We start from the raw sequence: 57,671 nt of genomic DNA, 5'->3' as shown, positions 1-57,671 counted from the left end.
TAAATTGGTAAGTGCGAGGCGAAAAACGCAGGGAATATCGGGAATATTTCCAAGTTTTCAACGAAGCAATTGACAATTTAGTCCTCATATATGCCATACACGGAGTTAATCAGAGGTTCCCTAGCTAGATGACGGCTGAAATAAACCATTTCCAGCACTTCGTGTCCGCCCTCCCGTAGGCCGTCCAGATGATTTCGGATAAGATTGAGCAAACGAAAATATAAATGCGAAGTGATGTATGGTTGCCGGCAGAGAAAACGAGAACAGCGAATATCTAAGAAGGGTAAATCGAGTCTTGGACTATTTGGATGAGAACTATTCAGAAGAACTAAGCTTAGAGTCATTAGCTGGTATTGCCAATTTCTCACCCTATCACTTTCATAGAATATTTAAGGGTATCGTTGGAGAGTCTTTGTTTAAATACACCCAACGAATTCGGGTCGAAAAGGCTGCTAATTTCTTAAAATACCAATCAAATCGTACGGTATCAGACATAGCGAGTGAGTGTGGATTTGGCAGCCCCGCGTCCTTCGCAAGAACTTTCAAAGAGTATTACGGAGTAAGTGCAACAGAATGGAAAAAAGGTACCCACAAGGAATATAGCAAGAATCGCAAAGTACCGAGCAAGGATTGTGAAGAAGTTAGCAAATCCTGGAAAGGAATTATCGTGTCATCCCTGTATATTGATCCATCTACTAATAACTCTAGGTGGAGAGTCAATATGTTAAACAGAAGTGCTATATCTATTGAAGTAAAGAAATTGCCTCAGGTCAGTGTGGCGTACATTCGCCATATTGGAGAATTTAAAGGCGAAACAGAAAAGTGGGCGGCTCTTTTTCACAGGCTAATGAAATGGGGTGGAGCCAGAGGTTTACTTAAGTGCCCAGGAACTGAATTTTTTACGGTGTTTAGGGATGATTTGAACCTAACCGATTATGCTAAGTTCAAAGCAGATGTATGTATTTCAGTTGATTCAAATACGAAACCTGATGGCGAGGTAGGTGTATCCATAATACCCGCTGGAGCATACGCTGTGGCAAGCTTTGAGATTGATGGGGATGAATTCGAACAGGCATGGGACCTGGTTTATAGCGAGTGGCTCCCAAGTAGTGGGTATCAGCCAGATGAGCGATGTTGTTTTGAACGCTACTTGAATGATCCAAAATTACACCCCAAGAATAAGCACGTAATAGAAGTATGTATTCCAGTTAGGCCGCTGTAGTATGGATATATTAGAAATGAAACGTATATAACAAGGCCGGTCAAGAAGGACAGGGAGACCACACCCGATAATAGGCACACCTCAAGCTAACAACAAAGAGGTGTTCGTTTGTACTGGATGACTTGCAGGGAGAAAATATGTCAGTGTCAGTAATTTATGTTAGTGGAGGAACAACATCCAGGGACCGAGTATTTGTGCTGACGGAGGCCTAGGACTTCCTGTTCATTCTTCTTCACGATAAAGTACTAGGGTTTTGTAATATCTAGTGAATACAGCCCTGTACCGGGTAAGCAACATCCTATATTGCGGGATAGTACTTTATTCCTATAATATATCCTACTTTGTCCCTGGCTAGGAGCCATTTGGAAAAACTAATTCTTATTTAATTAGTGTGGCAGTTGATATTCGAGGTTTTCCTATAGATATCATGCTATTTCTAAGACCAAGTGTGAATTATTTTAGAGAGAACATTTAGGAAGACATCCTTGTTTATTTTGGCGTTTGCCAGGACCACACTGCATGACCGTAAGATCTTTAGATATTGACATAACAAAGGGTATTTTAACTATAGGCATGGTATTTGCCCATGTAATTCAACTATTAGCATTTCAGCCTAATGTATGGTTAAGCAATATTTCTGGGGTTGCCAATTTAGTCTCATTTTCCGGGTTTTATTTTTGTTTCGGATATGCGGTGTGGACTGCCTATCTTCAAAAAGAAACGCCTCCTTGGAAGTCAGTCATTCGAACCGCTATTAAGTGCTACATTGCTTTTTTGGTTTCAGGTATTGCCTTCCTGACTCTTGTATCCAATAAACCTCTAGAGATACAATTGGTATTAAAAGTCGCTTTGTTGCGCGTAATCCCGGGTTATTCCGAGTTTCTTATTTCTTTTGCACTAATTGTAATTTTATCAAGTATATTTTCGTCGCTTATTACCAAGTGCATAACTGGTAAAAATATATTGTACGCATCTTTAGCATGTAGTGTATTTATGTTTTTACCAAAGCATATCTCCTTTGACCCGTATGTTGGCCTATTTATCGGCGGAAAAGGCTATGCCTATTTTCCTGTGATCCAATATCTACCACTTTTTCTATTTGGTGCTTTTTTGGCCCGATATAATTTTGGCTTCGATAAGAGACTATTTTTCGTTTCTGTTGGTTTGGTTTTGGTATATTATATTCTTACTCTATACGATGTTCAGGCAAGCCGATTTCCACCGTCGCTGTTATGGATAGTTGGCTCGGCCGGCCTTACTTACATTTATTATGGAATAGCCGTTTTTATTGGTAACAATGCTACAAGATTCATTAAATTTTATTTAAACGTTGTAGGCCAAAATGTTTTGCTCTACCTGGTAGTGAGCAATATAATTATTTTTACTCTTGTCGCACTTGGATTGTCTAAGAGTTTGAACGTGTTTGAATCCGTTTTCGTGTTTGCTGCGATAATGTTAGGTATTTTATTCCTTCACTATATTAGTGTCGATTTTAGCACAACCGACAAACGAATGAGATAAGCGGGTCCCCTACGAATTCTCTCGACCTTTCCTGTAGTGGAACTAAACAGAACAATGGCATACACAATATTCTATGGTTATTACTCGCTAAAGCTAAATAATCTAGAAAACAACCGGAATATTGTAAATATATCGTTCATTTGTTTTTACGTCGTGATTTTACGAGAGTTTGAGAAAGATTTCTCTGTTTTGGGTTATGCTTTTGCAGCAATGCCGATTGCATTGCAAATACATTTGATGCTTAAATCAATTCGGCTTATCCGACTCAATAGGGCAAGCAATAATTCTTAGATCCGAGTCTACATTAACAATTCTTTTTTTGGCGGAGCGGTAGCATGAAATTATCCTTCTTTCTTTCCTTAACACTCTTGGTATTTGTTTCGTGTACAAGAACGGAAAAAGGTCTTGTATTTGGTATACCCAGCTACGAAAAGCGCCATGTCCAAGTCTCAAACATGGATCTGGAGATACTGGAAAAAGCAAAATATATATTAAAAGACAAAGATCACTGGACAAATGACAAGGCAAGGACCTGTACCGGTCAACCGCCTTTCAATTTGTACTGTGTGCTTGAGAAGGCATCAATCGATATAGACGGTATTTACATACACAGGCGTCCAGCTCTTCAAGAAGTGAGATTTACCATCGACGATAAATTCAAAGAGCGATGGCGCGTACATCGGCTGGCCGATTTTAACGGACACCCTGGTACGACATACGAGGATGTCATTGGCGTATTGGACGAAAGCATAGGCCGAATAAAACACAAACTGTCGTCTTACTCGACGCGCGATTCGAAAAAATAATGATTGTCCGTTCCTTAGACAACTAATATTGATTATGACGTAGAAAATTTCAACGCACCACTGAGAGCAACAACGGTAACAATATATTATTGATTTACGCCGTGAAAGGCATGTCGGCGTTTAAACTGAACACAAATGGAATAGGTTACCATAATGAACACTTACGTCTTGTTGTTTAGGGGTATTAATGTCGGCGGTAGGAATACTATACACATGAAAACGTTAGTTGATGCGTTGACTAACTGCGGTTGTCGACATGTGAAAACCTATAATCAGAGTGGTAATGTTGTGTTACAAAACCCAACGCCGCCCGGCGAGTCAATATGGCTCTCCATAGGAAACGCTGTTGGCTTTTCGCCCGATATCATCACTTTATCCCGCCTCCAATTTTCTAACGCAGTCAAAAACAATCCATTCACTGCTAAAGATGGCAAAACAATTCACTTTTATTTTTACCCGATACAAGCTAAACCTAATATAACCCGGTTAGAAAAACTAAGGTCCCCTAGTGAGGCATATAAGATAGTAGATTCGGTATTCTATTTATACGCGCCCGATGGTATTGGTCGCTCTAAACTGGTTGCTGGTTTAGCAAGCTGTTTGGACTACTCCGTCACAGGTCGCAATTTGAACACCATACTAAAGTTGGATAAATTAATGTCAGACATTGCTAGAGAAGGAGTGTGAAAGTGGTCATGCATAAAGGCAGTTGTCATTGTGGCACCGTACAATACGAAGTAGACGCACCAGAGGATCTTGAGGTCACCGACTGCAATTGTTCCATATGCTCAAGAAGCGGTTATTTACATTTAATCGTACCCAAATCCAAATTTAAACTTTTAGACGGAGAATTTAATTTGATCACATACACCTTCGACACTCATGAAGCAAAACATTTGTTTTGTAAAACCTGTGGAATTAAGTCATTTTATATACCCAGGTCTCACCCCAATGGGGTTAGTGTCAATGCTCGTTGTTTGGACAAAGGAACTGTCAAGTCCATGAAAATAGAAACCTTTGACGGTTTACACTGGGAGGAAAGTATACACACACTCAAATCCGTTGAAGACTGAGTTGTAGTGTATTATGTAATTAGGCATTAAGACTTTGGGTTTTACTGATTGCCGGAGACAAAGGCACTGTTATCCAGAATGTTGACCCCTGTCCTATTGCACTAGAGACACCGATTTGTCCGTTCATCATTTCCACCAGGCTCTTGGATATTGTGAGACCTACACCGGTTCCATCGACTCCTTCATAACGCCCTACACGTTCAAATGGCTCAAATATTACTTGTTGCTCTTCTTCAGACAGACCCAGTCCGGAATCTGTCACTTCAATTCGAGCATACCCTTGATCCAGATGAACAACGCAGCTAACCTGTACGTGACCGTGTTCTTTGTTGTATTTAATTGCGTTGGATAGTAAGTTTATCAAAATTTGTTTAAACCGTGTTGAGTCAACTCGGACAAAGGTTTCCGTATCTAACTGCTTGTAATCCAATGATATTCGGTTTTGCTCAGCTAACGGAGAGATAAAACCAATAGATTCAGATATGACGCCATCCAAGCGACAATCATCAAGATTACACGGTAATTTTCCCGCTTCGATCCTGGACAAATCCAATATTTCACCTATTAGCTCCAACAGATGCTCCCCGCCTTTGAGGATTTCTTGTACAGATTCTCTACTAGAATCATTTAATGAATCGTCGTAAAAGAGCAGTTGACCGAATCCTAATATTGCGTTTAAGGGCGTTCGTAATTCGTGGCTCATATTGGATAAGAATTGCGTCTTCGCGTGGCTCGCCTGTTCTGCTTGTTCTTTTGCTTTAACAAGTGCTGCTTGCGCCAGCTTTTGCTCTGAGATATCGTTAAAAAGCACCACATAACCTTTAAGCTTTCCTTTCCATAAAATGGGGCTTCTGGTTAAATGCACCGGGAAAGTGGAACCGTCTTTACGGATAAAGGTATTTTCACTACGGTACAAAATGTGGGGCGCGTCTATTTCAAGTACGCCCCAAAACCTGGAAGGGTCCATCTCCGGCCCAATGACACTCAACATATCACTACCTAAATATTCTTCTGCACCAGAACCACCTAGCAATTCAATACACATTGGATTTACAAAGGTACAAATACCATCCGTGTCGACACCAAAAATACCTTCGCCTGTAGATTCCAAGAGCAATCTTACTCTTTGCTCACTATTCTGGAGTTGGCCTACGAAATGTTCTAATCTCTCTTGCTTTCTATTTAGTGCTGCTGCTATAGCATCGAGTTCATCAGCATTTTCATTGTCAATCTGGGATACATATTCAATTTTTTCTTTAAATCCTCCAGCTTCCGACTTTTCTATAAAGCGATTTATGATACTCAGCTTATGAATAATTAGTTTTTCAACTAATAAGAAAATGAACATAGCCACAATTAGTGTTTTAATTGCATTGGATGCCAAGATCAACCAAAAACGATGCAGCAACCTTTGATAGACTACCGATAAATCGGCCTCAATGTATAACTCACCCAGGTAACGCATTTTCTCGTTATAATAGTACTCTATAGGAATTCGTTCTTGCATGACCTCTTTGATTTTTACTGTTCCGCTGGACACATACACCTTGCCATTTACGTAAATAGCCGCATAGTTAATTCCCGGTAGCGCATTAATACCCTTTAGGGCAACTCCCAGCTCCTCCTTATCATCCAGCCAAAGATTGGAAGATAGTGTACCCAGAAGACCCAGCTCTACATCACGAAGGGTGTTATGGATTCCGAGGATATCTTTCTTATAGTCACTATAGAGCTGAAAACCGGTAAGAATCAGAGTTAACACAGAACTAAACAGGATGATGTTAACTGCTAATTTTTTGGATAGATTTTTGTTAAGTAAAACCAAGCGGATTCTCACTTAAGAAGGGTTAATTTCGTCAATTATGTTTTTTTGATATAGATCCTTATAGGTACCGTCTTGCTTCATTTTTTTTAGCTCCCTGCTCATGAGGGGAATCAGATTTGAATGGCGTTTGTGCATATACATGTACATTTCCCGTGACGCCAAGTATTTGCGCTGTTCATAGGGAAAGTAATTTAAACTTTTCATCAAGTACTTAGCCGGAACGCTTTGGTAAAGGATAACGTCCACTCGCTGATTTTTAAGAAGCTTAAACATTTGCTCCGGACTTTTAACTTTAACCAGGCTCTTATAAGCGGTCACATGTTTATCGTAAATTTTCCATCCGCGTATGTAGGCTATATTGTATGGCTTTAGATCCTCCCAACTTTCTATTTTTATATTGTGATTGTTGGTGTATGCCGTAAATTGCAAATCCATTATTTTCTCCGGCACCAGTAACAAGTTTTTGTTCTTCTTTTCCAAACCTTTGATACGAGCTATCAAGCCATCATCAAACCCTTGCGTCACATTTTTCAGAGAACTGGAAGAGGGTAGATGTACGGTACGCACCTCCCGCTTTAAACGTTTAAAGAGGGCGTGGACCAATTCTGGGTAAAAGCCCTCGTTATCCCCCTTGATCATGGGCGCTGAACTACCCGAGTTGATAATCAGCACTCGAGGTTCTGCTCCCAGATAGGGTGAAAACCATAATAAAAACAATATATTAATAATTAGCAAGTGTTTCATAGTCATTTACCTTACGCTATCCCTTGCAGGAATAGTGCATAATCTGGATCTCAACCTATTGTGTAGCTAACCATGGAGCCGACCACAGGACTAGCGAGCACTCCCTCGTAACATATTGTATTATTGTATAAAAACACGATAAAAAGGTTACTGTGGGTGAATTATTTGTAAAATGTATTTGACAAACTAGATCTTAATAAATATCCATGAATCAACTATTCGTCTACGGCACTTTGCGCCGTTATTTTGGCGGCAAGGTTCAAACACGACTGGCTCAGTGCAGCCAATTTGTTGGTGAAGCCACTATGCAGGGTTTGCTTTACGAAATTGATGGCTACCCTGGCGCAGTGGAGTCCTCCGAGCCCGCGCACTGTGTCTTTGGAGAATTGTACGCCTTGGTCCAACCCAGTACTCTGAGTTGGCTGGACCGGTACGAGGAATGCGGTTGCGAGTTCCCGTATCCGCAGGAATATGAGCGCAAACTCATTGATATCGTTATGTATACCGGCGAGCCCCAAACTGCTTGGGCGTATATTTACCAAAGGAAAACCGGGAATTTGCAACGGATTGAATCCGGGGACTACGTGCGCTTTAAATGTATTCGGTAACTATCAAACCAGCGATTCTATTGTGGACATAAATTCTCTTATATTGATGGGCTTTTTCAAATAACGATCAAAACCTGCCGCCAATCCCCTCTCCACATCCCGATTCATAGCGTTGGCGCTAATTGCAACCACCGGAGTATGTTTTAAATTCTCGTTAGCTTTGATACGCTTAATAACCTCGTAACCATTTAATTGGGGGAGATTGATATCCAATAGAATTAAATCCGGTTTATACAACTCTGCCATTTCCAACCCAAGGGATCCGGAATGCGCCGAAATCAGTTTGTGCGGCGTACCGCTCAGTATTTTATTCACCAAGCGCAAATTAGCCGGGTTATCTTCCACGTATAAAATGGTTTTGCAATCTACATCCACTTCAGTATCGTCAATAGTGAGATTCTTCAGTAGCGTTGTTGTTCGATTATTCTGCGACAATACGTCTCCTAAGTGGATATCCACCCAAAACGTACTACCAACCCCTGGCTCGCTTATGTAACCGATGTTTCCCCCCATAATTTCTATGAGCTGTTTGCTGATCACTAATCCAATTCCACTGCCCTCTACATCGGAACTTTCTGCGCCTAATCGCTCAAATGAGATAAATAGTTTATCCTGCAAATCTATTTCGACTCCGTGACCGGTGTCGCTGATAAGAATGCGGATTTCATTGTCGGGTAGTGGCTTGACGTCCAATGTCACTCGACCGCCCACTTTGTTGTATTTTACCGCATTGGATAGCAAGTTAATCATGACCTGCTTAAAACGGGTATAGTCCGCCCAAATTATAAACGGGGCGTTTGAACTGATATTGTCGACTATGGAAATTTCGCGCTTATGGGCTAAAGGTGAGATAAGCGTAAAACAATCTTCAATAACTTGATTGAGACTGAGATTTTCCATGGATATGGGCATTCTACCCGATTCGATTTTGGACAAATCCAAAACGTCGTTAATTAACTCCAGCAAGTGGTTACCGGCTTTTACAATTTCATTAATACTTTGCAAATCATCTTCGTTCTTGGCCGTCATCATTAGGACTTGCGAAAATCCCAGAATCGCGTTCATGGGAGTTCTAAGTTCATGACTCATGCGCGACAAAAATTCCGATTTACTTCGGTTTCCTTCTTCTGCCAATACTTTTGCTGACTCCAACTCTTGCTCGACTTTCTTGCGCGAAGTGATATCAGCCCAATACCCAATAATCTCTATGGGGTTACCTTCACTATCTCTGATTAAGCGCAATTGGTCATGAACCCAGATATACCCACCATTAGCCGCTTTGAAACGGTATTCATGCGTGTGTTTTCCGTGTTCGAACAGCGCCCCTAAATTGGCCAGCAATGCATCTTTATCATCCGGATGAATATTAGACATCCAAAATAAAGGATCATCAGTAAACTGGGTTGGCCGATATCCAAATTGATCCCAGACATTTTCACTGACAAATGTCGCTGCGAAATCGCCATGGGCGTTGCAAGTGTAAATGACCGCCGGGCTGTTGCTAAGCAGGTCGAGCATTCGCCTCTCACTGTTCTTCAGTGCTTGAGAACGTTCTTTTACCAATTCCTCTAAGGAATCTCTATGCCGTTCTAACTCAACTTCTGCTTCTTTTAAAAAAGTTATGTCTTGAGCTACCGCATAAACACAATCCGATTCAGCATCCGCAACGGCGTTCCAATGCAGCCAAACATAGCGATCATCTGAATTTCGGTAACGGTTCACAAAATTGATGCAGGCACCGGAACCGTTGGCCAAATCAGCCGCTTGCTCTACAGTTAGCCCTCTATCATCCGGATGGACAAAACTTAGATAGGGCTGCGCTTTGAGTTCTTCGTCCGTGAAACCCAGAGTCTTGCTCCAACCGGGTGAAAGCTCCAGGAAATAGCCACTGTTGGATGCTTTACACATCATATGGCTGGACAAAGTGAAATATTTTTCCCTATCCTGTAGCGCATCACGCTGTGTCGTGATGTCTCGCATGATTAATACAAAATAATCCACTTCATTCTGGGAATCCAGTACCGGCTCTATTAACCAATCCCAATACGTAGCTCCATTGTGGTGCTCTGATAAGAACTCAACAGGGTAGCCTTTGGCTCGATATGGGGTTTTCTCGGCAAGAACCTTATGAAATATCGCCTCGGAATCTTTCGCCACAAATTCGAAATGGTTTTTGCCCGAAAGGAACCCTATTGGTTTTCCTAAGGTGTTGGCGTAAGCGTCATTAACACGAATATAGTTAAAGGCTTTATCCAGCAGCGCATAACAGGTGAAAGAATGTTTAAACAACAGATCAATCAATCGATGTTCATTAGCTGTCACCCGCGTGACCCTTTTGGTTAGTTGTTCTGAAAAGGCACACCATGCTATCACTTTGAATTGACAGTACCAATAATCATGATTGTAAAATTTATGTATGTAAAATAAGTTGCAGTCTGCAAATAGACAAAATGTCGACGCTTGCGGAGGGTTCGGATTGGCCCTACACTGCGAACATTCAGGTGTGATCTATGAAAAACTCTATCGAATTCAACCAAGTTTGATGTGAACCGGTCAAGCACATACCGGAAGGGTAAGCACCTACAAGGAGTTCGCAAAAGCTTTACAATCCAAAGTGTGGCGATCCGTCGTTAGGGCAATGGCAAAAAACCCAAGACTCATTGAGGTCCCCTGTCATCGCGTAGTGCTGGTAGCGTGGGTGGCTATGCCTTGGGTTCGCACAAAAAACACAGTTATTGCAACAAGAAGGGGTGGAGATTGCCAAAGGGAAAGTTACGGATGCGGACAAGTTTTTGTTCCGCTTCTAACCGTCAATCCGCATTGGCCTTCAGGTTAACCACGCTCTTCTTAGGGTTGGCTTTATCAATGGCACCGCTGACATCACCAGCCAAGGAGAGCGTTTGTTATGGCAGTACCCTAAAGGGGCGTTTGAAAAACGGAGTAAAACTCCCGGAGCAGGGCGACAATTTCGTTTCCTATGGCCGGTTACCGGAGCTCGCCGGCAGAACTTATGTGCATAGCCGGGTACGCGACATCGTGGTACAAGCGTATTACCACCTGAGTAAAAGCCATCCAAACACGGTTTTTAAATACGCGGAAACCGGTTTCAAAAATGGGGGTCCGTTTAAACCGCACAAAACCCATCAGAACGGACTTTCCATTGATTTTATGGTGCCTGTTGTGAATGCCCAGGGTCAATCCACCCTATTTCCTACAACACCTTTTAACCGTTACGGTTACGACGTGGAATTTAATCGAAAAGGACAGTTTCAGGGCTACCGTATAGACTTTGAGGCTTTGGGTGCCCACATTGTCGCATTGCATCAGGCTGCCAGAAATCAAGGCATGGATTTGTGGCGCGTCCTGTTTGCTCCGGAGTTGCAAGAATTTATATATAAAACCCAACACGGAAACTACATTAGAAAACATGTACTAATCCCCAAGAAAAAATCTTGGGTGCGCCACGATGAACATTATCATGTGGATTTTAAGCTGCCTTGCAAACCCTTATAGGACGGTTCTACAACCACAAAAAAAAGGCTGCACTTGCCAGCATAGTGCAGCCTTTTGGTTTGTCTCTACGACAGAGTTTATGCCGTTAACACTGCTTTGATTTTTTTCATAGCGTTGTTTTCCAGCTGTCTGATGCGTTCGGCAGACACATTGTATTGCGCAGCCAACTCATGCAGGGTGGATTTTTTCTCGGACAGCCAACGCTTGTGTAAAATGTCTCGGCTTCTGTCATCCAATGATTCCAATGCCGATGTCAGCTGCTGTGAGTTATGTTCTGCCGTGTTGGCTTGTTCCAATTGCATGCTGGGCTCATGCCGCAGGTCCTGCAAATAGCCCGAGGGAGCGGGAGAGTAGTCATCGTCATCGCTGCCATCACTATAGCCGTCAAAGGACGTATCCTGACCGCTCATGCGTTTTTCCATCTCGAGTACGGTTTTAGGCTCTACATTCAGATCCTTGGCAACCGCTTCCACTTCCTCCTGGCTGAACCAGCCCAGGCGCTTTTTGCTTTTTCGTAGATTGAAAAACAATTTTCGCTGAGCCTTTGTGGTGGCCAGCTTAACGATACGCCAATTACGTAAAATGTACTCATGGATTTCGGCTCGAATCCAATGTACCGCGAAAGAAACCAAGCGTACATTCATGCTGGGATCAAAGCGCTTCACGGCCTTCATCAAACCGATATTGCCTTCTTGAATCAAATCCGCCTGAGGCAGTCCATAGCCGCTGTAACCACGCGCCACGTGAACCACAAACCGTAGATGAGACAATACCAATTGCCGCGCTGAATGCAAATCGCCGGCTTCCCGCAGTTCGGTAGCCAGTTGAGATTCCTTCTCCGCACTGAGCATAGGAATTTGGTTGACCGCCTGGATATAAGTCTCCAAACTGCCTGTCGGATTGACCAAATCCACGGTTAAACTAGTGTTCATTGTCGTCACGTCTCCTTAAGGATTCATAAGGGTTTTCTAATGTATATTCTAGCACTCTATGGGTGAGAGTGCCAAAATTTCAAGAAGTTCACACAATATTCACAACCACTAATTTATCATTTAGGTTCAATGGCTTGCAAGTGTCGTCCTACGGCGAGCCAGGCTCCCCCCAGACCCAGAAATACACCGGTCGCGATTATGAGCAAACTCTCACGAAAATCGACACCACCCACCGTAAACGTACTGTTGTACAAAAACGCCAAGTGATCCAGCGGTCCCTTCAACAGCGCCAAAAACACCACCACCAGGAACCAAGCCAATATCGCACCAAATAGACCATACCACAGCCCGGTATACAAAAAAGGTCTGCGAATGAAGCGATTCGTGGCACCGATCAGCTTAGTTACCACAATTTCCTGGCGCCGGTTGTAAATGGTCAGCCGAATGGTATTACCAATCACTAACAGCACCCCCACCCCCAACAATGAGGCCAACAACAACACCGCTCGTTCACCGGCTTGAATCATGGCACTCAAACGCTTGACCCACTGCATATCCAGTTGCGCCTCTTCCACCGCACTGTGTTGCTGCAATTTGGACACCAGCAAATCCAGCTGGACCGGTTGATTATATTCCAGTGTGGGTTTAACAATAAGCACCGCCGGCAAAGGATTCTGCTGTAATAACTCCAAGGCGTCCCCGAACCCGGACTGCTGTTTAAACTCTTCCAGCGCCTGCTGCGGTGACACGTAGTGAATACTTTCCACGCCATCCCAGCGCTGCAACGCACCCTTCAGTTGCTTGGCCATGGCGTCGCTGATGCCCTGTTTCAAGTACAAACTGATTTGCGCCGCGTTTTGCCATTGGCCGGATAGCTGCTGCACATTTGACAGAAGAATGTGTAAGCCAAAGGGTAGAGCCAACGAAATGGCAATGACAGCGGATGTCATCAGGGTAGAGAGGGGGGTTCGCCATAGCTGCCCCAAGGAGGAAACTGCCACCCACAGGTGGTGTGAACAATAGACATTCAGTGTGGAACGGTGACGCACCCGCGAAGGTGCGTCTTTTGCCAATTCCTTAACTTTGGGATTGCGCAATCGGTTGGCCGGTTTTCTCATGCTGGCAACCATTATTGCCTTAGCAATTCCTGGGTGGGGCCATCGGCCACCAAAGCTCCACCTTTGAGAGCGATCAAACGATGGTTGAGCCGTGAGATTAACTCCAGGTCGTGGGTTGCAATGAGTACCGTCACCCCCACTTGGTTGAACTGCTCGAATAAGCTCATGATTTCCCTGGACAACTCCGGATCCAAGTTACCTGTCGGCTCATCAGCCAGCAGCACGGGCGGACGGTTAACTACCGCTCTGGCAATACCGACACGTTGCTGCTCCCCGCCGGATAAGGTTTCCGGATACATGCGCTCTTTCCCCAATAGTCCGACCTTATCCAAAGCGGCCCGAACTCGGCGCCCGGTTTCACTGTGATGCTCCCCCGCGATCACCAAAGGCAGGGCTACATTATCAAATACGGTTCTGTCGTCCAATAAATTATGGTTCTGAAACACCATACCGATTTTCCGGCGCATATATGGAATCTGTCGCTTGCTCACCCGTGACAGGTTTTTTCCGTCCAACACCACCTCACCCTGTGTCGTCCGTTCGATCAAAGCAATGAGTTTGAGTAAGCTGCTTTTTCCCGCACCTGAATGACCCGTCAGAAAAGCCATTTCACCTTTTTGTAAATGGCAGCTCACATTGACCAGCGCTTCCTGGCCTCCGGGGTACCGCTTGTGCACATTAACAAACTTGATCATAACCGGGCGAAATAGGGACCTTAATCTCTAGACAATAAGGCATCCACAAATTCCTCTGCCTCGAAAGGACGTAAATCTTCCACCGTCTCGCCAATACCGATGAACCGGATGGGCAAACCCAGTTGCTTGGCAATGGCAAAAATCACCCCCCCTTTGGCGGTCCCATCCAGCTTGGTCAAGGTAATGCCACTTACTGATACAGCATCATGAAATTGTTTTGCCTGGACGATGGCGTTTTGGCCGATACCCGCATCCAGTACCAACATTACTTCATGGGGGGCACCGGGATCCAATTTCCCCAGAACGCGGCGCACTTTTTTCAATTCTTCCATTAAATTGGATTGTGTGTGGAGCCGTCCTGCTGTGTCGGCTATTAAAACATCAATACCGCGAGCTTTGGCGGATTCCAGGGCATCAAATATCACTGAGGCCGAATCGGCACCTGTGTGCTGTGCCACTACAGGAATGTCGTTGCGCTTGCCCCATTCCTGCAATTGTTCCACCGCAGCAGCACGAAATGTGTCACCGGCCGCCAATAGCACCGAATGACCCTGATCTCTTAGCCGTCGCGCCAATTTACCGATTGTGGTGGTTTTTCCTGCGCCATTCACCCCTACCATTAATATGACAAATGGGGAATGACTGGGATCGATCTGTAGTGGAGCGCTGCTATTGTGTAAAATCTTGAGCATATCTTCACGCAGTGCAGCAAACAACCCGGTTTGATCCGCCAATTGCTTACGCTCTACCCGTTGGGTTAAGTCCTGTACAATACTCTGTGTGGCTTCTACACCCACATCCGCACTGAGCAATTGCATCTCGATCTCTTCCAGTATGTCGCTATCTATGCTTTTTTGGCCCAATAATAAATTGGCCATGCCATCGGTGAGGTTGGAACGGGTTCTTTGCAGGCCGCTGCGCAGCCGCCCCACCAAACCTGCGGATGTTTTTTCGACATCCGTTTGCTCGGCACTGGAACTTTTTTGTGCATTTTCTCCGGAAGATTTACCTTTTTTGAAACCAAACATAATGAATAACGGTCATAGTGTTAACAAAACAGGCTATGAAGCCTCTCTCGGCCTGTCGCTTTCGGCGTCACGCCCGTCGCGACCATCGCCCATCCGTGGGCACAATCTGTGGCCTTCGAGGCATTATGCCATCCCGGCAAGAGCCTGTTTACTTTATACGGAAATCCAGGATTGTGGTCAAAACCCCGGTGCGGATTATTAATATTTTCTTATTATGCTTTCTTTATCTGTTGGTTTCACTACAATCTTATAAAAATAATAATGGAGCTATTTTCGGTCTTTAGCAACAATCACTTAGAAGAGAGTCAGGAATGAATAGACGTCTACAGGCGCTTAGCGGCGCGGCATTGGCTTTTATTGTGGCGGGCTGCGTTTCTACACCTACGCAACAGACACAAAGCCAACCACAAGCCCAGGCAGCAACAACAAACTATAGGCCCGGAGATGTGGTGGAATTCAAACTGGATAATGGACTTAAGATTCTGGTAAAGCCGGACCATCGTGCCCCGGTGGTGGTATCCCAGGTTTGGTACAAAGCCGGAAGCAGCTATGAGACCAATGGGAGCACCGGTGTCGCCCACGTTTTAGAACACATGATGTTCAAAGGAACCGACAAACTGGGTCCTAACGAGTTCTCTAAGATCATTTCCGCCAATGGTGGCCGCGAAAATGCGTTTACCGGCCAGGATTACACCGCCTATTTCCAACAACTGGAAAAAAGCCGCTTAAAAATCAGCTTTGAACTGGAAGCCGACCGGATGCAAAACCTTAATCTGTCCGCCGAAGAATTTGGTAAAGAAATTAAAGTAGTCATGGAAGAACGGCGCATGCGAACGGAAGACAACCCGCAAAGCCTTACCTATGAACAATTCAACGCCACCGCATTTATGACCAGTCCATACCACCACCCGGTCATCGGCTGGATGGATGATTTACAAAACATGGAAGTGGCTGACGCCCAACTGTGGTACAACAACTGGTACGCACCCAATAACGCCACAGTGGTGGTAGTGGGTGATGTGGAGCCACAAGAGGTGCTGCAATTAGCGCAAAAATACTTCGGTCCGGTCAAGCCCAGAGCTGTACCCAAATTAAAACAACAAGTCGAGGCCGAACAAAAAGGCCAACGTCGCGTCACCGTCAAAGCTCCGGCTCAATTACCCTATTTGTTAATGGGATTCAAGGTCCCCGTGGTGAAAACCAGCCAAAGCGAGTGGGAACCCTATGCCCTGGAAATGCTGGCCTACGTACTGGATGGCAGCAACAGCGCCCGGTTTGCCAAGCATCTGGTGCGCGGATCGGAAGTCGCTGCCGGAGTCAGCGCCGGTTATGATCTGTACAGCCGCATGGGGGATTTGTTCACCATTTCCGGCATGCCGGCACAAGGCAAAGATGTGGCCACGCTGGAAAAAGCCATTATGGAGCAAATCGACAAACTGAAAACAGAACCGGTTACTGCAGAAGAACTGCAACGCATCAAAACCCAGGTGGTCGCATCCAAGGTCTATGAAAAAGACTCTGTTTTCTACCAGGCCATGCAAATCGGCACCTTGGAAACAGTCGGTCTGGACTGGCGTCTTATGGACCAGTATACCGACCGGTTTCGTGCGGTCACTGCGGAACAAGTACAGCAAGTGGCAAAGAAATATTTAATCGATCAATATCTGACGGTTGCCATCTTGGATCCCCAGCCAATAGATAACACAAAAATGCCACGCCACAGCATGGGAGGCCGTCATGGGCGCTAGTTTAAAAAATGGTTTATTTGTTTGTATGCTGACCGGGTTGGTCGCGCCTGTCTTTGCCACCCCTAATATTCAGCATTGGACCAGCGAAAGCGGTGCTCAAGTGTACTTTGTCGCCTCTCCGGAATTGCCTATTGTGGATCTTCAGGTTGTCTTTGATGCAGGCAGCGCCCGCGAATCGGGCAAAAGTGCGACTGCATTAATGACAAACGGTATGTTGAGTGAAGGCGCCGGAAAACTCAGTGCTCAGCAAATCTCAGAGCGGTTCGACTCTTTAGGGGCTCAATTCGGCAACAGTTCTCACCGGGACATGTCGGTATTCAGTTTGCGCTCCCTGTCTGAAGCCCAAACTCTGCAACCGGCCTTGGAGCTGTTCAATACCATATTGACCCAACCCAGCTTTCCCAAGAAAGCTTTTAACCGGGAGAAAAACCGCCTGCTATTGTCCATAGACCAGCGTAAACAATCGCCGGGTGATATAGCCGATGAAGCCTTTTTTAAAGCGCTCTATGCCGATCACCCTTATGCAACCCTGCCCGAGGGGGATGCGAAAAGTGCCGCCGGCCTGACTATTAAGGATTTAATACAGTTTTACCAACAGTACTATGTTGCTAAGAACGCCGTGATTGCGATTGTCGGTAACCTGGACCGTGACGGAGCAGAACAAACCGTAGCCACTGTGTTAAAAGGCCTGGCCTCAGGAGCAAAAGCATCACCCTTAGCCGATGTGGCAATGCTAAAAAAAGGAGAGGAGTTGTTCCTGCAACACCCATCCTCACAAACCCATATCATCATGGGCAGCCCCGGCATGAAGCGTGGGGATCAGGATTATTTTTCACTATACGTAGGCAATCACATCCTGGGAGGCAACGGTCTGGTGTCACGCCTGAGCAATGAAATTCGGGAAAAACGCGGACTGTCTTACAGCACCTACAGTTACTTTAGCCCCATGCGCAAAGAAGGCCCTTTTGTTATGGGACTACAAACCCGCAATGATTCTGCCGAGGCGGCTTTAAAGGTGTTAAAAGATGAGCTGAAAAAATTTATCAGCCAAGGCCCCAGCGCCGAAGAGCTCCAGGCCTCCAAAAACAATATTACCGGTGGATTCCCTTTAAACCTGTCCAGCAATAAGAAGATTCTCGGTTATATTGCCATGATTGGCTTTTACGAATTGCCCTTGGATTATTTGGATAAATTCAATGCGGCGGTGAATGCGGTTACGGTTGAAAGCATCAAAGACGCCTTTGCGCGCCGCATTAAACCGGATAATATGGTCACGGTTTTAGTGGGGGACAAAGGAAAACAATAATGCAAAAAATACAACTACAAATACTGGACCCGCGTATTGGCAAGGACATCCCTTTGCCGGAATATGCCACTTCGGGCTCCGCAGGTATGGATCTGCGTGCATGCCTGGATGAGGCATTGGAAATTAAACCGGGGGATACGCATTTAATACCCACCGGGATTGCTATTCATATCGGCGAAGCCGGTCTGGCTGCGGTATTGTTACCACGGTCCGGCCTGGGGCACAAACATGGGATTGTTTTAGGAAATCTGACCGGCCTGATTGACTCGGACTATCAGGGTCAATTGTTTGTCTCTTGCTGGAACCGCGGCAAAGAACCCTTTACTGTCAACCCAGGTGAACGCATTGCGCAAATGGTTTTTGTACCCGTGGTACAAGCGCAATTTGATATTGTGGATTCCTTTGATGAGAGCCATCGTGGTGCCGGAGGTTTCGGCCATACTGGAAAACACTAACGGGTAAACTGAAACAGGAAATTCGAAAGCCAATCGGCAGCTTGGTTTACAGGCTGCCGACTTCCTCCACTCGGCGTAATTCCCAGAAGTTGTAATGCCGCTGGTCTCCGTCGTTCATTTCCACTTCTACACGAATACGCAACCAACCGTCATGAAATATTTTTCGGATTTTGCCCTCTTCTCGGGTAGCAATATCCACAACGTTATCCCCTTCCTTCATAAAATCTCACTCCAGAAAAACTGAAACACGAGAAGGCCCCCAAGGATCAGGGTTTTACCAATGGAACCCCCTTGGAATTCGGTTCCTGAAATCAGTATATAGAATAATATTGGCCGTTTCATCCGGTTAATGGGCTACAGGCCACATTTTGAAAAATATCTCACCCGCATTAACGCTAGTAATCAATGAGTTGCATAATTTAAGCGTATCTTAACGCCGCAGTAAGATTGGTTTCAGCTTATCAGGCTTTAATGACAAGCGAGGAGTTACACAAACCCAGGGGGTAAAGGGCGTGTGACAAATTTGATCGTGATCAAAGTAACGGAAGATTTTGCGCTATTACCCGGCTAAATACACCAAACTCGGGAGAGCAGGAAGTTGCACGGTCAGGACTTTACAACCAGAATTATCGTAGGGGTGGGGAAAACCATGCGCTAAGTCATTTTATCTTATTAAAAAAGATGATGGGGGACATTTCGATGCGACTACTACTTGTTGAGGATAACGCCAGCGTTGGAAAAGGCGTCTATACCGGTTTGAACCAGGCCGGCTATGCTGTAGATTGGGTCAAAGACGGTGAAACGGCATATTCTGCTTTGATGGCAGAACAATACGATGTCGCTATTTTGGATTTGGGTTTACCCGGACGATCGGGAATCGATCTATTGAGCGACATCCGTAGCCGCGACAACAAAGTTCCGGTTCTTATCTTGACTGCCCGCGATACGGTCAATGATCGAGTCATCGGTTTGGACAGCGGTGCCGATGACTACATGATAAAACCGTTCGACATTGACGAACTCAATGCGCGCATAAGAGCCTTGCTGCGACGCAGCCACGACCGGGCCACGCCGGTTTTAGTAAGCGGCAATCTGTCGCTGGACCCTGCCTCTCATACTGTACGCAAGGGGGGCGAGATCGTCGAATTAACACCCAGGGCTTTTGATATTTTGCAAACATTGATGGAAAACCAAGGCCGGGTAATGTCGCGCTCGCGTCTGGAAGATAGCCTGTATTCCTGGAAAGACGAGATCGAAAGCAATGCGGTTGAAGTCCACATTCACCAAATACGTAAAAAACTGGGCAACGATCTCATCCGCACCATACGCGGTGTAGGCTACATTATGGATACACGCCAATGACACTGTCTATCAAAAAGCGCTTATTGGTAAGCCTGCTGTCACTGATGGCCGTGGCATGTTCACTCACTTTGGTTAAAAACTATTTTGACACACAGTATGAAATCGAGGAGTTGTTCGACGCGCAACTGGCTCAGGCCGCCAGGGTTTTGTTGGAGCTCAGTGCCCACGAATTACACGAACAATTGGCATTTTCGGCAAGAAGAGATGGCGAAGACTCCGAAATTTCCGAACCCATAGCGGTACAAGTACACAAATACCAACAGGAAATCGATTTTCAAATTTGGGTCAACAACAATTTGCTCGCGGTACGCACGGAAAACGCGCCTCGGCAACGTTTTACCCAACTGGACAACCAGTTTGAAGACAAGATTCTGGGCAACCAACCCTGGCGTGTCTACTCCGTCTCGAATGAATCAAATACAATCCGAGTACAGGTGGGGCAGCACTATGATGAGCGCCATGTACTGGCAAACAATATCTCTACTCGCCTGATCGCATCCTTCAGCTTGATGCTGCCTTTATTGGCGCTGCTCATTACTTTCAGTGTAGATCGAGCTATGATACCGCTTAACAATATCGCTAAAGATCTTAAGCAACGCCATTATGACAACTTTGAGCCTATCAGTCTCAAAAAAATACCGGCCGAAGCCCAACCCATGATTCAGGCGATTAATACATTGTTTAACCGACTCCAAGTCGCTTTCGGTAATATCATCCAGTTTACGGCCAATGCCGCACACGAACTGCGTACGCCTTTGGCCGCACTGAAAGTTCACGCGCAAAATGCCAAACGTGCCCAATGCGAACAAACCCGCAATGAGGCTTTGGATGAGGTCGTTGAAGGTGTGGACAAAGCCACTTCCCTGGTGGAACAACTCTTAACCCTATCTCGTCTGGACCCGGAAACTCAGATCAAGAAATCGGAAACTACCAATCTGCACAAGGTCGTGGAGGAACAATTGGCCAATTTGGCTCCCCTGGCCCTGAAGAAGGATATTGAGCTCAGTCTGTATAACGAGCTACAGATCGAAGGCAGTCAAATACAGGGCAGGGAAGGTCTAATCAAAATTTTGGTCACTAATTTGGTACAAAACGCGATACGTTACACCCCGCGCAACGGCTGTGTGGATGTTCAAATCGACAGTCATTTCGGTCATACCATGCTACGAGTTTCTGACAGCGGCCCAGGTATCGCTCCGGTAGAGCGGGAGCAGGTATTCAAAAGATTCTACCGCATCCGCGGCTCCACAGAGCAAGGCACCGGCTTGGGTTTATCCATGGTCAAACGCATTGTGGAACTACACAACGTTCAAATTGTGCTGGACAAATCGATCTATGGCGGTCTGCAAGTGGATGTACTGTTCAACAACGCCACGCCCAAGCTGGTCCATATTCGTGACGCTCACAAACCTTCACCCCAATTGGTTACGCCGGCGTAGACAAAGTCTGCGCCGTTTTCCCCAATCATCCCGCACGATAGCTTTGCCTGCTGCTTGAGTTTTAAGTTTCGTCCGGTGCATGGTTTGCGCTATCATTAACGCAGATTCGATCCCAACAAAAATACAGGAACCGGCATGACCCAGGCACCCATCGATCCCAATATTTTCAAGGCTTATGATATCCGCGGCATTGTGGACCAATCCCTTACCGAAACAGCGATTTACCAAATTGGTCTGGCATTTGGCAGCGAAGCCCAGGATCGACACGAAAATCACATTTATGTTGCCCGGGACGGGCGATTATCCGGACCACGCTTGCTCAAGTCGTTTACGCAGGGCCTATTGGACAGCGGCTGCAATGTCACAGACGTGGGTATGGTACCCACACCGGTGCTCTACTATGCCGCCTATGAAATTGGCAGCGGTTCCGGTGTCATGCTCACCGGAAGCCACAATCCGCCCGACTACAATGGTTTGAAAATGGTTATCGGTGGCGTGACCCTTTCCGGCGAAGCCATCCAGGAACTGAAACAACGTATCGAAACACAAAACTTCAGACACGGCGAGGGGGAATTTCAGACTCGCAACGTGGAATCCGAGTACATTCAGCGCATCGTTCAGGACGTCAAACTGTCTCGCCCCATGAAAGTGATTGTGGATTGCGGCAATGGTGTCGCCGGCGCAATAGCGCCGGATTTGTTAAAAGAACTGGGCTGTAGCATCACCGAGTTGTTTTGCGAGGTGGATGGCCACTTCCCCAACCACCACCCCGACCCCAGCCAACCGGAAAACCTGGAAGACTTGATACAGGCTCTGCAACAGGAAAAAGCCGACATCGGCCTGGCATTTGATGGTGACGGTGACCGTCTTGGTGTGGTAACTCCGCAGGGGGAAGTCATCTGGGCCGATCGGCAAATGATGCTATATGCCCAAGACATTTTGTCCCGCAATCCGGGCAGCCAAATCATCTTTGATATTAAATGCACCACCCATTTGAGCAAAATCATACGCCAAGCCGGTGGTGAACCCGTGATGTGGAAAACCGGTCACTCCTTCATAAAAGCCAAGCTGAAGGAAACCGGAGCGTTACTGGCCGGTGAAATGAGCGGTCATATTTTTTTCAAAGAGCGTTGGTATGGTTTCGACGATGCTTTGTATACCGCAGCGCGCTTACTGGAAATCCTTTCACAAGACTCGCGCCCGGCCGGAGAAATTTTTGCTGAACTGCCCGATTCGGTAAACACACCGGAGTTAAAATTGGATTTACCTGAAGGAGAGCATTTTAATCTGATTCAAAGAATGGTCCAAAATGCACACTTCGAAGACGCGAAAATAACCGATATTGACGGTATTCGTGCCGACTTCAGTGATGGCTTTGGATTGGCACGCGCCTCCAACACCACGCCTTGCATTGTGTTCCGTTTTGAAGCCGAAACCGAAGCGGGTCTGGAAAGAATAAAAGCGCAGTTCCGCGATTTGGTCTCGTCACAGGCCGCCGTTCCCGTTGAACTTCCGTTTTAAATAGTAGGTAAGTAGATGGCACTAAATCCAGAACAGGCAATGAAAACCGCAAGGGTGCTGGCAGAAGCCTTACCGTATATCCAACGCTTCGCCGGTAAAACCATTGTGATTAAATACGGCGGTAACGCCATGGTGGATGAAGCCCTGAAGCAAGGTTTTGCCCGAGATATTGTGCTTATGAAAACGGTGGGCATCAATCCCGTGGTAGTACACGGTGGTGGGCCACAAATCGGCAAACACCTGGAAAAAATCGGAAAAAAAACCGAATTTATCCAAGGCATGCGGGTCACCGACAGCGAAACAATGGATATTGTGGAGATGGTGCTGGGCGGACTGGTGAACAAGGAAATCGTCAGTTCCATCAACCGCTGCGGAGGCAATGCCGTGGGCCTGACAGGCAAGGACGGTGATTTGATTCATGCCACCAAGCTCACCTTTACCAAGAACGCACCGGAAATGACCGTTCCGGAAATTATCGATATCGGACATGTGGGGGAGGTGGCCAGCATTGATCCGTCCATCATCCACATGCTCACCAGCGGTAATTTTATTCCCGTTATTGCCCCGGTTGGTGTGGGCGAGGACGGCCAGTCCTATAATATTAATGCCGATCTGGTAGCCGGCAAATTGGCCGAGGTACTCCAGGCTGAAAAACTCATGTTACTCACTAACACAGCCGGGCTATTGGATAAAGATGGCAAATTGCTCACCGGACTGACCACTGCTAAAGTGAACGAGCTCATCGCCGACGGCACCATACATGGCGGCATGCTCCCCAAAATCGCCTGCGCGCTGGATGCAGTACGCTCCGGTGTTACTTCGGCCCATATCATTGACGGCAGAGTGGAGCATGCGGTGATTCTGGAAATTTTTACCGACGAAGGGGTAGGCACCTTAATCAAATCCGGCAATAAAGCCTAGTTAAATTGTATTTTGAACAACTCATACTGTTTGTTATTTCTCTGGTAGCCAATCTGTTTTCGGCTTTTGCCGGCGGGGGAGCCGGATTGATACAATTCCCGGTGCTGATCTTTCTGGGCCTGCCATTCAGTATCGCTTTGGCCACCCACAAAATAGCCAGCGTGGCCTTGGGCGTAGGCGCCACTCTTCGCAATCTTAAAACCCATCATTTACACCGCAAACAAGTACTCACCATTGTCGGTTTTGGGGTACCGGGTGTCATAGTGGGCGCCAACATTATTCTCGCAGTACCGGATCGAGAAGCCGAAATCTCACTGGGCATACTCACCATTGGTCTGGGTTTGTATTCCCTATTTAACCCCGACCTGGGCATGAACAAGCGCGACATCAAGGATACTTTTTGGCATAGAGCCGGCGGCGGAATGGTTATTTTTGTCATAGGTGCTCTCAACGGTTCATTGACCTCAGGTACCGGTTTATTTGTAACTTTATGGCTGGTACGCCACTACGGTATGGACTACAAGCTGGCTGTGGCCTACACACTGGTATTAGTGGGCTTATTTTGGAACGGCACCGGAGCCATCACCTTAACACTGCTGACTACTGTGCAGTGGTCATGGCTACCCGCGCTTTTATTAGGATCACTATTGGGCGGTTATATCGGTGCCCATTTAGCCATTGTAAAAGGTAACCGCTGGATCAAACGCAGCTACGAGACTATCACTCTCATCCTGGGTTTAAAACTCATTTTTGGAAATCTTTGAAAAATCTTATTTAACTTTCACTGTCAATCACTATTACGTAAGAACTGTGTACTACACTGTGAAATACCAACCTGACGGGACTCTCTAAAGCATCGCTCAATATATGTATCGCTTGTATCACTGAAATAATGTTTTGAAACCAGTGTTTCAACACACAATCAGGTTATTGCTGTATCGCCTAAACCCTGTTTCATAACCGGCGCGCAAATATACGAGGAACACATGCCAAGGAACTCTAAAGACGATACATTACTTTCGGTAATTTTGGACTCTATAGAAGAAGGTGTGTTGGTGGTTGACACAGAAAATAATGTATCCCACTTTAACGCCCGTTTTGTTCATATGTGGAATATTCCCGAAACCGTTATTAACGCCAGAGATGATCAAAAAACGCTGATGTTCGTATTGGATCAGTTGAGAGATCCTCAAAGCTTTCAGGAAAAAGTACGTAAACTTTATGGTAGTAACCGAGTGGAAAGGGACAATATTCATTTCAAAGATGGCCGGGTTTTTGATCGCTACACTCGTCCGCTTTCCTTTAACCGCAACCTCGGCCGCTTATGGGCATTCCGCGATATTACCAATAAGGTACGTGCAGACCGGGAGTTAAACCGCTATAAACGCAACCTCGAGGATATTATTGTAGAGCGCACCCAGGAGTTGGTTCGGGCACGAGATGATGCTATTCGAGCCACCAAAGTAAAATCCGACTTCCTGGCCAGTATGTCCCACGAAATACGTACCCCCTTAAATTCCATTATGGGATTTACCTCCATGCTCATTGAGGGTTACTCCGGCCCTATAACGGACAAGCAACGCTCACAATTGGAACTGATGAATTCCAGCTCCAATCAACTATTGAACCTGGTCAATAATCTGTTGGACTTGGCCAAGATGGAAGCCGGGAAGATGGAAATCATACGCGAGGATTTTTCTCTGTATCCCGTGTTAAAAGAGTTACAGCACTTGTTTGAACCCCAGTTCAAAGCCAAAGGCATTCAATTGAATTTAAATGTGGATCGTGGTATCGGCACGCTGACAACAGACCGTACCAAAATACGTCAAATACTTATCAACTTGTTGGGAAATGCCATCAAGTTTACCGACCAGGGTTATGTCACCCTGCATTGCGAGCGCAAGCAACAAGGCGTGTTTCTGCAAGTAGAAGACACAGGTCAGGGTATGGACAATAAATTACTACAAGTGATTTTTCAAAAATACGAGCAAGGTAAGTCAGCACCGCAACAAGGTACAGGCTTGGGACTGGCTATCAGTAAACACTATGCAGAGCTTATGGGGGGTAGCTTAACCGTAACCAGCGCTCCGGGACAGGGTAGTATTTTCACGCTTTATTGTCCCACGACGAAAGCTGCTGCTAACACAGCGAACGCGCTGGCATCCGAGCACAGCTAGTTAATAAGCACCAGGCATAAGCCCGGCCTGGCAGCCATAAGTCTTGCGGTACTCCTGAATCTTGCTGAGCATGTTTTCCATCCCGGTTTGTTGTTGCAAGTATTCGATGAGATTTTCCAATTGAATAATACTGGCAACACTAAGACCGTAATCTCGTTCCACTTCCTGTATGGCGGATGTTTCACTCTTGCCTCTTTCTTGACGATCCAGTGCGATGACCACGCCGGCCGGTACGGCTCCTGCCGCTTGAATAATGTCTACCGATTCGCGTACCGAGGTGCCTGCCGATATCACATCGTCGATAATAAGTACTTTTCCCTGCAGAGGAGCCCCCACGATAGACCCTCCTTCACCATGATCCTTGGCCTCTTTGCGGTTGAAGGCGTATGGCACATCTTTGTTGTATTGCCCGGCCAAAGCGACCACGGTGGCTGCGGCTAAGGGAATACCTTTATACGCAGGCCCGTAAATCATATCGTATTGCAGAGCGGAATTTTCTATAGCCTGGGCGTAATATTGTCCCAGTGCCGCCAGACTGGCACCGCTGTTAAACAAACCACTGTTAAAAAAATAGGGGCTGATTCGCCCGGATTTCAGGGTAAACTCACCGAAACGCAGTACTTCGATGTTGAGCGCAAACTGAATAAATTCCTGTTGGTAGGGTTTCATGATTTTTCCGCGTGCAAATTAATGTATTATAGGCGACCAGTGCTTGCTAACTTTAACACAAATAACCCCTAACACAATTAACCCCTAACACATTTAAGAGTCACGAAGGCTTATGAAAATAGTTTCTGTCAATGTTAATGGAATTCGCGCAGCGCATCGCAAAGGTTTTTTCCAATGGCTTGAAAGAGAAAAACCCGATATTGTCTGCATTCAGGAAACCAAGGCGCAAGAGCACCAGTTACACCCCGAAGATTATTATCCAAAAGATTATCACTGTTATTACTTTGACGCACAAAAAAAAGGTTATAGCGGCGTTGCCATATACAGTCGGGAAAAGCCCAAGAAAGTGACTTGCGGATTGGGGCAGGGATGGGAAGACATGGATGCCGAAGGGCGCTATATACAAGCCGATTTTGACAAATTCAGCGTTATTTCCTTGTACCTGCCGTCAGGCTCCAGCAGCGAGGAGCGGCAGCAAATTAAATTCGATTTTCTTGATCGTTTTGTCCCTCACCTCCAATCACTGCGTCGCAAAAAACGCGAGTTCGTTATTTGTGGCGACTGGAACATCGCTCATAAAAAAGTCGATATTAAGAACTGGCGCGGCAATCAGAAAAATTCCGGATTCCTGCCGGAAGAACGGGAGTGGATGGATCAATTGTTTGGTAAGTTGGGTTATGTCGATGGCTTTCGTGTCGCTAACCAAGAAGAAGACCAATACACTTGGTGGTCCAATCGCGGCCAGGCCTGGGCCAAGAATGTTGGCTGGCGCATCGACTACCAAGTGATTACCCCCGGGCTGAAGGACAAAGTCAAATCGACCCACATCTATAAGGATGAGCGCTTTTCCGACCACGCCCCCCTAATATTGAACTATCAGATATAGACTCTCCCGTGCCGACCAAGCTCAGGGCGAGGATTCTTATTTGGTGTAGAACTGCTGTCGAAACTTAACCACCAGGGGTTTTTCAAATTCTTTAGCCGTGGCCGTTAAGGTAAAGTCCAGGATTTCCTCGTGAGCCACATGAAATTCGCTGATGTAATATACTGCAGCCCCTTCGTCGACTTCCCGAATATTGATATTTTTCAGTTGTCCGGTGAGATTAGTGGCTTCGACCTTTACGTTGGCCTTTACCGGAGTACCTACCGGCGTTAAGGCTTTCTTTTGAATAGAAATGGACAATATCGCTCGGTTTTTACTGCGCACGATTTTATACATCTTGGCCATATTGGGTTGCAGTAAATCCGAGGTGAAAGCGCTGTAGTGAATGGTGTAATCACCAAACGTTTGCGATGTACCGGCTGTTGCCGGAGCACACAGCAGCAAAGCCAGTATTGCCGTCAATACCAGAGTGTTGCAACGTGTACGACTGTAAACTCTTATGAAACAGTCAGAAATGGGTTTAGTCAGTCTAGTCACATTTAATCTCCAGGTTTTCTCATATGACCTTTAACGATTTTAAAGCCGATGTCAAGCGGTGGCGGTGGCAATTTTGTTACGCGAAGCCAAACGGTAAATGGCAATTTCACCAAACCAGTTAGGAAACAACCGCTTCCCCGCCTGGTGAGTGTAGTCCACAAAGGCTCGTTGCGTCACCTGGATACCATGGTCACGGCACGCTGTTTCAAAATCCTTCACCGTACATAGGTGTATATTTGGCGATTCATACCAAGTGTGTGGCAAGGCTCGCGATAGAGGCATGGTGCCGGAAAAAATGAGTTTGAGACGAAACTGCCAAAACGCCAAATTGGGAAAGGTCACGATAACCTGCTTGCCAACACGCAGCATTTCATTAAGCAAATTTAAAGGTTTTTTTACGGCTTGTAAGGTGTGAGTCATAATCACATAGTCGAACGAGTCGTTATCAAAATCCCCCAAACCTTCGTTTAAATCCCATTGAATCACGTTTAAACCGGCGCTGAGACACTGAGTACAGTTTTCCGGATCAATCTCCAGCCCATAGCCGCTGACCTGCCGCTGCTGTTGCAAATGTGTCAGCAGCATCCCGTTGCCACACCCCAGGTCCAGTACTCGGCTTCCGGGATCGATCCAGTGACTGATAAGCTTTAAATCCGGCCTCATGGCTTGCATGTGCAGTCCTCCCCATGCTTCCGGGCTTGTCTATTCCCCCGCTCCACAGCGCTATCCACCGTACCACTTGTTGCTGCAGCATTGCCCATCATTTTCATATAGGCGGAAAAAGCCTTTAAATACGGTTCAATCGGCATTAAAAAGGCGTCATGACCGTGGTGCGCCTCCACCTCGATATAGCTCACCGGCTTAGCGGCATCCAACAAGGATTTGACTATTTCGCGGGAACGCTTCGGGGAAAAACGCCAGTCACTGGTAAAGGAAATCACAAAAAAGCGAGCGCGGCTGTGCTGTAGGGCGGCAGATAATTTGTCATTGAATTGGCTTGCCGGATCAAAATAATCCAAGGCTTTGGTCATGAGTAAATAGGTATTGGCATCGAAACGATCAGCAAATGCTTGCCCCTGGTAACGCAGGTAGCTTTCCACTTCAAACTCCACATCGAAGTTATAGTTTAATTTACCACTACGCAATTCCCGGCCAAACTTGGAACCAAACGCATCGTCAGACAAATAGGTGATATGTCCCAGCATACGCGCCAGCATCAAGCCACGACGAGGCACCACACCATAATCGTAGAAACGACCTTGATGAAACTCCGGGTCTGTAGTAATCGCCTGCCGGGCCACTTCATTGAAAGCAATGTTTTGGGCAGATAATTTGGGAGCCGCGGCGATAATAATGCAATGATGTAAGCGCTCGGGAAAATCAATACTCCACTGCAAGGCCTGCATACCCCCCAGACTGCCGCCAATAACAGCCAACCAGGTTTCAATCCCGAGATAGCGCCCTAAACGTGCCTGGCTGTGGACCCAATCTTTTACCGTCACAATGGGAAAATCCGGCCCGTAGGCTGTTCCCGTCTCAGGATTCAGGGTAGAAGGCCCGGTGGATCCGCGACACCCCCCCAGGTTATTGGCGCACACCACAAAAAAGCGATTGGTATCAATAGGTTTGCCTGGGCCGATACAAACCTCCCACCAACCGGGCTTGCGGTCTTCCAGGCTATGGTAGCCGGCGGCATGATGATCACTGCTTAAAGCGTGGCAAATTAAAACGGCGTTGGTCTTTTCCGTATTGAGTGTGCCATAGGTTTCAAAGACAAGATCGTAACTTTCCAGAACAACACCGCTCTCCAGCTCAATGGGGTCGTGAAAAGAAGCCGTTTGGGGGATCACCAGACCCACGGAGTCCGGTGCAAATGTTTGTGGCACAGTAAGAACCCACTTTTCGCATAAATATAAAGTGGGCGGATTATACTAGACAGAGAATATCAGGCCAAATTCGCCAACTTGGATTCCTGGGTTCCCGGTAAAGGTGCGTTAATGCTGTTGAGGATATTGTCTATCGTGTTGATTTGCTGTTGCAGGTCTGTCAACTCTTTTTCCAATATGGCGATATTGGCTCCCAACTGCTCCCGCGATGCCTTTACTTTTTGCATGGTGGCCAATCGTTTCTCCAGCTGCATTTTGCGCTCTTTTATCTGCTTACCCAGCGGCGACATGGCAGACTTGGCCCAACGTTCTGCATCTTCATTGGCTTTATAGAACACATTACGAGCATGACTCACCATATTGACGAAAAACTTTTTCACCACAAAGCTTTGTTCCGTCATAGTGGTAACGGGACTGTTACGAAACTCTTCGGCTCGCTCATACAGCTGATTTAATTCCCGCGAATACTTATTGGTTTGAAACAATTCCGGGTGTACCTTGGTAAAACCGTGTTCGTTCTTAAACCGATCGTATATGGTCTGTACGATTTGATTGGCTTTGTCCACTTGCCAGTTCACCTGCGTCATGGTTTCACGGGCTCCGTTGAAAAAGGTTTTCATGCCTTTTTTCATCCCAGCAGTGGTCCAACTGTCCACCATCACCTCTCGGGTTTTACCTATAAGCTGGTCCAGGCTCTCCAGGTTCAAGGATTCGCTCAAAGCAATGAGCTGACGCTTCAGCACTTGGCGACTGGTTTGAAAGTTCTCCACGTCTTTTTGGTACACCATTTGTTCGGCCCGCAGTTTCTTCATGCTCTCCATTAGGACGTCGGCATTCTTACCGGATAGGGAACGCAGTTCCTCCAATTGTGTTTGGTTGTTGTGACTACGTCCGGCCAGAATATCCCGCGTTTGGGTCACCATGGAGCCGATTTTGGAAACGAGATTATCTCGAACAATCTGTTGCTTGGCCGGAAGAATCTCTTCAGATAGGGTTTTTTCTATAGCGGGTAAACCGCTGCGTTGTAACAAACTGTCATCTTTTTTGATTTTTGCCAACAAACCCTTTTGTGCCGATACCGGGTAGACGTCTTTGCGATCCACATCCAGCATTTCCGCTGCAGTGTTGCACTGAGTATCAATATTGGATTGAATTTTGGCTTCATCCTGTAACTCGTCCCACAAGGTGTCGATTTTGTTGAGTAAGATGAGCACGCCGGTTTGTTGGTTCTCTCGATATAATTTAGCGTGTTGCTTCCATATATCCATATCCGACTTGGTGGCGCCCGTGTCAGCAGACAATATAAACATAACAGCCTGAGCGCTGGGTAACATATCCATGGTCAGTTCCGGTTCACTACCCAGAGCGTTCAAACCCGGCGTATCCAATAAGACCAAGCCTTGCTTTAACATGGGATGGGGAAAACTGATTAAAACATGGCGCCACATGGGGATTTCTACCGTGGCCGGGACTTCTTCGTTTTCATGCTGATCGACATTGTACAGGCCCAGTTTTACGGCTTTGTCTACCGCGACATGTTTCACTCGAACAATTTCCTGAAAAGACTCCACCATGGTATCCGGTGAGGCGGTATCCAATTCAATGGCAGTCCAATATTCCGGATGCTGTTTCAGCTCCGCTATACTCATGTCTTCCAACCGCGACTCAATGGGCAGCATGCGGATGTAGGGTTGATCCGCCTTGTGATCATAAAACAGCTCGGTGGGGCACATGGTGGTACGTCCGGCTGAAGACGGTAATAGACGTTTTTTGTAATCCGCAAAGAAAATCGCGTTGATCAGCTCAGTCTTGCCCCGAGAAAATTCTGCGGCAACGGCAATGGTCATTTGATCGGTTTTTAAAGACTCAATGGTTTCAAACAGACGCAGGTCATCTTCCGGAGAACTCATGTCGTGTTCTTCCAGCCACTGCCTGTAAGTGGCTATATTAGCGCTGACATTTTTTTTCCAGCGACTATATGCCTCCAATTGTTCGGTAAGCTGTTCCTTCACCATTGCTGACTACCTAAACTGTTGAAAATATGTTAATTTTTTTTAACGCCTAAGCCTAAAATAGAGTCACCTTTCCAATAGCGGCCAGGAAACAAATAAGTTTAGTCGGCGCAACGTGCAATACACGAGGCAAGTTCCGGTCCAATTTTTGCTCAATTAGGCGCGGAATATTTAGGGTTTTTGTTTGAATTGGTGAGGCAGAATTTGCGGGTCGGCAATCCGCAGACGTTTTCTACGGTTAGTGTGACCACTGAGCAATTGGATGTGGGAGGGCGCTACATCGAAAATTTTTGCCAGGAATTTAATCAAGTGCTGATTGGCTTTACCATCCACCGGTGCAGCTTTGATTTTTACTTTGAGTGCATCGTCGTGAATGCCAACCAAAGCATCTGTACCCGCACGGCTTTGGACAGTAACCCAGAGCAGCAAATCATCATCTTGCCACTGATACCACATAAACCATAACGGTAGCGACTATGTTAACCGCCAACAAAAATTACCCGGGCGGTATCGAAGGTGTTTTTTAGGTAGGCAACAATCGTCATATTGAGCAGCTGTAAAATGATCAACACTACAATAGGAGACAGGTCGAAGCCGGATATGGGCGGCATCAGGCGTCTGGCACGCCCTAACAAAGGCTCGTTAAGAGCGTAGAGTATGGCGGCAACCGGGTTATATCCTCCCGGATTTACCCAACTGAGAATGACTTGAACCAATATGGAAAACAGGTAGACGTAAATCAGTAATTGCAGCAGTTCCGCCACAGTGAGCATGAGGAGATTGGTCATGGGCAGTGGCGCGGATTGCACCATTTTCACCAGAAATATTTCTAATGCTTGCAAGAGAAGCATCAACACCAGGGATGACATGTCCAGCCCCATAAAACCGGGTATAAAGCGACGCATGGGCACCAAAGGCGGGTTGGTCACTTTAAATATAAACTGCGATACCGGATTGCGAAAATCGGCCCTGATAAATTGAAACAGGAACCGCAACATAACCACAACCAAATATAAGCCGAATATGGTCTCGATAAGAAAAATACCGGCATTGCCTGCATACGCTCCCACTGACAGTTACTCTCCCAGTTGATCAGCCAGTTCAATGGCGCGCTCATAGGCGGCTCGAATCACCTCTTGAACCAGACCATCGATATTATTGTCGTTCAAAACTTTCAAACCTTGCTCAGTGGTCCCACCCGGGGAGGTCACCCCCTCACGCAAGGTTGCCACATCATCTGCGCTTTCCAATGCCAATTTGGCAGCACCCAGCGCTGTTTGTAATGTTAGCAGTTGTGCAGATTTTTGCTCTAAGCCCAATGTCACCGCTGCTTTCTCCATGGCTTCCATGATACGGAAGAAATAGGCCGGACCACTGCCGGATAGAGCTGTAACAATATCCATATGGGCTTCATCCTGCACCCATACCACCAAACCGGTGGCACGCAGTATGGATTCAGCCATTTGTTTCTGTTGCTCCGAGACCCGTTGATTGGCAAACAGTGCTGCGGCCCCGCACTGTACCATTGCCGGTGTATTGGGCATTGCCCGAACCACGGTGGCATTGGTGCCGGTCCAGCGCTCAATGTCTTTGGTTCGAATACCGGCCGCTATGGAGAGTAATAATGGTTTTTGGGTCTGAATGACAGATGCCAAATCCTGTACCACGCTGCGCAATACCTGGGGTTTGACGGAAAACACCACCGTATCCGCCTGCTGCGCTGCCGTTGCCGCATCGTCAAATACCTGTATGCCGAATTGCTGTGATAAGCGATCCAGACGTGCCGCATCCACATCTGCGACACGTATGTTCGCAGGATCGTAACCGTCAGCGATAAGACCGCCAATTAAGCTGGCGGCCATGTTACCGCCACCGATAAAAGCCAATTTCATCATTTAAACCTATTTTTAAAATCGAGTATTCAGCGGGGACCAAATATTCCCGTTCCCACTCTCACTATCGTGGAACCTTCCACTATGGCCTCGTGCAAATCCTGGGTCATACCCATAGACAGTGTATCTAAGGCCAATCCTGCAGAATTCAAGCGCTCCAGCGTTTGTCGCAGTTGCGCAAACATTTGCCGTAGCCGCGCTTTGTCATCCGTATTCAATCCTATCGCCATTAATCCGCGCAGGCGCAAGCGGGGACATTTTTGCACAACAGCCAGTAAATCATCCAATAATTCATAGCTTACTCCCGACTTTGCTGCTTCGCCACTGATATTCACCTGAATACACACATTCAAAGGTTGCATGGAACTTGGGCGCGCCTCATTTAGTTTTAATGCCACTTTGGCTCGGTCCAGGCTATGTACCCAGTGAAAGTACTCGGAAATCAGCGCTGCCTTGTTGGATTGGATAGGGCCGATAAAATGCCAGTTCAAAGGCGGGGAATGATCTTGCAATAGTTGAATTTTACTCACCGCTTCCTGTACATAACTTTCTCCAAAGTTTGTACATCCGGCAGCCACCGCTTCACGTATGTCATCTACCGATCGTTTTTTGCTCACCGCCAGGAGCAAAACCGGGTCGGTACGACCACAGGATTGGCATGCCTGATGGATTATTTGCAGGTACTGTTGAATATTTTGTTGGATCCTACTTGCCATATTCCAAGTTTAATCCCAAAGTCAGAGCATAAGCCATTTATTAAACATACGAACAAACAAAAAGTGGTTAATGAACCACCAATACGAGAGAGAATGTTTTTGAAACTTTTACATTTACCGATTCATTGCGTAAAGTATTGTGCAGGATTTGACGCTATATGCGTATGGGTTGGAAACCGCTGGGTGCGAACATGAAATGTGAACCTTGGCACACTTGCGGCCCCCTTTCAATACCACCAAGTGTTTCTGTTTGTTAGAGGATAGCGATGGATATATCAGAATTACTCGCGTTCAGCGTAAAGAACTCCGCTTCGGATTTGCATCTGTCCGCAGGACAACCCCCTATGATTCGTGTCGACGGTGAAATTCGTCGTATCAACGTACCTCCTATGGATCATAAAGCGGTTCATGCGCTGATCTACGACATCATGAATGACAAGCAACGTAAGGACTATGAAGAATTTCTGGAAACCGACTTTTCCTTTGAGATCCCTGACCTGGCTCGATTTCGTGTCAACGCATTTAACCACCAGCGCGGTGCCGGCGCCGTATTCCGTACTATCCCCAGCACCATTTTGAGTATGGAACAGTTGGGTTGCCCACCTATTTTTGCGGAAATTTCCAACAACCCCAGAGGTCTGGTTCTGGTAACCGGCCCCACCGGTTCAGGTAAATCCACCACCTTGGCTGCGATGATCGACTATAAAAACAATACCGAGCACGGCCACGTACTTACCATTGAAGACCCCATTGAGTTTGTACACCCTTGTAAAAAATGTTTGGTTAACCAACGGGAAGTGCACCGTCATACTCTGGGTTTTAACGAGTCGCTACGTTCCGCACTGCGTGAAGACCCTGACGTCATTCTGGTGGGTGAGATGCGTGACCCGGAAACCATTCGTTTGGCTCTGACAGCTGCGGAAACCGGTCACTTAGTATTCGGTACCTTGCATACCAGTTCTGCGGCCAAAACCATCGACCGTATTATTGACGTATTCCCTGCGGCGGAAAAAGAAATGGTTCGCTCCATGTTGTCGGAGTCGCTGCGTGCGGTAATCTCACAAACCCTGCTGAAAAAAGTCGGTGGCGGTCGCGTGGCAGCCCACGAGATCATGATCGGTACACCGGCTATTCGTAACTTGATCCGTGAAGCTAAAGTGGCGCAAATGTACTCGGCCATTCAAACGGGTATCGGTGTGGGCATGCAGACCTTGGATCAAAACCTTCAGGAACTGCTACGCCGTGGCATCATTACCAAAGCGGAAGCGGCCAACAAGGCAGCTAACAAAGATACGTTCAAATAAGTCCTTATTCCAGTAGGCAATGTCCTTATCCTGCACCGGGGTAACCCGGCACAGGATCATTGGACATTGGAATCGTTATAACGGTATCCTTTACTCATGTTTAATGACTTCCACAATGTAATTCAAGACTTTAACGAGCTGCTGCGTATGATGGTGGAGCGGGATGCCTCCGATTTATTCATTACGGCAGACCTTCCTCCCAGCCTCAAGGTCCACGGAGAGATCGTCAAACTGATTGAGCATGAGCTTAATCCGCAACAAACCCACCAACTGGCCTATCATTTGATGGACCGACAGCTGCGTCGAGAATTCGAACACAATCTGGAATGCAATTTTGCCATTGCACCCGACGACATCGGTCGTTTTCGAGTGAATGTCTTTAAGCAAAAAAGCAATATCGGTATCGTCCTGCGCCGCATCAAGACAGATATACCCGTACTGGACGACCTGGGGGTACCGGATATTATTAAAGATATCACCATGACCAAGCGCGGCCTGGTGCTACTGGTGGGGGCCACCGGAACAGGCAAATCCACTACTCTGGCTGCCATGATCGGACACCGCAACCATAACAGCTCCGGTCACATTGTCACCGTGGAAGACCCCATAGAGTTTGTTCACGAACACAGCGGCTGTATTGTCACGCAACGTGAAGTGGGGGTGGATACTCACAATTTTGAAGCGGCCCTGCAAAACACCTTGCGCCAGGCTCCGGACGTCATTCTTATCGGCGAAGTACGCAGTCGCGAAACCATGGAACATGCTATTGCCTTCGCAGAAACCGGGCATTTATGCCTTACCACCCTACACGCCAATAATGCCAACCAGGCCTTGGATCGCATTCTGAACTTTTTTCCCAAAGACCGCCGCGATCAAATTTTGTCGGATTTGTCATTGAATTTAAAAGCAGTGATTGCGCAACAGCTCCTGCCCACACCTGAACATGATGGCCGGGTCATGGCCATGGAAGTCTTGATCAATACCCCTTTGGTCTCTCAATTGATAAAAGAAGGCAACGTGGCCGGGCTGAAAGAAGCCATGGGCAATTCCAACCAACTGGGCATGCGTACGTTTGACCAGGCACTGTATGAATTATACAAAGATCGTAAAATCAGTTATGACGATGCCTTGCATCATGCCGATTCGGAAAACGAATTGCGCTTGATGATCAAGCTGGATAAGAAACAAGGGCTGGACGATGCGGACAATGCACTGGATGGTGTCACTTTAGTTCACATCGACGAGCTCTGACCGCCCACTGCCAAAGCTTTCCCCCTCGCATCGGGCATTCTATAATTATTGCGCTGGTTGCACCTGAAATACAAAGAAACGACGCCACGGACTGCTATTGGATCGGCGCGGAACCAAGCAAGGAGATGTTCAAACCAAAGAAAGCACCACAAGGGCTATAATAATGAATAAACTCGCTCTAATGCTGGCAGCCATATTACTTGTGTCCGGTTGCGGCCAAGGTATCATCCGTGGCAATGCCAAGCTGTATGAAATCGATATCAAAAAAATCCCCATACTTTCCTCAAAGCAGGCCTTCCATCTCGTCAATGCTTTTGACGCGCCCCGGATCGTGGAATTGTCCGATAATGAGGATACTCGCGGGGACCTGAAACAACTAACCGATACTTGCATAGAGCTATTGGCCAGCGCCCTGGAAAAACGCTCCATCAAGGTAACGCACCAGGGTAAACCGATCACCTTACATGTCCACCATATTGAGACCTATGCCGGTTATTGGGTCAGGCGTACCTCTCTGAGACTGGACGCTAAGTTGGATAATGGTAAATTGGTCGCTGTGGCTGCCGATTATCGCTCTCCCGGCGACAGTTTTCGGGCCATTAACGGCACTTTGCGTAAAGCTGTGGTGAACTTGCTAAATCATGAGGATATAATTCAGTATATCAACAGCGGCAGTATCAACTGATATGCCTATTTAGACCGGTTGACTCATGACCAACCGGTCTGAAACCATTTGGTTGGAAGCGGAACGAAAACAACAAATTTCACTTCAAATCATTATCCGACTCAAATATTCGCCCGACCTGCCGTTTAATTGGTTATGCTTTAACGGTCAAGGATATGCCCCATGTACGCATTTGATGCCAAAACCAACAACTGGATTCCCCTCAAAACCACTCACGAATACCAAGTGAAGCGGCGCCGACTGCGGGACGCCTGGATTATCGGTGGATGTTTTCTGCCCCTGCTGCCCTTATGGGGCATACTGGTAGCGGCCCTGTTGGGCGCGTTTTTATCCTTTATGGTGCTGGATGAGACCCGCTACAGTTTTGAGGTTCGATAGCGGCCACATTGTCTGCGTTTATTGAATGGTAACATCCACTTGCGCAGCTGCCACCCCGCCGTAGCTATCCGTGATTTCATAGATGAAACTGTCTGTCGCCGGAGCGGCCACCTGTGGGGTGTACAGTATGTTATTACCGGCGACCCGAGCCGAACCTGTGGTATTTAAACTGGTCAAATCCAACCCCGTAATGGTGAACGAGTCCCCGGCATCGGCATCGCTATCGTTGTCCAGCACGGATATGGCAACATCAACGTCTTGGGCATTGACCGTAACGGCGTCCGCGGTTGCAATCGGGATATCGTTGACACCCGTGATGGTTATAGTGACCGTTCCCCAGGCGTAGCCACCGCGGTTATCCGATACTTTGTACTGAAATGTATCCACCTCGACTTCACCGGGTATCAAATAGCCAAACCGGTTTCGCATCAGATAGCTGACACCGCGATTGTTCGATACCAACTCCACGGTAGCAACGGTATTGTTACTACCGACCTCAGCTACCACCAGGGTATCACCATCCAGGTCAATGTCGTTATTCTGTAGATCGGTCAATGCCAAATCGGGTTGATTGGCATTAATGGCTCGAGTGTCATTCGTGGCAGTTGGGTGGTGATTGCCTTCAACTACGGTGGCGTTCGCAACATTACCCATTGCACCATCTGCGGTAACCGGGCGCACCTTAAATCCAATCACAGCTCCCCTATCGTCTTCCGTTACAAGATAATTGGCACCGGTGGCATTGGGAATGGATACTCCCCCACGGGTCCATTGATATACAGCGCCTCCTTGCAAATCCCCTTCGGTATCGAAATACTCAAATCGGCCCGACAATATATCCCCAACCGAAATACAGTTGCAGCTTAGGGCGGAATCGTAGTTATTGTCGCGGATGAACACTTTTTGGGCCTGCGGCAACCGATTGTTAAACTGAATATATTGCGATGCACTTCTGGCCTCGCCCGGAACCCCGTCATCTGCCACCGGAGTGACTTCAAACGTCAATTCCGTATTGTTGTCCGCCGCTGTGAGAAAGTAATATTGCTGACCCGTAATCGCCTCGCCATTGCGTAACCAACGGTACAGGGTCTGTCCTTCGCCACGACCGCTGCTATCGGAATATACGTAGGTTCCCTGCAGCCGGTCACCGGATAGAAAATAATTCCGGGTAGACTCACTAATGCTTACCAGTTCAGCTTGCGGCAGTATTTGCGATTTCCCTGCACCTGGACCGGGCTCCGTTTCTGAGCACCCGTGCAAAAAGATTAAAATGAAAGATAAGAAAACCACATGGTGGAATTTTATTACCATGGTAACGCCCCCGCTTTTTTAGCTCCGGTGGATCCCGACGCTTTAATTTTCCCCTAGTTAAGTCAGTCTACTTCATTAAGACCGAGTTTCTCAATGGGTTTTCTTATAGAGTGTTTTTATGGTTTGTAACTTATTGAATGAAAAGCATTATAAATCGAGACCGGAACGTGCTTTGGCTCTTTGCTGAAGGATTTGGACCATTTTTTCACCCAATACCAGGCTTCCGTGATTAATGGCTTTGCTAAGAGCCTGGGCCATGGTCTGCTGGTATTTCTTACCCACAGTGGAACTGGAAAACTCAACATATTGCTGAAATTCCGGCAACGGCATGGTGTGATAGGTAAACATTAAATTGGCAACTATCTCCTTACTGACAATAGCAGCCACGAGACCACGCATATGGTTCAGTTCTTTTTGAATGTATTGTAACTGCTCTACCGTGGTTTTTGGCTCTACGGTGGCCATGGCGATAGTGATGGCTAATTGAGCGTTCATGGCTATGTCGACCGCAGTGGATTCCGCATCGATTTCCTGGGCCAGCCGACCCACAAATTCGTGATATTCAGCCGGCGGCGGATCCGTTTGTAAAGACTGTACATAATGGATCATTTCCTGGCTCGACTCCTGGCCCACAACCCGTTCTTCCAGATGAGTCACTTTTTGTCCCACGGGAGACTTCAGCCATTTCAATGCTTCCATCATTTCCGTTTCGTTCAGGTTTTGACTCATGTAGTCCATGACGATTTTCTTCAGCTCTATGGCATTGTAGGCGTCATTGATCAAATTCCGGTACTGGCTTTTTTCCTGTGGAGTCAGTTTATCCAAATGAGCCTGTGAGCGAATGCTGTGTTGAAACCCCATATACACCGACTGGGGCACCGCATCGATTTGTGTCTTTATGCCTGACTTGAGGTAGAGCTCGTTGGCTGTGGTGTATACGGAAGCATAGGCGAAGGAAATGACTACCGTACACAGGCAAAATCCAAGCAGGACCATAATTCTGGATAACATAAGCCACCTGTATTAGAAAACGGAAAAGAAATTTAGAAACCGGCGCGGTTAAAGACCTAAATGTTAGATCTTTAACCTAAGTGGTTACCAGTAATACAGAATTTATGCCACACAGAACAGCAATCACAAGAAAGCGGCCACACTGCGCGCGTCAAATACGGGGCCATCCACACAAACCCGTTTCATTGCTGAACCTTGCGGGGTTTGAATTTCAACGACACATCCGGCGCAACCGCCTACCGCGCAGGCCATGAATTCTTCTAACGATGTCTGGCAAGGCAAATGGTATTCCTGCGCCATTTTCGCCACAGCCTCCAACATCGGATGAGGTCCACAGGCAAAAACTGCCACTTCTTGACGCTGCGAATCGCTCAAAGCGTCAAGCCATTGACGCGCCACGTCGGTTACGTATCCTTCATGGCAACCGGGATAGCCTTGTAAGCTGGCCAGACGGCTGGGTATTTCCCAGTCTTCCATCAAGGGCATGGCCGCGGTAACGCCGGCGGCCATGCCAGGTACGACATACCGAGAAGGCTGGGCCTTGAAGGGAAAGGGCACCTCGGAACCCATGATGACAAAGGGATCATACGCCCCCTTCACGGCCAACAAAGAACGCGCTAGAAATACCATGGGAGGAATCCCGACACCACCTCCGATTAACAAAGCTCTGGGTTTATCCATCTGGGATTGGAAACAGTTACCAATTGGCCCCAATATACTAATCTTCTCTCCTACCTTGCGTTGTGACAGTATATGGGTGCCCCGACCAAAAACTTTGTACAAAAAATCTACCGACCCGTTGTTTGGATCGGTAAGCATAATGGAAATGGGGCGGCGCATGGGTAGCTCCGGTCCGCATTGAATATGAGCAAATTGTCCTGGCTTGGCTTTGGCTGCTAGTTGCGGCGCTTTTACCCGCAACACAAATTGCTTCGCATCGAAGGCATCGTGGGACAACACCTCCGCCTGTTCCAAGTGTATGGTTTTACGGTGTGATTTAGCCATTACCGGGGTTCTTTATCCTGTAGATTATCCGATGAATTTTCCGATCGGTCTTCGGCTGGGTTCGGCTCTCGGTCTTGGGACAAAGCCGTACCCTGCGTGTCCCGCGGATATTCCAAATGTCCCGATTCACTCATGGCTTTGGCGGCAGAGGAGATCAGCGATTCAATTTTAGAACGCTGCTCCTCCAGTTTCGGCTTCATAAAACTGTCCACAATCAAACTGGGTTTTTCGGCTGCTGTTACGCTGGACTCTTGCACCACCGGCCTTGGGGGTACCGCCGATTGGGCTGGCTCGCTTTGCGGCATAGCCGAGGCAGGCGGTTGCGAAATTTCCGTCACCAGCTCTGCAATGCTTGCAGCACTTTGTGAGTCACTTTGGTACCTAGGCTCCGGACTTTGTTCCACTTCCAACGGTAGCTCCACCACCTGTGTCTCAACGGATGGGTTTGCGCTGTGTTCTATCGTTGGCAATTCTACTTCTGTAGCAGATTCCGGTGCTTTTGCCGCTATGGTGACCGCTTCCAAAGGCACTGCACTCATCGGGCTTTGTGTGGCGGTATCCGGGACTGTCTCCGCCTCGTCGTCATCATCAATGATGACAAATGGCGCGAAGGCTTCACCTTGGGTGGCATCTTCCGAGCCTGCCTCACGGGTATCATTCCAGTGTTCTTCACCATCCATAAGATCCAGTAAGTCATCATCATCGTCGGTTGAAGTCAGTGTTGCCGCTTGAGTACTCTGCAGCTCGGTGGCCTGATCTTGATCCTCAGAACCTGCCTCCACGCTCTTCACGCGTGTCTCTACGTGAGGTATCGGCAGCATAAGCAACTCATCCACTTCGTAGACCAGTTTACCATCGACCAGGGTATGGGTAACCAAACCCTTGAAATCCCAACCCAAAAACGGGCTGTTTTTTCCGAAACTGGATATATTCATTTTGCTCAGCTGCCAGTAGCGCTGCGGATCAAACACACAAATATCCGCCCGAGACCCTTTATCCAAGGTTCCAGCGGGGATTCCCAAAATATTGGCAGGAAACAAGGTTACCCGGGCGATGGCTTCAGGCAAGCTCAGCAACTCTTCCTCCACCAGTCGCAAGGCCAGCGGTAATAAGGTTTCCAAACCCGAGATTCCAGGTTCGGTCGCTGCAAATGGCGCCAATTTGGCGTCGATATCGTGGGGTTGGTGATCGGAACAAATGGCGGATACAGTACCGTTCACCAAAGCATCGCGTAATCCATTTCTATCCCGCTCACTGCGTAAAGGCGGTAACACATGGCATTGGGCATTAAAAAAACCAATATCCATATCCGTCAAAAACAAGTGATGTGCGGTGACATCGGCAGTAACGGGTAGGCCTTCATATTGCGCACGAGCAATCATGGCCGCACCACTGGCCGTGGATATTTGACAAAAATGGGTATCCACACCGGTTAATTCGATGAGCTGTAAACTTTGGGCAATCGCCATGGTTTCCGCCGCTTCGGGAATCCCGGTGAGACCCAAGCGTGTGCTGACTCGACCTTCATGGACACAACCGCCGGCACTCAGCGTTGCATCTTGCGGGTGTATGTAAACGGTTAAGCCATGGCTGGCGGCATACTCCATAGCGCGCCGCAAGATGCGACTGTTCACCGGTTGCATCAAGTTACTGACGCCCACACACCCGGCTTGCTTCAGAGCATACATTTCACTGAGTTTTTCGCCCTTCAAATCCAGCGTCAACGCACCTAAAGGATAGACTTTGGCACAGCCGGTTTGCTCCGTACGCCTGTGAATCAACTCCACTACGGCAGGCGAGTCAATGGTCGGCTGAGTATCGGGCGGACAACACAAACTGGTAATACCGCCCTTGATCGCCGCTTTGGTTTCTGATTCTATACTGCCTTTGTTTTCCTGCCCCGGTTCACGCAAGCGGGCACGAAGATCCACCAAACCCGGACACACCACTTTACCGGAAACATCGATCACCTGATCCGCATGAAAATCCTGCGGTTTCCGTCCCACACTGAGAATTTGGCCATCGGCAATGAAAAGATCCTGTTCCCGATCAATATCATTGGCCGGATCAATTATTCGTCCGCCGGTTAACTGTATACGCATTAGTTGACTCCTCCGGCAGGACGCCCAAGCACCATAGACATAACCGCCATGCGCACTGCCAAACCGTTGGTGACCTGTTCCAGCACCACCGATTGCGGGCCGTCAGCCACTTCCGACTGGATTTCTACACAACGATTAATGGGTCCGGGGTGCATCACAATCGCATCGGGTTTCGCCGCCGCCAGTTTGTCCTTCGTTAAGCCATAGCACTGAAAATACTCATGCTCGCTGGGTAACAACGCCCCCTGCATACGCTCTTTTTGCAATCGCAACATAATCACCACATCCGCGTTATCCAAGCCTTCTTCCAGGTCATGGTAAACATGGACACCCAGAGAATCCACATCGTTGGGTATTAAGGTCTTGGGCCCCACCACTCTGACCTCATTAACCCCCAAGGTGGTTAATGCATGGATTTGTGAGCGTGCCACACGCGAATGCAGAATATCCCCGACGATAGCCACATTCAGCGGGGCAAATTCTTTTTTGTGCCTGCGTATAGTAAACATGTCCAACAAAGCTTGGGTTGGGTGGGCATGACTGCCGTCACCCGCATTAATCACACTAATGTGTGGCGCCACGTGGGAGGCGATAAAATGTGCTGCGCCACTTTGCGCATGACGTACCACAAACATATCGCAATGCATGGCCTCAAGATTGCGCAACATATCCAACAGGCTTTCACCTTTGGAGGTGGCCGAGGTGGTAATGTTTATTTTCAGAACATCTGCCGAAAGACGTTTGGCTGCCAGCTCAAATGTGGTTAAGGTGCGTGTACTGGCTTCAAAAAACAAATTCACCACGGTTTTACCGCGCAATAAAGGGACTTTCTTCACGGCTTGCCCGGCGACGCTGCCAAAACCTTCAGCCGCATCCAGAATATCGACCAGAGTCTGGCGCTTCAAACCTTCCAAAGTGAGTAAATGGCGTAACCGCCCTTGTTGGTCCAGTTGTATATTTTGATTCATGAGGATTCCATCACCGTTAAAGTCAAAGTATCCGGGCCGGATAGTTTAACGTGCTGGCCTGACGTCAGATTCAAGTGCTTACCCACAATATCCGGTTGTATTGGCAATTCACGCCCCGTCCTTTCTCCCAGCACGATCAAGGTAATAGACGCCGGTCGGCCATAGTCGAATATTTCGTTCATGGCCGCTCGGATAGTACGTCCAGTGTGTAATATATCATCCACCAGAAGGATGTGTTTAGCATCCACCGATACCGGGAGTTGGGATGGCTTAACCTGGGGGTTCATGCCAATGCGACTGAAATCATCACGATAAAATGAGATATCCAAGTTTCCCAGCGGCTGGCTTAATCCCAGCAATTGGTGCAAACGTTTGGCAATCCAAACCCCTCCGGAGTGAATACCGATCATAAGTATGTCGTCACCGGCCGCGCCATTGCCTATGCTGAGCAAACGTTCTTTGACCTGCTGCGCCATTTGTCCCAGTAAATTCTCTACTTCGTTCGGTTCCCGCATTACACCTGTCCCGTTTAATCTTTGCGAATCTCGCAGGTCTGCAACCAGCTTTCCAATATGAGTTGGGCCGCCACACTATCAACGCTATAGGTGGAATCCCTTTTTTCTCTATTAGATGCTTTGCCGGCACCTTTATTGACACCTTTGTCTGCGAGCATCTGTTCCGCCGCGTGGGACGTTAAGCGTTCGTCCACCCAGTATACGGGCAGATTGTACCGCCCATTGAGCTGATTACCAAAACGTCGTGCGCCCTGGCTTACTTTGTGTTCAGTTTGATCCAGATTCAGAGGTAATCCCACCACAAAAGCATCCGGTTGCCATTGTTGAATCAATTGCGTGATCTGTGGCCAGGGAATTTGAAGGTTTTTCACCAGCAAGGTGGTAACCGGATTGGCGGTCTGTGTGAATACTTGACCTACGGCAACACCGATACGCTGGGTTCCGAAGTCAAAGCCCAGCAAGGTCTGGATGTGGGGCGGGGCCGGAATATTGGATGGGGGATTACCCAAACTCACGCGTGGCCTACGTCTCCGGACAAGTGGTTTAAATCGATGCCCACCAGGCTCACTGCGGCTTGCCAGCGCTCAGCTGAATCCATGTGAAACAACACTTGTTCGTCTGCCATACAATTGATCCAGGCGTTTTCTCCCAGTTCCCGCTCCAATTGCCCGGCACCCCATCCGGCATAGCCCAGGGCTACCAAACAGTGCTCCGGTCCTTCACCCCGTGCCAAAGCCTCCACTATATCATTGGAGGTGGACAAACCAATGCGTGGTGTAACGTTCAAAGTGGATTCCCATTTCCCCAAGGGATTGTGCAAAACAAAACCCCGGTCCGTTTCCACCGGACCGCCACGAAAAACCGTCTGGCGCATTTTTTCATTATGACCATTCTTAATTCCCAAATAATCCACCACTTCACCCAATGTCAGGTCTACGGGCTGGTTGATGACGATGCCCATGGCACCGTGTTTATTGTGCTCGCAAATATAGGTCACACTATGAAAAAAATTGGGATCCGCCAATCCAGGCATGGCTATGAGAAACTGATTGGTCAGGCAGGTTTCGCGCATAAACAAAGTATGTGTCAGATTAGTAGTGGGAACAAGGGCACCGCATGATGTTGGCCGTCATCCCTGGCCTAAGCCATTGTTTTACCGGTTTTTTAACTTATCGGGTCCGTACCTTATTACCGGCCATAAACTGCCAGGTACGAATAATGGCGATCTCATCCGTATCCCGTTTTATATCCTCGGTAAAACTGGCATAAGGAGAGGCCATTTTTACAATTCGCACTACCGCATCATCCAAAACTTTATGGCCTGAAAAAGACAGAATATCCACCTTCTTAACCGTCCCGTTGGAACGAATGGTCACTTTCACCCGGACGTTACCGGATAATTTGCGCCTTCTGGCTTCATCGGGAAAGTTCAGGGTACCGATGCGTTCCACTTTTTTACGCCAGGCTTCTTCGTAGGATGCAAACCGATATTCTTTGGTTTTTGCCGTAATAATTTTGGTTTTGGTGCGGCGGGAGTATTGCTCGCGCTGCAAATCCAGCTCGGCACTTTGTTTGGCAATTTTCTTGTTGAGCATCACCAATTGAGCCGCAGTGGGATCCTGAATATTGGTGGGCATCTCCGGAGTATTTTCTTCGGTCTGGACGAATACTTCAGAGTCATCCACCGTCATTAATTGCATTTTGGTTTTTTCTGTAAATCGGGGCAAGACGGTTTCCGGGACCAGTTCCGCCACTTCGCCCACCTCACCGGTGGCGATCTGAGGTTCTACCGCAGAGGTCGGTTTGTGGGCGTCTTTACTTTCACCACCACCCTCCTGACTGGCTTGGGCCAGAAAATCCGCATCTTCTATTTTTTTGTCGGTACGACTTTGCACCAGCGTCACTTCCAAACCCGGTAGTTTTTCCGGCGGTTTTTTCTTATCCGGTTTACTGAAGCTAATCCCCATAATGATTAAACTGTGCAATATCACCGCAAAAAATATGGTTAAACCCAAGCGGTCATTGGCACCAATGTTGGGGTTTTGTATGGGTGATTGCCTGACTTGTAAGACTGCCATGATTGGACTCTAAATATTTCAGTTACTTATTTCAAACCTTGCCCAGTTGCCGGACAATTTTCAAGGCGATTAAACCACTTATAATGCCAAATCCCATCGCTGCCGTCATCAAAAACGGCAATAACCCCAGTAAAGCCTGGTGGGGCACAAACAAATAGTAAGCAGCATAAAACTGGCCAATCATATGGGACATGGCGGCCAAAACTCCATAACCAAGGGCACCAATCCGCCAAGTCCCCAGTTTTGCCGCCACCATACTGGCCAAGGTTAATACCGTTACGCTACAAATCGCACCACTAAAACTTAACACGAAGGTAGGCGACAAAAATGTCCCTATCACTATACTCCCCAACAAAACGCGCAGTAAAGAGACCCAAACAGCGGTTCGCCATCCATACAACAACAACGCCACCAGGGTGACTATATTGGCCAATCCGGGCTTGATGCCGGGTATGGGGCTGGGTAAGGCGCTCTCAGCCACATGGATACTGATGGCTAAAGCGGTCAGCCAGGCCACCAGATGGTCTTCTCGGGTACTGTGTAATTGTGCCATTAAAAATTTATGCTGTCGTAGCGGGGATTGGCCCCTAATATCTGCACACTGACCCGGTTGGGTAGGCAGACCGCCAGTTCGCCACTGTACTTTAACCAACCCTGCAAAATACATTGTTTGGCGGTACAAGGGGAATCAATAAAACGAATTTGACCGTCTTTTATCCGCAAGCTGCTCGTTCCGACCGAACCGGGCACCTCAATCAACTGATCACGATTCAAATCAAAAGTTTTCCAGGGCTTGCCGCTGAGCAATACGGTGGCCTGAGAACCGGTTTGGGTCGGCTTTACCGCCATGAAATAGATAAAAGCAAGCCAGACCGCGGCCACCAATATGACTACCGCATCTCCCCGAGTGACTTGTTCCTCGGAACTTAACATTTAACTCATCACAAGGGTAAGCTGTATTCAATGGTCGGTAAGGGCTTCACATCAAAGTGTACTCTGCCCTTTAGCCCCGGTGTCATGTAGACCTTGCCACGATGATCCACCAGAATAACCCCTTTGACACCCATTGCCCGAGCCACTTCATACCACTCTTCCGGACCGGCGACCAATAAGGCCGTTGCCGCGGCATCCGCTTCGGCGGCGCTGTGATGAAACACCGTTACTGACACAGCACCTCGGGCCGGATAGCCGGTGTGCGGGTCAATAATGTGGAAATAGCGAATACCGTCATGCATAAAATAACGCTCATAATCCCCGGAAGTAAACACGCTCTCATCACCCATTACGTCTACCGATGCCAGCATACCACCGCCTCTGGGATTACGTATGCCAATGCGCCAAGGCCGCTCCCCATGACTGCCAATGGCACGCAAATCTCCGCCGGCATTAACAATGGCGTTATTCAATCCTAAGATTTTTAATTGTTCTATGGCCATATCCACGCCATAGCCTTTGGCAAAACCACCGAAATCCAGCACCACCGCACTGTTAGTGCTGGAGATTTCTATACCTTCCAATTTGATATCTTGCATACGGGGGTTTTTTTCCAGCAGAGCTTCGATTTGGTCCGGAGACGGTGGTGCCTCAGGAGTTTGCTTGCCGTCAAAACCCCAGAGTTTAATAAGCTTACCAATGGCGGGATTGAACCGCCCCTCCGATTTTTCTGATAATAGGGTGGCTTTACGTATTAATGGCAACACCGATGGGGCCACACTGAATTTGTCTCCCATAGGTAAAAGTTGATTGATACGCCCCAGCGGTCCGGGTTCCCAAGGGTGCCAGGTGCGATGCATGTAATCAAAATCCTTTGCCAACAGGGCCACCGCTTCGGCGCCCTTTTTTTTGTCGACATTCCATATTTTCACTTCAATCAGCGTTCCAAAGCCAACCAGTTGCTCGTGGTACACGGGTGGTTTGGGCGTACAGGCGTTGAGCCAAACGGCAGCAACAAATATCAATATTATGCGATACTTCAAGTAATTAACCTTTGTGTGGCTGGGATTGTACTGCCTGAGCAATAGCATCTAATAATGTTGAGCTAATATTCAAACCGTAGAGGGCATCCAGCTCTCGAATACAGGTGGGGCTGGTGACATTAATCTCGGTCAAATAATCACCAATGACATCCAACCCTGTGAACATCAGTCCTTTCTGTACCAGGGTGGCTCCAACCTGTTGGCAAATCCATCGATCTCGCCGGCTCAATTCCACACCCTGGGCTCGCCCTCCCGCCGCCAGGTTGCCTCGGGTTTCGCCTTGTGCCGGTATGCGTGCCAAGGCATAGGCTATAGGCTCGCCATTTACCATGAGAATACGTTTGTCGCCTTGAGTGATTTCCGGAATAAATCGTTGGGCCATCACATAACGCGTTTGATTTTGAGTCATGGTTTCCAAAATCACATTGCGATTGGGATCCGCGTGATGCACGCGAAAAATGGATGCCCCCCCCATGCCGTCCAGAGGTTTAATAATGGTATCGCCCTGCTCATCAATAAAGTGGTGCAACTGACTCATGCGGCAACTGACAATAGAAGGCGCTGTGCACTGGGGAAACCAGGCAGTAAACAATTTTTCGTTGGCATCCCGAATAGATGCAGGATTATTAACCACCAATGCACCCTGGTGTTGAGCTAACTCCAGTAAATACGTCGCATAAATATATTGCATATCGAACGGTGGATCTTTGCGCATGAGTACCGCATCCAACTTGGCCACCGGTTCCACCGTTTTTGTTTGCAGTTGAAACCAGTGTTTGTCGTCATCAATGACGCTCACTTGTTGCATCGTCGCCATACAACGACCGTTATCAAGATACAAATCTTCCAGTTCCATGTAATACAATTGCCAGCCTCGGGACTGAGCCTCCAACATCATGGCAAAGGTACTGTCTTTTTGTATCTTGATGCGGCTGATAGGGTCCATCACCACACCCAGTTTAAATACATTCATTAATTAACCACGCTTTCCAATTGTCCCAACCCATATCAACTCGTTCAACTTTTAACCATTCGGTTACATATTAACCAATATTAAAGCACTTATTGGCATCCTGGAGCACAGACCTTGGTATTAAAGTCCTGTGCTTACTTGAGCTACATAAGTGTAATGATTAAAATGCAATCGTGTCGACAGTTTAGCGCCACCAAGATGTAAATAACTATCGTTGCCCTTGAGCGCATTTCCATGTTCCGGCTTTGGTCCCTCAATCACCGAGCTGGCTTCGAATGTGGCTACCGTGCAAAATGTAAAAAAGGGTGTTGATGTCAGCTCCAAGCAGAACGTTTTTCCGCACCCGAAAAATAGGTTAAGTTATTGGTCTCAAAATAAAATCGAAACCAAGGCTATAAAGGAAATAGGCAATACGCCGATACATGAAAAGTAAAATGGCCGTAGTTGTCAGGCAATAACTTAACTATATTTTTATTGTTACGGTTGGATGGGCACAGGGAAGCTATTGATTTCTCTAACCCTGTAGGTTAAAAACGGGATTTAGCAGTACACGATGACATGCTTGAAACTGTTTTGGGTGCGAAATCATTAGCTTATATATACTGATCAGAGGTGCAGTAAGTGGCGGATGCAGCGGAAAAATCTTTGCAGGGAATTAAAGTAATGGTGATTGATGACAGCAAAACCATTCGGCGAACTGCCGAAACTTTGCTAAAAAAAGCAGGATGCGAGGTAATCACCGCTACCGATGGATTCGAAGCGCTGTCAAAAATCACGGACCAGAATCCGGATGTCATATTTATTGACATCATGATGCCTCGCCTTGACGGATATCAAACCTGTGCACTAATCAAAAACAACCAACTATACAAGAATACACCCGTTATTTTATTGACCAGCAAAGACGGCTTATTTGATAGGGCGAGGGGCAGGATTGTTGGTTCCGACCAATATTTGACCAAGCCTTTCACAAAAGATGAGTTGTTGGGCGCCATTTCGGCGCATGTCGGTCAGTAACACCGATAGTTTGTTTAATGTAGCCTAAAGTACGGGCAGTCATACGGGAGAACCAGTAATGGCCAATATTTTGATAGTCGATGATTCACCGACCGAAATTCATGTTTTGAAAACCATGTTGGAAAAAAATGGTTTCGATGTGTGCACTGCCAATAGCGGAGAAGAAGGCATAGAAAAGGCGAAAACTGAAAAACCGGATATGATCCTGATGGATGTGGTTATGCCGGGAATGAACGGCTTTCAGGCTTCCCGTCAGATTTCCAGTGATCCGGAAACCAGTGCTATTCCTATTATTATAGTTAGCACCAAAAACCAGGAAACAGACAAAATGTGGGGCTTGCGCCAAGGCGCCAAAGACTACATTGCCAAACCCGCTAAAGAAAAAGAGTTGATCAGTAAAATCAACGAAATTCTTGGGTGAGATACCGTTAAAGGACCCGTATGGAAACTCTGACGCGAAGTGGTTCTGCAATTGAGTTATTGTATAAAATAGAACAACTTAGCAAACAAGCCGCACGCGGTTTGCCGCAGCGGCTGGACATAAAAGAAGCATGGAGCGGAATCGGGTTTAGGATTGGAAGCGTGAATCTCGTGGCTCCTTTAACTCAAGTGAACGAACTTATTCACTACCCGAAACTGACCCTGGTCCCTGGAACCAAAAAGTGGGTAAAAGGCATAGCCAATATCCGCGGCACCTTGTTACCCATCATGGATTTACAAGGCTTTCTCGGTAAAACCAGCGTCAGTGTCTCAGCTAAAACCCGGGTTATGGTAATCAAACACGGGGATCTGGCGGTAGGCCTGGTAGTTGATGAAGTCCTGGGTTTAACTCATTTTAGTGAAGAAAACCAAGTAACCGCCGTTGCGCAGTTTGATGAATCTTTGCGCAACTTTATCCAGGGAGCTTTTCATCAGGATGGTGTGGAGACTTTAATATTCAGTATGCATGCACTAGCCGGCCATCCGGATTTCTTTAAGGTAGCCGTTTAGGTAAGATACAACGCATATTGTGATACGGTTGTTTAACGCGTTGTTAATGTATTGTTAACAGTTTAGGCTCATTTGTGAGCATTTTGTAACCAAACGGGCAGGAGCCAGGCTTATGATTAGCGAAATTGATTCCAAGGCATCCTTTGATAAAGGATTGCTTACCCTGGTAGTTTTGTTGCTACTCTCATTGGGATTGTTGTTTCTCACGGTAGTAACGATTGCCGAAAACACCAAGAACGATAAAGAGTACATCAGTTTGGCCGGTGAGCAACGCGTACTCTCACAAAGTGTTGTAAAAGATGCGGTAGAGGCGTCTTCAGCCAACGTGGACGCCTTTAAGGCGTTGAAACAGGGCCGCAATACCTTCGATAGAATCCTCTCCAATTTGACTGACGGTAATATTGAAACGGGCTTGCCGCAAACCCCCGCTGAAGTAGAAATGGAGCTGATGGAGGTCCGTAAGACCTGGAAAGAATTTAGAGCTAATGCCGGTACCATCCTGGACGCGGAAGGCACCATCCGTATGCTGAGCGAGTTCGTAGGCGCGGTAAACGAAACCATGCCCACCTTGCTGGCGGTATCGGATGAGGTGGTCAGTATCATGATTGAATCCGGAGCCAATGCCAGTCAGGTATATGTTGCTGCCAGGCAGCTCATGTTGATTCCGCGTATCTCTGTAAACGCCAATAAGGTACTTCAAGGTGGCCAGGGTGCTGCCTCTGCGGCCGACCGCTTCGGCCGTGACGCCGCGCTCTTCGGTCGCGTATTGGACGCCATGCTTAAGGGCAACCGCAAAATGAACATCCGCCGTGTACGCGATCCGGACGCCAGAGACAAACTGGCGGAAGTTAACGAATTATTCGAAACTGTACACGACTTGGTGGGGCGCATCCTGGATCAAACTCCTACCTTGTTTGATGCTCAAAAAGCGTCCAACAACATGGTGAAAAATAGCCAAAAATTCCTTGCCACCACCACCAAACTCATGAACGCATACAGCACCCTGGAGGAACAGCGACCCATTAACGCCTTTGTGGGCACTTTGCTGGGTTTGATCTCATTGGGACTGTTGATCATGCTGGGTGTGAGTCTGGTACGATCTACCAAGGGACGTTTGCGTGAAACCGCTGAATCCAATCGTCGTAATCAGGACGCTATTATGCGACTACTGGATGAAATCGGCGACTTGGCCAGTGGTGACCTGTCGTCCCATGCAACGGTAACCGAAGACATCACCGGTGCTATCGCTGACGCTATTAACTACACCATAGATGCGCTGCGACGACTGGTATTCACCATTAATGAAACCACCGTACAGGTATCATCCGCCGCCCAGGAAACACAGGCAACCGCTATGCATCTGGCCGAGGCGAGTGACCATCAGGCCGAACAGATTACCGCAGCCAGTGCAGCTATCAATGAAATGGCGATCTCCATCGAACACGTATCAGCCAACTCACTGGAATCCTCCAATGTAGCGCATAAATCAGTGGATATCGCGAAGAAAGGGGCACAGGCTGTGCAAGACACCATCAATGGTATGGACAAGATCCGCGAGCAAATCCAGGAAACCTCCAAGCGAATTAAGCGTTTGGGTGAAAGCTCTCAGTTGATCGGTGACATGGTAGAACTTATTAATGACATTGCCGACCAAACCAACATTCTGGCCTTGAACGCGGCAATCCAGGCGGCCATGGCCGGGGAATCCGGTCGAGGTTTCGCGGTGGTAGCGGACGAGGTACAACGACTCGCTGAAAAATCTACTGACGCAACCAAACAAATTGAGGCACTGGTAAAAACCATCCAATCGGATACCAACGAAGCGGTGGCGTCTATGGAACAAAGTACATCCGGTGTAGTCAGTGGAGCGCAGTTGGCCTTACGCGCCGGTGAAGCTTTGGAAGAGATCGAAAACGTATCGGCTCATTTGGCGGATCTGACTCAAAGTATAACGGAATCGGCGCAGCAACAGGCAACAGCCGCTGCCAGTATTTCTGATAGTATGAACGTGATCCAGGAGGTAACCACGCAGACTTCTGCAGGTACCAACGAAACCTCGGCATCTATCGGTAATCTGGCTGAGTTATCCAATGAGCTGAGAAAGTCCGTATCCGGGTTCAAGCTACCTGATTAATACTGAACTCGTGTTACCACGTTGGACAAGAGGTAATGAAATACGCGGTGGAAACCCCAAAGAGGAAAAAAGCTTATCCCTCAAAGTTTCCAGACATGGACGACGAGCAGTATTCCAAGTGGACTGCTTTACTGGAACAACGATTAGGGGTAGTACTACCTGAAAACCGCAAATCATTCCTGGTGACCAACGTAGGGATGAGAATGCGCGAATTGGGTTTCGACAACTATGACCAGTATCTTGAGCATCTCAATACCGGTCACAGAGGCAATGTAGAGTGGAACCAGTTGGTTCATCACTTGACTGTGCATGAAACCCGGTTTTTGCGTAATCAGTCCACAATAAAACTGATATGCGAGAAATTTTTACCACAAGGTAGACAGTTCGCCAACAAACCTCTCACGATTAACGCGTGGAGTGTTGGTTGTGCCACGGGTGAAGAACCCTACACCATGGCAATGGCGATAGACGAGCACATGTCTCGGATCGGTTGCAACTACTATCTGGGTATTATGGCCAGTGACATTAGTCGCAGTGCATTGGCAATCGGTCGCACGGGAATATACTCCGCCTTGCGCGTCAAAGATGTCAGCGACCAGTGGCTCCAAAAATATTTTATCAGGTGTGAGGGCGGTAAGTTTGAAGTCATACCTGAACTAAAACAACGAATATGCTTTAACCAGTTAAATATTCTGGAAATGGATGATATGCCCATTGGACAAATGGATATCATCGTCTGCCAGAATTTACTTATATATTATAACCGGGAGCGCCGCTTGAAGATAATGGATACTTTGGTGAAATATCTGGCGCCTGGAGGCATAATTATCCTGGCGGCAGGAGAAATGCTCAATTGGTCTCACCCCAAAGTGACCCGGTTTCCATTTGCCAATACTCTGGCATATCAGCGTATGGAATAGGTGTACCCCATGAGTACCGCGCAGGAACTGGACTACACAACCCTCAAATGGGTCAAAGACGAAATCGACGAAAGTCTGAAGCAAACCCGCCAGGCTTTGGAAGCCTATGTCGAAAACCCTGAGGACAAAACTCAGATCCGCTTTTGCGCCACATACCTGCACCAAATTTACGGCACTCTGCAAATGGTGGAAATCTATGGTGGAGCGCTGCTGGCAGAAGAAATGGAATTACTGTCCAACGCTTTGCTTAATGGCAAGGTAACCGTTGCGGAAGACGCCTATGAAGTTCTGATGCGTTCTATTTTGCAATTGCCATCGTATCTGGAACATATCGAACAGGGCCACCCTGACCAGCCGGTCATACTCCTGCCCTTGTTGAATGACCTGCGCAGCGCCCGTGATGAACATTTATTGAGTGACAGCGCCTTTTTCTCGCCCAGTCTCGATGTCACACCACCACCGGAACCCATAAAGCCTGATAAGAAAAAAATAAATCTGAATCAATATGGCAAGAAATTACGCACCGTCTATCAGGCTTGCCTGGTCGGTCTCTACCGCAACTCGGATACCAAGGGCAATTTAAAGAAAATCGGTGCCGTGTTGCGCGAAATGTCTGTCCACTCCACGAACGAGAACAGCCGTCGGCTTTGGTGGGTTGCCACCGGCGTGGTTGAAGCGTTGTTGGAAAAGGGGTTGGACCTCAGTAATTCCTTAAAACAGATCATCGGCCAGTTAGACAAGGAAATTAAGCTGCTGATCGATAAAGGCGAAGATGTTTATAAAGACAAGCACGCCGACGATCTGACCAAAAACCTGCTGTATTACATTGCCACTTCCAAGTCCAATGGCAAGAGAGTACGTCAAATCAAACAAGCATTTGATTTGGAAAATGCCTTACCCTCATCGGGTGACGTAAGTGAATCTTTCGAGAGCTTGCGCGGTTCATCCCAGGAGCTGATGCGCTCCGTTTCCGCCGTTATCAAAGAAGACTTACTGCAGATTAAAGATCAACTGGATATTTTTGTTCGCGCAACCCAACGCGATGTGGCTACATTAGAGCCATTAGGCGGACAGATGCGGCGTATTGCCGACACCTTGGCCATGCTGGGACTGGGAGACTTACGCAAAATTGCGCAAGAACAATTATTGACCATTGATGAACTTTGCAGCGGCAATAAGCAGCCCAACGATGTCACCCTCATGGAGATTGCCAGCGCCCTACTGTATATCGAGTCATCCCTGGAAGGCGTGGAGACAAAAACACACGGTGGCTCCGGTAAAACCCTTCCAGCCGGCGAACAAGTACAACTGAACAAATTGGTCATTGCCGAAGCCTCTGAGGTTTTGACCAAAGTGAAGGAGAGCTTTAATACCTTTGCTACCGATTCATCACAAAAAGAGAAAATCGCCGATACCCCGGACCAGCTTGGTCAGGTAAGAGGGGTTATGTCCGTGCTGGCTTTCGATCATGCCGCCAGCTTATTACAAGCAGCCATCCAATATATTCGCAAAGAAATTATTGATACCGATCAAGCCCCGGACCAGAAAGCCCTGGATGCTGTTGCTGACGTTATCACCAGTATCGAATACTACTTAGAAGCAGTAGTGGATTCCCGAAAACACGCGGATTCTTTGTTAAGTGTTGCGGTGAAAAGTCTGACCGAGCTGGGTTACAACCCGGATGAGGCAGCCGTAACCACCAGCACTGATACCGATTTCGGTGAACTGGAAATTGAGCAAGATGTAGCGGAGGAACCGCCTTTGCAGTTGGCGGAGTCCGCCGAGCTGTCTCTTGAGCCGGAACCGGAAACCGTAGAACCGCGCGGTCTGGTTTTGGAAGACACACCTGCGCCCAGCGCAGAGGAAGACAACTTAACTTTAGAGATCAGTAGCTCAGAAGAGTTGTCATTGGAGCCCGATGTGGATGAGGGTATCACCTGGAATACAGATACCGATTCATCGTTGGCCGGGCCGTCCTTTACCTTGGAGGAACCCGGTTTATCGCTGGAAGATACCAATACGGGTATGGAGTGGGCCAGCTTAACCACTGACGAACCCGCAGTGGACGATTCTGCTTTTGAGCTATCGTCCCAGGAAATGGAAGAACCGGTACAAGAAATAGAATTCAATGCAGAAATAGATTTTCAAGACAGTCCCGAAGCCTTGTCTATGGACCTGGATGGCTCCAGCTTATCGAAAAGTGATGATTTGGAGGCTAATCCGGACCGAGAAAGCCTGGATCTTGGAAGTGCGGACAGTTTGGAAAGCCTGGATGAGGATTCACTGCTTCTGGAAATCCCGGAAGACACCGAAGCGATGGACCTGCAGTGGGATATCCCCAACGATTCCATCGAATTACAGGATATCTCCGTAGATGATGCACTGGATTTCTCCGATTCCCTGGAAATTGATGAGCCCATTGCCATCGAACCCATGAAAACGGC

At 47.5% G+C, this 57,671-nt stretch carries 56 protein-coding genes and 2 pseudogenes (1 of these 58 only partly in view); 28 read left to right on the top strand and 30 right to left on the bottom strand.

Annotation, left to right across the window (positions count from 1 at the left end; all coding sequences use genetic code 11):
* Nucleotides 1–238 precede the first annotated feature (238 nt).
* The 5 genes from OEY58_08405 to OEY58_08385 all read left to right on the top strand — a co-directional run bounded on the left by OEY58_08405 (nt 239) and on the right by OEY58_08385 (nt 4,622).
* Nucleotides 239–1,222 carry an AraC family transcriptional regulator gene (locus OEY58_08405; GenBank protein MDH5325467.1) on the top strand — a complete coding sequence of 328 codons (984 nt, stop codon included), beginning with the start codon at nt 239–241 and terminating at the stop codon, nt 1,220–1,222.
* 519 nt (nt 1,223–1,741) lie between these two features.
* A complete protein-coding gene (locus tag OEY58_08400; protein MDH5325466.1) occupies nt 1,742–2,743 on the top strand; it encodes a hypothetical protein in 1,002 nt (333 codons plus the stop codon).
* Nucleotides 2,744–3,078: 335 nt separating this feature from the next.
* Nucleotides 3,079–3,549, top strand: coding sequence for a hypothetical protein (locus tag OEY58_08395; GenBank protein ID MDH5325465.1), 471 nt, complete (start codon nt 3,079–3,081; stop codon nt 3,547–3,549).
* A 153-nt stretch (nt 3,550–3,702) separates the two neighbouring features.
* Nucleotides 3,703–4,236, top strand: a complete 534-nt coding sequence (locus OEY58_08390; protein ID MDH5325464.1) for a DUF1697 domain-containing protein — start codon at nt 3,703–3,705, stop codon at nt 4,234–4,236.
* A gap of 8 nt (nt 4,237–4,244) precedes the next feature.
* Nucleotides 4,245–4,622, top strand: coding sequence for a GFA family protein (locus tag OEY58_08385; GenBank protein ID MDH5325463.1), 378 nt, complete (start codon nt 4,245–4,247; stop codon nt 4,620–4,622).
* 19 nt (nt 4,623–4,641) lie between these two features.
* On the opposite strand, the gene OEY58_08380 is transcribed toward OEY58_08385, so the two are convergent.
* Entirely contained in the window at nt 4,642–6,447 is a 1,806-nt protein-coding gene (locus OEY58_08380; GenBank protein MDH5325462.1) for an ATP-binding protein, read from the bottom strand.
* A gap of 12 nt (nt 6,448–6,459) precedes the next feature.
* On the bottom strand, nt 6,460–7,191 hold the full coding sequence (locus OEY58_08375; protein MDH5325461.1) for a transporter substrate-binding domain-containing protein: 732 nt from the start codon (nt 7,189–7,191) through the stop codon (nt 6,460–6,462).
* 206 nt (nt 7,192–7,397) lie between these two features.
* Here OEY58_08375 and OEY58_08370 point away from each other — a divergent pair, with 206 nt between their 5' ends.
* Nucleotides 7,398–7,799, top strand: a complete 402-nt coding sequence (locus OEY58_08370) for a gamma-glutamylcyclotransferase (GenBank protein MDH5325460.1) — start codon at nt 7,398–7,400, stop codon at nt 7,797–7,799.
* A 3-nt stretch (nt 7,800–7,802) separates the two neighbouring features.
* On the opposite strand, the gene OEY58_08365 is transcribed toward OEY58_08370, so the two are convergent.
* On the bottom strand, nt 7,803–10,121 hold the full coding sequence (locus OEY58_08365; protein ID MDH5325459.1) for a PAS domain-containing protein: 2,319 nt from the start codon (nt 10,119–10,121) through the stop codon (nt 7,803–7,805).
* Nucleotides 10,122–10,413: 292 nt separating this feature from the next.
* Here OEY58_08365 and OEY58_08360 point away from each other — a divergent pair, with 292 nt between their 5' ends.
* Together OEY58_08360 and OEY58_08355 are read left to right on the top strand one after the other, a co-directional pair.
* Nucleotides 10,414–10,635, top strand: a complete 222-nt coding sequence (locus tag OEY58_08360) for an MGMT family protein (protein ID MDH5325458.1) — start codon at nt 10,414–10,416, stop codon at nt 10,633–10,635.
* 29 nt (nt 10,636–10,664) lie between these two features.
* Entirely contained in the window at nt 10,665–11,312 is a 648-nt protein-coding gene (locus tag OEY58_08355; GenBank protein MDH5325457.1) for a penicillin-insensitive murein endopeptidase, read from the top strand.
* Between the two features lie 77 nt (nt 11,313–11,389).
* Here OEY58_08355 and rpoH read toward each other — a convergent pair whose 3' ends face one another.
* The 4 genes from rpoH to ftsY all read right to left on the bottom strand — a co-directional run bounded on the left by rpoH (nt 11,390) and on the right by ftsY (nt 15,085).
* Nucleotides 11,390–12,244, bottom strand: coding sequence for an RNA polymerase sigma factor RpoH (gene rpoH, locus OEY58_08350; protein ID MDH5325456.1), 855 nt, complete (start codon nt 12,242–12,244; stop codon nt 11,390–11,392).
* 116 nt (nt 12,245–12,360) lie between these two features.
* Nucleotides 12,361–13,362, bottom strand: a complete 1,002-nt coding sequence (gene ftsX, locus OEY58_08345; protein ID MDH5325455.1) for a permease-like cell division protein FtsX — start codon at nt 13,360–13,362, stop codon at nt 12,361–12,363.
* 11 nt (nt 13,363–13,373) lie between these two features.
* The gene (gene ftsE, locus OEY58_08340; protein MDH5325454.1) at nt 13,374–14,057 is read right to left on the bottom strand and encodes a cell division ATP-binding protein FtsE; all 684 of its coding nucleotides are present in this window, start codon (nt 14,055–14,057) and stop codon (nt 13,374–13,376) included.
* A gap of 20 nt (nt 14,058–14,077) precedes the next feature.
* Nucleotides 14,078–15,085, bottom strand: a complete 1,008-nt coding sequence (ftsY, locus tag OEY58_08335; protein ID MDH5325453.1) for a signal recognition particle-docking protein FtsY — start codon at nt 15,083–15,085, stop codon at nt 14,078–14,080.
* 311 nt (nt 15,086–15,396) lie between these two features.
* Here ftsY and OEY58_08330 point away from each other — a divergent pair, with 311 nt between their 5' ends.
* The 3 genes from OEY58_08330 to dut are packed head-to-tail and all read left to right on the top strand — an operon-like array spanning nt 15,397 to nt 18,594.
* The gene (locus tag OEY58_08330) at nt 15,397–16,833 is read left to right on the top strand and encodes an insulinase family protein (GenBank protein ID MDH5325452.1); all 1,437 of its coding nucleotides are present in this window, start codon (nt 15,397–15,399) and stop codon (nt 16,831–16,833) included.
* Nucleotides 16,823–18,139, top strand: a complete 1,317-nt coding sequence (locus OEY58_08325; protein ID MDH5325451.1) for an insulinase family protein — start codon at nt 16,823–16,825, stop codon at nt 18,137–18,139. Before OEY58_08330 ends, OEY58_08325 begins: the two co-directional genes overlap by 11 nt.
* The gene (gene dut, locus OEY58_08320) at nt 18,136–18,594 is read left to right on the top strand and encodes a dUTP diphosphatase (GenBank protein ID MDH5325450.1); all 459 of its coding nucleotides are present in this window, start codon (nt 18,136–18,138) and stop codon (nt 18,592–18,594) included. The genes OEY58_08325 and dut overlap by 4 nt, the downstream gene beginning before the upstream one ends.
* 46 nt (nt 18,595–18,640) lie before the next feature.
* On the opposite strand, the gene OEY58_08315 is transcribed toward dut, so the two are convergent.
* Nucleotides 18,641–18,814, bottom strand: coding sequence for a hypothetical protein (locus OEY58_08315; protein ID MDH5325449.1), 174 nt, complete (start codon nt 18,812–18,814; stop codon nt 18,641–18,643).
* A 479-nt stretch (nt 18,815–19,293) separates the two neighbouring features.
* On the opposite strand from OEY58_08315, the gene OEY58_08310 reads away from it, so the two are divergent.
* The 6 genes from OEY58_08310 (at nt 19,294) to OEY58_08285 (ending at nt 26,014) form a co-directional block, all read left to right on the top strand.
* Nucleotides 19,294–19,956, top strand: a complete 663-nt coding sequence (locus OEY58_08310) for a response regulator transcription factor (protein ID MDH5325448.1) — start codon at nt 19,294–19,296, stop codon at nt 19,954–19,956.
* Nucleotides 19,953–21,395, top strand: coding sequence for an ATP-binding protein (locus OEY58_08305; GenBank protein ID MDH5325447.1), 1,443 nt, complete (start codon nt 19,953–19,955; stop codon nt 21,393–21,395). The genes OEY58_08310 and OEY58_08305 overlap by 4 nt, the downstream gene beginning before the upstream one ends.
* 135 nt (nt 21,396–21,530) lie before the next feature.
* Nucleotides 21,531–22,916, top strand: coding sequence for a phosphomannomutase/phosphoglucomutase (locus tag OEY58_08300; protein ID MDH5325446.1), 1,386 nt, complete (start codon nt 21,531–21,533; stop codon nt 22,914–22,916).
* A gap of 15 nt (nt 22,917–22,931) precedes the next feature.
* Nucleotides 22,932–23,837, top strand: coding sequence for an acetylglutamate kinase (gene argB, locus OEY58_08295; protein MDH5325445.1), 906 nt, complete (start codon nt 22,932–22,934; stop codon nt 23,835–23,837).
* Between the two features lie 5 nt (nt 23,838–23,842).
* Nucleotides 23,843–24,601, top strand: a complete 759-nt coding sequence (locus OEY58_08290; GenBank protein MDH5325444.1) for a sulfite exporter TauE/SafE family protein — start codon at nt 23,843–23,845, stop codon at nt 24,599–24,601.
* Nucleotides 24,602–24,823: 222 nt separating this feature from the next.
* The gene (locus OEY58_08285) at nt 24,824–26,014 is read left to right on the top strand and encodes an ATP-binding protein (GenBank protein MDH5325443.1); all 1,191 of its coding nucleotides are present in this window, start codon (nt 24,824–24,826) and stop codon (nt 26,012–26,014) included.
* Here the strand turns inward: OEY58_08285 and pyrE are convergent, their stop codons facing one another.
* Entirely contained in the window at nt 26,015–26,683 is a 669-nt protein-coding gene (gene pyrE, locus OEY58_08280; protein ID MDH5325442.1) for an orotate phosphoribosyltransferase, read from the bottom strand.
* A gap of 112 nt (nt 26,684–26,795) precedes the next feature.
* Here pyrE and OEY58_08275 point away from each other — a divergent pair, with 112 nt between their 5' ends.
* A complete protein-coding gene (locus OEY58_08275; GenBank protein MDH5325441.1) occupies nt 26,796–27,569 on the top strand; it encodes an exodeoxyribonuclease III in 774 nt (257 codons plus the stop codon).
* Nucleotides 27,570–27,605: 36 nt separating this feature from the next.
* On the opposite strand, the gene OEY58_08270 is transcribed toward OEY58_08275, so the two are convergent.
* The 8 genes from OEY58_08270 to OEY58_08235 form a co-directional block, all read right to left on the bottom strand.
* Nucleotides 27,606–28,103 (bottom strand): DUF4426 domain-containing protein, encoded by a 498-nt coding sequence (locus OEY58_08270; protein MDH5325440.1) that lies wholly within the window; start codon nt 28,101–28,103, stop codon nt 27,606–27,608.
* 51 nt (nt 28,104–28,154) lie between these two features.
* Nucleotides 28,155–28,766, bottom strand: coding sequence for a methionine biosynthesis protein MetW (gene metW / locus OEY58_08265; protein ID MDH5325439.1), 612 nt, complete (start codon nt 28,764–28,766; stop codon nt 28,155–28,157).
* Complete coding sequence (locus OEY58_08260; protein ID MDH5325438.1) at nt 28,763–29,989, bottom strand: homoserine O-acetyltransferase; 1,227 nt, start codon at nt 29,987–29,989, stop codon at nt 28,763–28,765. The genes metW and OEY58_08260 overlap by 4 nt, the downstream gene beginning before the upstream one ends.
* A gap of 59 nt (nt 29,990–30,048) precedes the next feature.
* Nucleotides 30,049–32,004, bottom strand: coding sequence for a dynamin family protein (locus OEY58_08255; protein MDH5325437.1), 1,956 nt, complete (start codon nt 32,002–32,004; stop codon nt 30,049–30,051).
* A gap of 168 nt (nt 32,005–32,172) precedes the next feature.
* Nucleotides 32,173–32,457: a DUF167 family protein gene (locus tag OEY58_08250; GenBank protein ID MDH5325436.1), complete on the bottom strand. Its 285-nt coding sequence runs from the start codon at nt 32,455–32,457 to the stop codon at nt 32,173–32,175.
* Nucleotides 32,458–32,480: 23 nt separating this feature from the next.
* Nucleotides 32,481–33,071 (bottom strand): YggT family protein, encoded by a 591-nt coding sequence (locus OEY58_08245; GenBank protein ID MDH5325435.1) that lies wholly within the window; start codon nt 33,069–33,071, stop codon nt 32,481–32,483.
* Nucleotides 33,072–33,077: 6 nt separating this feature from the next.
* Nucleotides 33,078–33,896, bottom strand: a complete 819-nt coding sequence (gene proC, locus OEY58_08240) for a pyrroline-5-carboxylate reductase (GenBank protein MDH5325434.1) — start codon at nt 33,894–33,896, stop codon at nt 33,078–33,080.
* Between the two features lie 26 nt (nt 33,897–33,922).
* A complete protein-coding gene (locus tag OEY58_08235) occupies nt 33,923–34,609 on the bottom strand; it encodes a YggS family pyridoxal phosphate-dependent enzyme (GenBank protein MDH5325433.1) in 687 nt (228 codons plus the stop codon).
* 266 nt (nt 34,610–34,875) lie between these two features.
* Between OEY58_08235 and OEY58_08230 the strand changes: the two genes are divergently transcribed.
* The 4 genes from OEY58_08230 (at nt 34,876) to OEY58_08215 (ending at nt 38,227) form a co-directional block, all read left to right on the top strand.
* Complete coding sequence (locus tag OEY58_08230; GenBank protein ID MDH5325432.1) at nt 34,876–35,913, top strand: type IV pilus twitching motility protein PilT; 1,038 nt, start codon at nt 34,876–34,878, stop codon at nt 35,911–35,913.
* A gap of 96 nt (nt 35,914–36,009) precedes the next feature.
* Nucleotides 36,010–37,164 (top strand): PilT/PilU family type 4a pilus ATPase, encoded by a 1,155-nt coding sequence (locus OEY58_08225; GenBank protein ID MDH5325431.1) that lies wholly within the window; start codon nt 36,010–36,012, stop codon nt 37,162–37,164.
* A 163-nt stretch (nt 37,165–37,327) separates the two neighbouring features.
* Nucleotides 37,328–37,849, top strand: a complete 522-nt coding sequence (locus OEY58_08220) for a hypothetical protein (protein MDH5325430.1) — start codon at nt 37,328–37,330, stop codon at nt 37,847–37,849.
* Nucleotides 37,850–38,011: 162 nt separating this feature from the next.
* Nucleotides 38,012–38,227, top strand: a complete 216-nt coding sequence (locus OEY58_08215) for a hypothetical protein (GenBank protein MDH5325429.1) — start codon at nt 38,012–38,014, stop codon at nt 38,225–38,227.
* A gap of 18 nt (nt 38,228–38,245) precedes the next feature.
* On the opposite strand, the gene OEY58_08210 is transcribed toward OEY58_08215, so the two are convergent.
* The 13 genes and pseudogenes from OEY58_08210 to gshB form a co-directional block, all read right to left on the bottom strand.
* A complete protein-coding gene (locus OEY58_08210) occupies nt 38,246–39,538 on the bottom strand; it encodes a cadherin-like domain-containing protein (GenBank protein MDH5325428.1) in 1,293 nt (430 codons plus the stop codon).
* Nucleotides 39,539–39,685: 147 nt separating this feature from the next.
* On the bottom strand, nt 39,686–40,549 hold the full coding sequence (locus tag OEY58_08205; GenBank protein ID MDH5325427.1) for a DUF2059 domain-containing protein: 864 nt from the start codon (nt 40,547–40,549) through the stop codon (nt 39,686–39,688).
* Nucleotides 40,550–40,672: 123 nt separating this feature from the next.
* Entirely contained in the window at nt 40,673–41,554 is an 882-nt protein-coding gene (locus OEY58_08200) for a dihydroorotate dehydrogenase electron transfer subunit (protein MDH5325426.1), read from the bottom strand.
* Nucleotides 41,555–42,390: 836 nt separating this feature from the next.
* A pseudogene (locus OEY58_08195) lies at nt 42,391–43,656 on the bottom strand (dihydroorotase).
* Nucleotides 43,656–44,624 carry an aspartate carbamoyltransferase catalytic subunit gene (locus OEY58_08190; protein MDH5325425.1) on the bottom strand — a complete coding sequence of 323 codons (969 nt, stop codon included), beginning with the start codon at nt 44,622–44,624 and terminating at the stop codon, nt 43,656–43,658. Before OEY58_08190 ends, OEY58_08195 begins: the two are co-directional and overlap by 1 nt.
* The gene (gene pyrR, locus OEY58_08185) at nt 44,621–45,139 is read right to left on the bottom strand and encodes a bifunctional pyr operon transcriptional regulator/uracil phosphoribosyltransferase PyrR (GenBank protein ID MDH5325424.1); all 519 of its coding nucleotides are present in this window, start codon (nt 45,137–45,139) and stop codon (nt 44,621–44,623) included. Before pyrR ends, OEY58_08190 begins: the two co-directional genes overlap by 4 nt.
* Nucleotides 45,140–45,153: 14 nt before the next feature.
* Nucleotides 45,154–45,654, bottom strand: coding sequence for a Holliday junction resolvase RuvX (ruvX, locus tag OEY58_08180; GenBank protein MDH5325423.1), 501 nt, complete (start codon nt 45,652–45,654; stop codon nt 45,154–45,156).
* Nucleotides 45,651–46,211, bottom strand: coding sequence for a YqgE/AlgH family protein (locus OEY58_08175; protein ID MDH5325422.1), 561 nt, complete (start codon nt 46,209–46,211; stop codon nt 45,651–45,653). The genes ruvX and OEY58_08175 overlap by 4 nt, the downstream gene beginning before the upstream one ends.
* A gap of 97 nt (nt 46,212–46,308) precedes the next feature.
* A complete protein-coding gene (locus OEY58_08170) occupies nt 46,309–47,217 on the bottom strand; it encodes a TonB family protein (protein MDH5325421.1) in 909 nt (302 codons plus the stop codon).
* A gap of 31 nt (nt 47,218–47,248) precedes the next feature.
* Nucleotides 47,249–47,770 (bottom strand): Gx transporter family protein, encoded by a 522-nt coding sequence (locus tag OEY58_08165; protein ID MDH5325420.1) that lies wholly within the window; start codon nt 47,768–47,770, stop codon nt 47,249–47,251.
* The gene (locus OEY58_08160; protein ID MDH5325419.1) at nt 47,770–48,150 is read right to left on the bottom strand and encodes a NusG domain II-containing protein; all 381 of its coding nucleotides are present in this window, start codon (nt 48,148–48,150) and stop codon (nt 47,770–47,772) included. Before OEY58_08160 ends, OEY58_08165 begins: the two co-directional genes overlap by 1 nt.
* An 8-nt stretch (nt 48,151–48,158) precedes the next feature.
* A complete protein-coding gene (locus OEY58_08155) occupies nt 48,159–49,193 on the bottom strand; it encodes an FAD:protein FMN transferase (protein ID MDH5325418.1) in 1,035 nt (344 codons plus the stop codon).
* Between the two features lie 4 nt (nt 49,194–49,197).
* Nucleotides 49,198–50,166, bottom strand: a complete 969-nt coding sequence (gene gshB / locus OEY58_08150; GenBank protein MDH5325417.1) for a glutathione synthase — start codon at nt 50,164–50,166, stop codon at nt 49,198–49,200.
* 663 nt (nt 50,167–50,829) lie between these two features.
* Between gshB and pilG the strand changes: the two are divergent.
* From pilG to OEY58_08120, 6 genes and pseudogenes are all read left to right on the top strand, one after another.
* Nucleotides 50,830–51,206, top strand: a pseudogene (gene pilG / locus OEY58_08145) (twitching motility response regulator PilG).
* A gap of 35 nt (nt 51,207–51,241) precedes the next feature.
* Nucleotides 51,242–51,604, top strand: a complete 363-nt coding sequence (locus OEY58_08140) for a response regulator (GenBank protein MDH5325416.1) — start codon at nt 51,242–51,244, stop codon at nt 51,602–51,604.
* 20 nt (nt 51,605–51,624) lie between these two features.
* On the top strand, nt 51,625–52,173 hold the full coding sequence (locus tag OEY58_08135; GenBank protein MDH5325415.1) for a chemotaxis protein CheW: 549 nt from the start codon (nt 51,625–51,627) through the stop codon (nt 52,171–52,173).
* Between the two features lie 112 nt (nt 52,174–52,285).
* On the top strand, nt 52,286–54,307 hold the full coding sequence (locus OEY58_08130) for a methyl-accepting chemotaxis protein (protein ID MDH5325414.1): 2,022 nt from the start codon (nt 52,286–52,288) through the stop codon (nt 54,305–54,307).
* A 35-nt stretch (nt 54,308–54,342) separates the two neighbouring features.
* Complete coding sequence (locus tag OEY58_08125; GenBank protein ID MDH5325413.1) at nt 54,343–55,227, top strand: protein-glutamate O-methyltransferase CheR; 885 nt, start codon at nt 54,343–54,345, stop codon at nt 55,225–55,227.
* A 9-nt stretch (nt 55,228–55,236) separates the two neighbouring features.
* Nucleotides 55,237–57,671 carry the 5' portion of an Hpt domain-containing protein gene (locus tag OEY58_08120; GenBank protein ID MDH5325412.1) on the top strand. Its footprint extends 4,813 nt past the window's final position, so only the first 2,435 of its 7,248 coding nucleotides appear in the window; the start codon lies at nt 55,237–55,239; its stop codon lies beyond the right edge, outside the window.

It is taken from the genome of Gammaproteobacteria bacterium (assembly GCA_029882975.1).
Taxonomy (GTDB): Bacteria; Pseudomonadota; Gammaproteobacteria; order SZUA-152; family SZUA-152; genus JAJDNG01.
Note: the sequence above shows the minus strand (reverse complement) of the source record. Positions and strands in the feature narration are given on the sequence as shown.

Bases quoted from the DNA above. Each gene is read 5' to 3' on its own strand.
- OEY58_08405 (MDH5325467.1), top strand. From the start codon at position 239: ATGGTTGCCGGCAGAGAAAACGAGAACAGCGAATATCTAAGAAGGGTA.
- OEY58_08400 (MDH5325466.1), top strand. From the start codon at position 1,742: ATGACCGTAAGATCTTTAGATATTGACATAACAAAGGGTATTTTAACT.
- OEY58_08395 (MDH5325465.1), top strand. From the start codon at position 3,079: ATGAAATTATCCTTCTTTCTTTCCTTAACACTCTTGGTATTTGTTTCG.
- OEY58_08390 (MDH5325464.1), top strand. From the start codon at position 3,703: ATGAACACTTACGTCTTGTTGTTTAGGGGTATTAATGTCGGCGGTAGG.
- OEY58_08385 (MDH5325463.1), top strand. From the start codon at position 4,245: ATGCATAAAGGCAGTTGTCATTGTGGCACCGTACAATACGAAGTAGAC.
- OEY58_08375 (MDH5325461.1), bottom strand. From the start codon at position 7,191: ATGAAACACTTGCTAATTATTAATATATTGTTTTTATTATGGTTTTCA.
- OEY58_08370 (MDH5325460.1), top strand. From the start codon at position 7,398: ATGAATCAACTATTCGTCTACGGCACTTTGCGCCGTTATTTTGGCGGC.
- OEY58_08355 (MDH5325457.1), top strand. From the start codon at position 10,665: ATGGCACCGCTGACATCACCAGCCAAGGAGAGCGTTTGTTATGGCAGT.
- rpoH (MDH5325456.1), bottom strand. From the start codon at position 12,244: ATGAACACTAGTTTAACCGTGGATTTGGTCAATCCGACAGGCAGTTTG.
- ftsX (MDH5325455.1), bottom strand. From the start codon at position 13,362: ATGAGAAAACCGGCCAACCGATTGCGCAATCCCAAAGTTAAGGAATTG.
- ftsE (MDH5325454.1), bottom strand. From the start codon at position 14,057: ATGATCAAGTTTGTTAATGTGCACAAGCGGTACCCCGGAGGCCAGGAA.
- ftsY (MDH5325453.1), bottom strand. From the start codon at position 15,085: ATGTTTGGTTTCAAAAAAGGTAAATCTTCCGGAGAAAATGCACAAAAA.
- OEY58_08330 (MDH5325452.1), top strand. From the start codon at position 15,397: ATGAATAGACGTCTACAGGCGCTTAGCGGCGCGGCATTGGCTTTTATT.
- OEY58_08325 (MDH5325451.1), top strand. From the start codon at position 16,823: ATGGGCGCTAGTTTAAAAAATGGTTTATTTGTTTGTATGCTGACCGGG.
- OEY58_08315 (MDH5325449.1), bottom strand. From the start codon at position 18,814: ATGAAGGAAGGGGATAACGTTGTGGATATTGCTACCCGAGAAGAGGGC.
- OEY58_08310 (MDH5325448.1), top strand. From the start codon at position 19,294: ATGCGACTACTACTTGTTGAGGATAACGCCAGCGTTGGAAAAGGCGTC.
- OEY58_08305 (MDH5325447.1), top strand. From the start codon at position 19,953: ATGACACTGTCTATCAAAAAGCGCTTATTGGTAAGCCTGCTGTCACTG.
- OEY58_08300 (MDH5325446.1), top strand. From the start codon at position 21,531: ATGACCCAGGCACCCATCGATCCCAATATTTTCAAGGCTTATGATATC.
- argB (MDH5325445.1), top strand. From the start codon at position 22,932: ATGGCACTAAATCCAGAACAGGCAATGAAAACCGCAAGGGTGCTGGCA.
- OEY58_08285 (MDH5325443.1), top strand. From the start codon at position 24,824: ATGCCAAGGAACTCTAAAGACGATACATTACTTTCGGTAATTTTGGAC.
- pyrE (MDH5325442.1), bottom strand. From the start codon at position 26,683: ATGAAACCCTACCAACAGGAATTTATTCAGTTTGCGCTCAACATCGAA.
- OEY58_08275 (MDH5325441.1), top strand. From the start codon at position 26,796: ATGAAAATAGTTTCTGTCAATGTTAATGGAATTCGCGCAGCGCATCGC.
- metW (MDH5325439.1), bottom strand. From the start codon at position 28,766: ATGAGGCCGGATTTAAAGCTTATCAGTCACTGGATCGATCCCGGAAGC.
- OEY58_08255 (MDH5325437.1), bottom strand. From the start codon at position 32,004: ATGGTGAAGGAACAGCTTACCGAACAATTGGAGGCATATAGTCGCTGG.
- OEY58_08250 (MDH5325436.1), bottom strand. From the start codon at position 32,457: ATGTGGTATCAGTGGCAAGATGATGATTTGCTGCTCTGGGTTACTGTC.
- proC (MDH5325434.1), bottom strand. From the start codon at position 33,896: ATGATGAAATTGGCTTTTATCGGTGGCGGTAACATGGCCGCCAGCTTA.
- OEY58_08235 (MDH5325433.1), bottom strand. From the start codon at position 34,609: ATGGCAAGTAGGATCCAACAAAATATTCAACAGTACCTGCAAATAATC.
- OEY58_08230 (MDH5325432.1), top strand. From the start codon at position 34,876: ATGGATATATCAGAATTACTCGCGTTCAGCGTAAAGAACTCCGCTTCG.
- OEY58_08225 (MDH5325431.1), top strand. From the start codon at position 36,010: ATGTTTAATGACTTCCACAATGTAATTCAAGACTTTAACGAGCTGCTG.
- OEY58_08220 (MDH5325430.1), top strand. From the start codon at position 37,328: ATGAATAAACTCGCTCTAATGCTGGCAGCCATATTACTTGTGTCCGGT.
- OEY58_08215 (MDH5325429.1), top strand. From the start codon at position 38,012: ATGTACGCATTTGATGCCAAAACCAACAACTGGATTCCCCTCAAAACC.
- OEY58_08210 (MDH5325428.1), bottom strand. From the start codon at position 39,538: ATGGTAATAAAATTCCACCATGTGGTTTTCTTATCTTTCATTTTAATC.
- OEY58_08205 (MDH5325427.1), bottom strand. From the start codon at position 40,549: ATGTTATCCAGAATTATGGTCCTGCTTGGATTTTGCCTGTGTACGGTA.
- OEY58_08200 (MDH5325426.1), bottom strand. From the start codon at position 41,554: ATGGCTAAATCACACCGTAAAACCATACACTTGGAACAGGCGGAGGTG.
- OEY58_08190 (MDH5325425.1), bottom strand. From the start codon at position 44,624: ATGAATCAAAATATACAACTGGACCAACAAGGGCGGTTACGCCATTTA.
- pyrR (MDH5325424.1), bottom strand. From the start codon at position 45,139: ATGCGGGAACCGAACGAAGTAGAGAATTTACTGGGACAAATGGCGCAG.
- OEY58_08175 (MDH5325422.1), bottom strand. From the start codon at position 46,211: ATGCGCGAAACCTGCCTGACCAATCAGTTTCTCATAGCCATGCCTGGA.
- OEY58_08170 (MDH5325421.1), bottom strand. From the start codon at position 47,217: ATGGCAGTCTTACAAGTCAGGCAATCACCCATACAAAACCCCAACATT.
- OEY58_08165 (MDH5325420.1), bottom strand. From the start codon at position 47,770: ATGGCACAATTACACAGTACCCGAGAAGACCATCTGGTGGCCTGGCTG.
- OEY58_08160 (MDH5325419.1), bottom strand. From the start codon at position 48,150: ATGTTAAGTTCCGAGGAACAAGTCACTCGGGGAGATGCGGTAGTCATA.
- gshB (MDH5325417.1), bottom strand. From the start codon at position 50,166: ATGAATGTATTTAAACTGGGTGTGGTGATGGACCCTATCAGCCGCATC.
- OEY58_08140 (MDH5325416.1), top strand. From the start codon at position 51,242: ATGGCCAATATTTTGATAGTCGATGATTCACCGACCGAAATTCATGTT.
- OEY58_08135 (MDH5325415.1), top strand. From the start codon at position 51,625: ATGGAAACTCTGACGCGAAGTGGTTCTGCAATTGAGTTATTGTATAAA.
- OEY58_08130 (MDH5325414.1), top strand. From the start codon at position 52,286: ATGATTAGCGAAATTGATTCCAAGGCATCCTTTGATAAAGGATTGCTT.
- OEY58_08125 (MDH5325413.1), top strand. From the start codon at position 54,343: ATGAAATACGCGGTGGAAACCCCAAAGAGGAAAAAAGCTTATCCCTCA.